Annotated in this window: 50 protein-coding genes and 3 pseudogenes (1 of these 53 running past the window's edge); 18 read left to right on the forward strand and 35 right to left on the reverse strand. The window is 43.9% G+C overall.

The window, feature by feature from the left end; translation table 11 throughout:
- Positions 1-224: 224 nt before the first annotated feature.
- From QQ041_RS07320 to QQ041_RS07330, 3 genes are all read right to left on the reverse strand, one after another.
- Positions 225-800 carry a hypothetical protein gene (locus QQ041_RS07320; RefSeq protein WP_285953449.1) on the reverse strand — a complete coding sequence of 192 codons (576 nt, stop codon included), beginning with the start codon at positions 798-800 and terminating at the stop codon, positions 225-227.
- A 44-nt stretch (positions 801-844) separates the two neighbouring features.
- Positions 845-1342 carry a hypothetical protein gene (locus tag QQ041_RS07325; RefSeq protein ID WP_016800247.1) on the reverse strand — a complete coding sequence of 166 codons (498 nt, stop codon included), beginning with the start codon at positions 1340-1342 and terminating at the stop codon, positions 845-847.
- Between the two features lie 205 nt (positions 1343-1547).
- A complete protein-coding gene (locus QQ041_RS07330) occupies positions 1548-2339 on the reverse strand; it encodes a hypothetical protein (protein WP_285953450.1) in 792 nt (263 codons plus the stop codon).
- A 120-nt stretch (positions 2340-2459) separates the two neighbouring features.
- Here QQ041_RS07330 and QQ041_RS07335 point away from each other — a divergent pair.
- A pseudogene (locus QQ041_RS07335) lies at positions 2460-2710 on the forward strand (IS110 family transposase); the annotation flags it as partial.
- A gap of 282 nt (positions 2711-2992) precedes the next feature.
- On the opposite strand, the gene ltrA reads toward QQ041_RS07335, so the two are convergent.
- Positions 2993-4465, reverse strand: coding sequence for a group II intron reverse transcriptase/maturase (gene ltrA / locus QQ041_RS07340; RefSeq protein ID WP_285953451.1), 1473 nt, complete (start codon positions 4463-4465; stop codon positions 2993-2995).
- 762 nt (positions 4466-5227) lie between these two features.
- On the opposite strand from ltrA, the gene QQ041_RS07345 reads away from it, so the two are divergent.
- Complete coding sequence (locus QQ041_RS07345) at positions 5228-5719, forward strand: VOC family protein (protein WP_112462930.1); 492 nt, start codon at positions 5228-5230, stop codon at positions 5717-5719.
- A gap of 116 nt (positions 5720-5835) precedes the next feature.
- On the opposite strand, the gene QQ041_RS07350 is transcribed toward QQ041_RS07345, so the two are convergent.
- Entirely contained in the window at positions 5836-6216 is a 381-nt protein-coding gene (locus tag QQ041_RS07350; RefSeq protein WP_048657759.1) for a hypothetical protein, read from the reverse strand.
- 133 nt (positions 6217-6349) lie between these two features.
- On the opposite strand from QQ041_RS07350, the gene QQ041_RS07355 reads away from it, so the two are divergent.
- Positions 6350-7387: a tyrosine-type recombinase/integrase gene (locus QQ041_RS07355; RefSeq protein WP_285953452.1), complete on the forward strand. Its 1038-nt coding sequence runs from the start codon at positions 6350-6352 to the stop codon at positions 7385-7387.
- A gap of 111 nt (positions 7388-7498) precedes the next feature.
- Here the strand turns inward: QQ041_RS07355 and QQ041_RS07360 are convergent.
- From QQ041_RS07360 to QQ041_RS07370, 3 genes and pseudogenes are all read right to left on the reverse strand, one after another.
- Positions 7499-7639, reverse strand: a pseudogene (locus QQ041_RS07360) (L-threonine 3-dehydrogenase); the annotation flags it as partial.
- Positions 7640-7767: 128 nt separating this feature from the next.
- Positions 7768-8799, reverse strand: a complete 1032-nt coding sequence (gene tdh / locus QQ041_RS07365; protein WP_009845596.1) for an L-threonine 3-dehydrogenase — start codon at positions 8797-8799, stop codon at positions 7768-7770.
- A gap of 109 nt (positions 8800-8908) precedes the next feature.
- Complete coding sequence (locus QQ041_RS07370) at positions 8909-10102, reverse strand: glycine C-acetyltransferase (protein ID WP_285953453.1); 1194 nt, start codon at positions 10100-10102, stop codon at positions 8909-8911.
- A 481-nt stretch (positions 10103-10583) separates the two neighbouring features.
- On the opposite strand from QQ041_RS07370, the gene QQ041_RS07375 reads away from it, so the two are divergent.
- Positions 10584-11516: a LysR family transcriptional regulator gene (locus tag QQ041_RS07375; protein WP_285953454.1), complete on the forward strand. Its 933-nt coding sequence runs from the start codon at positions 10584-10586 to the stop codon at positions 11514-11516.
- 83 nt (positions 11517-11599) lie between these two features.
- Here QQ041_RS07375 and QQ041_RS07380 read toward each other — a convergent pair whose 3' ends face one another.
- The 4 genes from QQ041_RS07380 to QQ041_RS07395 form a co-directional block, all read right to left on the reverse strand.
- Positions 11600-13111, reverse strand: a complete 1512-nt coding sequence (locus QQ041_RS07380) for a PepSY domain-containing protein (protein WP_285953455.1) — start codon at positions 13109-13111, stop codon at positions 11600-11602.
- A 111-nt stretch (positions 13112-13222) separates the two neighbouring features.
- The gene (locus tag QQ041_RS07385) at positions 13223-13573 is read right to left on the reverse strand and encodes a hypothetical protein (protein ID WP_146490102.1); all 351 of its coding nucleotides are present in this window, start codon (positions 13571-13573) and stop codon (positions 13223-13225) included.
- A gap of 336 nt (positions 13574-13909) precedes the next feature.
- Positions 13910-14305 (reverse strand): cytochrome b562, encoded by a 396-nt coding sequence (locus tag QQ041_RS07390; protein WP_285953456.1) that lies wholly within the window; start codon positions 14303-14305, stop codon positions 13910-13912.
- A gap of 156 nt (positions 14306-14461) precedes the next feature.
- The gene (locus QQ041_RS07395) at positions 14462-15208 is read right to left on the reverse strand and encodes a phosphatase (RefSeq protein ID WP_285953457.1); all 747 of its coding nucleotides are present in this window, start codon (positions 15206-15208) and stop codon (positions 14462-14464) included.
- Positions 15209-15514: 306 nt separating this feature from the next.
- On the opposite strand from QQ041_RS07395, the gene QQ041_RS07400 reads away from it, so the two are divergent.
- The 3 genes and pseudogenes from QQ041_RS07400 (at position 15515) to QQ041_RS07410 (ending at position 19169) form a co-directional block, all read left to right on the forward strand.
- A complete protein-coding gene (locus QQ041_RS07400; RefSeq protein WP_285953458.1) occupies positions 15515-18538 on the forward strand; it encodes an HD domain-containing phosphohydrolase in 3024 nt (1007 codons plus the stop codon).
- Positions 18534-18812: pseudogene (locus QQ041_RS07405) on the forward strand (LysR family transcriptional regulator); the annotation flags it as partial. The gene QQ041_RS07400 and the pseudogene QQ041_RS07405, both read left to right, overlap by 5 nt.
- A gap of 36 nt (positions 18813-18848) precedes the next feature.
- Positions 18849-19169 carry a heavy metal-binding domain-containing protein gene (locus QQ041_RS07410; RefSeq protein ID WP_146490098.1) on the forward strand — a complete coding sequence of 107 codons (321 nt, stop codon included), beginning with the start codon at positions 18849-18851 and terminating at the stop codon, positions 19167-19169.
- Positions 19170-19315: 146 nt separating this feature from the next.
- Here QQ041_RS07410 and QQ041_RS07415 read toward each other — a convergent pair whose 3' ends face one another.
- Entirely contained in the window at positions 19316-20578 is a 1263-nt protein-coding gene (locus QQ041_RS07415) for a peptidoglycan DD-metalloendopeptidase family protein (protein WP_285953459.1), read from the reverse strand.
- Positions 20579-20739: 161 nt separating this feature from the next.
- The gene (locus QQ041_RS07420; protein WP_285953460.1) at positions 20740-21579 is read right to left on the reverse strand and encodes an alkyl sulfatase dimerization domain-containing protein; all 840 of its coding nucleotides are present in this window, start codon (positions 21577-21579) and stop codon (positions 20740-20742) included.
- A gap of 277 nt (positions 21580-21856) precedes the next feature.
- On the opposite strand from QQ041_RS07420, the gene QQ041_RS07425 reads away from it, so the two are divergent.
- Positions 21857-22372, forward strand: coding sequence for a cytochrome b/b6 domain-containing protein (locus QQ041_RS07425; protein WP_285953461.1), 516 nt, complete (start codon positions 21857-21859; stop codon positions 22370-22372).
- 139 nt (positions 22373-22511) lie between these two features.
- On the opposite strand, the gene QQ041_RS07430 is transcribed toward QQ041_RS07425, so the two are convergent.
- The 5 genes from QQ041_RS07430 to QQ041_RS07450 all read right to left on the reverse strand — a co-directional run bounded on the left by QQ041_RS07430 (position 22512) and on the right by QQ041_RS07450 (position 27768).
- Positions 22512-22946 (reverse strand): hypothetical protein, encoded by a 435-nt coding sequence (locus QQ041_RS07430; RefSeq protein ID WP_061017460.1) that lies wholly within the window; start codon positions 22944-22946, stop codon positions 22512-22514.
- 47 nt (positions 22947-22993) lie between these two features.
- A complete protein-coding gene (locus QQ041_RS07435) occupies positions 22994-23260 on the reverse strand; it encodes a hypothetical protein (protein ID WP_061017461.1) in 267 nt (88 codons plus the stop codon).
- A gap of 220 nt (positions 23261-23480) precedes the next feature.
- Positions 23481-25265, reverse strand: a complete 1785-nt coding sequence (locus QQ041_RS07440; protein ID WP_285953462.1) for an ABC transporter ATP-binding protein — start codon at positions 25263-25265, stop codon at positions 23481-23483.
- A complete protein-coding gene (locus QQ041_RS07445) occupies positions 25259-27022 on the reverse strand; it encodes an ABC transporter ATP-binding protein (RefSeq protein ID WP_285953463.1) in 1764 nt (587 codons plus the stop codon). The genes QQ041_RS07440 and QQ041_RS07445 overlap by 7 nt, the downstream gene beginning before the upstream one ends.
- 227 nt (positions 27023-27249) lie before the next feature.
- Positions 27250-27768, reverse strand: coding sequence for an NUDIX hydrolase (locus tag QQ041_RS07450; protein ID WP_060981568.1), 519 nt, complete (start codon positions 27766-27768; stop codon positions 27250-27252).
- A gap of 302 nt (positions 27769-28070) precedes the next feature.
- On the opposite strand from QQ041_RS07450, the gene QQ041_RS07455 reads away from it, so the two are divergent.
- Positions 28071-28334: a DUF333 domain-containing protein gene (locus QQ041_RS07455; RefSeq protein WP_285953464.1), complete on the forward strand. Its 264-nt coding sequence runs from the start codon at positions 28071-28073 to the stop codon at positions 28332-28334.
- 193 nt (positions 28335-28527) lie between these two features.
- Entirely contained in the window at positions 28528-29205 is a 678-nt protein-coding gene (locus QQ041_RS07460; RefSeq protein WP_285953465.1) for a hypothetical protein, read from the forward strand.
- A gap of 4 nt (positions 29206-29209) precedes the next feature.
- On the opposite strand, the gene QQ041_RS07465 is transcribed toward QQ041_RS07460, so the two are convergent.
- The gene (locus tag QQ041_RS07465) at positions 29210-30088 is read right to left on the reverse strand and encodes a YdcF family protein (protein ID WP_285953466.1); all 879 of its coding nucleotides are present in this window, start codon (positions 30086-30088) and stop codon (positions 29210-29212) included.
- Positions 30089-30426: 338 nt separating this feature from the next.
- On the opposite strand from QQ041_RS07465, the gene QQ041_RS07470 reads away from it, so the two are divergent.
- From QQ041_RS07470 to QQ041_RS07480, 3 genes are all read left to right on the forward strand, one after another.
- Positions 30427-31797 carry an L-serine ammonia-lyase gene (locus QQ041_RS07470; protein ID WP_285953467.1) on the forward strand — a complete coding sequence of 457 codons (1371 nt, stop codon included), beginning with the start codon at positions 30427-30429 and terminating at the stop codon, positions 31795-31797.
- A gap of 415 nt (positions 31798-32212) precedes the next feature.
- Positions 32213-33691 (forward strand): peptide MFS transporter, encoded by a 1479-nt coding sequence (locus QQ041_RS07475; protein WP_048669525.1) that lies wholly within the window; start codon positions 32213-32215, stop codon positions 33689-33691.
- A 199-nt stretch (positions 33692-33890) separates the two neighbouring features.
- Entirely contained in the window at positions 33891-34673 is a 783-nt protein-coding gene (locus tag QQ041_RS07480) for a siderophore-interacting protein (protein ID WP_285953468.1), read from the forward strand.
- A gap of 114 nt (positions 34674-34787) precedes the next feature.
- Here the strand turns inward: QQ041_RS07480 and gntR are convergent, their stop codons facing one another.
- From gntR to QQ041_RS07540, 12 genes are all read right to left on the reverse strand, one after another.
- Complete coding sequence (gene gntR, locus QQ041_RS07485; RefSeq protein ID WP_285953469.1) at positions 34788-35789, reverse strand: gluconate operon transcriptional repressor GntR; 1002 nt, start codon at positions 35787-35789, stop codon at positions 34788-34790.
- 139 nt (positions 35790-35928) lie between these two features.
- Positions 35929-37437, reverse strand: coding sequence for an NADP-dependent phosphogluconate dehydrogenase (gndA, locus tag QQ041_RS07490; protein ID WP_285953470.1), 1509 nt, complete (start codon positions 37435-37437; stop codon positions 35929-35931).
- 3 nt (positions 37438-37440) lie between these two features.
- Complete coding sequence (locus QQ041_RS07495) at positions 37441-37938, reverse strand: gluconokinase (protein WP_146490083.1); 498 nt, start codon at positions 37936-37938, stop codon at positions 37441-37443.
- A gap of 118 nt (positions 37939-38056) precedes the next feature.
- Entirely contained in the window at positions 38057-39379 is a 1323-nt protein-coding gene (locus tag QQ041_RS07500) for a TRAP transporter large permease subunit (protein WP_012600364.1), read from the reverse strand.
- The gene (locus QQ041_RS07505; protein ID WP_146490082.1) at positions 39372-39929 is read right to left on the reverse strand and encodes a TRAP transporter small permease subunit; all 558 of its coding nucleotides are present in this window, start codon (positions 39927-39929) and stop codon (positions 39372-39374) included. Before QQ041_RS07505 ends, QQ041_RS07500 begins: the two co-directional genes overlap by 8 nt.
- Positions 39930-39994: 65 nt before the next feature.
- Positions 39995-41011, reverse strand: coding sequence for a TRAP transporter substrate-binding protein (locus tag QQ041_RS07510; protein WP_285953471.1), 1017 nt, complete (start codon positions 41009-41011; stop codon positions 39995-39997).
- Between the two features lie 200 nt (positions 41012-41211).
- Positions 41212-42114 (reverse strand): EamA family transporter, encoded by a 903-nt coding sequence (locus QQ041_RS07515; protein ID WP_285953472.1) that lies wholly within the window; start codon positions 42112-42114, stop codon positions 41212-41214.
- Positions 42115-42249: 135 nt separating this feature from the next.
- Positions 42250-42954: a phosphonate utilization transcriptional regulator PhnR gene (gene phnR / locus QQ041_RS07520; protein ID WP_146490080.1), complete on the reverse strand. Its 705-nt coding sequence runs from the start codon at positions 42952-42954 to the stop codon at positions 42250-42252.
- A 68-nt stretch (positions 42955-43022) separates the two neighbouring features.
- Positions 43023-44747 carry a putative 2-aminoethylphosphonate ABC transporter permease subunit gene (locus QQ041_RS07525; RefSeq protein WP_285953473.1) on the reverse strand — a complete coding sequence of 575 codons (1725 nt, stop codon included), beginning with the start codon at positions 44745-44747 and terminating at the stop codon, positions 43023-43025.
- 6 nt (positions 44748-44753) lie between these two features.
- On the reverse strand, positions 44754-45863 hold the full coding sequence (locus QQ041_RS07530) for a putative 2-aminoethylphosphonate ABC transporter ATP-binding protein (protein WP_285953474.1): 1110 nt from the start codon (positions 45861-45863) through the stop codon (positions 44754-44756).
- A gap of 227 nt (positions 45864-46090) precedes the next feature.
- Complete coding sequence (locus QQ041_RS07535) at positions 46091-47512, reverse strand: FAD-dependent oxidoreductase (RefSeq protein WP_285953475.1); 1422 nt, start codon at positions 47510-47512, stop codon at positions 46091-46093.
- A 103-nt stretch (positions 47513-47615) separates the two neighbouring features.
- Positions 47616-48626: a putative 2-aminoethylphosphonate ABC transporter substrate-binding protein gene (locus QQ041_RS07540; protein ID WP_285953476.1), complete on the reverse strand. Its 1011-nt coding sequence runs from the start codon at positions 48624-48626 to the stop codon at positions 47616-47618.
- A 325-nt stretch (positions 48627-48951) separates the two neighbouring features.
- On the opposite strand from QQ041_RS07540, the gene phnW reads away from it, so the two are divergent.
- From phnW to QQ041_RS07560, 4 genes are all read left to right on the forward strand, one after another.
- The gene (gene phnW / locus QQ041_RS07545) at positions 48952-50055 is read left to right on the forward strand and encodes a 2-aminoethylphosphonate--pyruvate transaminase (RefSeq protein ID WP_285953477.1); all 1104 of its coding nucleotides are present in this window, start codon (positions 48952-48954) and stop codon (positions 50053-50055) included.
- Positions 50055-51494: an aspartate aminotransferase family protein gene (locus QQ041_RS07550; protein ID WP_285953478.1), complete on the forward strand. Its 1440-nt coding sequence runs from the start codon at positions 50055-50057 to the stop codon at positions 51492-51494. Before phnW ends, QQ041_RS07550 begins: the two co-directional genes overlap by 1 nt.
- An 84-nt stretch (positions 51495-51578) precedes the next feature.
- Positions 51579-52397: a phosphonoacetaldehyde hydrolase gene (gene phnX / locus QQ041_RS07555; RefSeq protein WP_285953479.1), complete on the forward strand. Its 819-nt coding sequence runs from the start codon at positions 51579-51581 to the stop codon at positions 52395-52397.
- 343 nt (positions 52398-52740) lie between these two features.
- Complete coding sequence (locus QQ041_RS07560) at positions 52741-53811, forward strand: OmpA family protein (RefSeq protein WP_285953480.1); 1071 nt, start codon at positions 52741-52743, stop codon at positions 53809-53811.
- Between the two features lie 124 nt (positions 53812-53935).
- Here the strand turns inward: QQ041_RS07560 and QQ041_RS07565 are convergent, their stop codons facing one another.
- A complete protein-coding gene (locus QQ041_RS07565) occupies positions 53936-54334 on the reverse strand; it encodes an OsmC family protein (protein ID WP_285953481.1) in 399 nt (132 codons plus the stop codon).
- Positions 54335-54533: 199 nt separating this feature from the next.
- On the opposite strand from QQ041_RS07565, the gene msrB reads away from it, so the two are divergent.
- Positions 54534-55676, forward strand: coding sequence for a peptide-methionine (R)-S-oxide reductase MsrB (msrB, locus tag QQ041_RS07570; protein WP_285953482.1), 1143 nt, complete (start codon positions 54534-54536; stop codon positions 55674-55676).
- Between the two features lie 113 nt (positions 55677-55789).
- On the opposite strand, the gene QQ041_RS07575 is transcribed toward msrB, so the two are convergent.
- Positions 55790-57157 (reverse strand): TrkH family potassium uptake protein, encoded by a 1368-nt coding sequence (locus QQ041_RS07575; protein ID WP_285953483.1) that lies wholly within the window; start codon positions 57155-57157, stop codon positions 55790-55792.
- A gap of 25 nt (positions 57158-57182) precedes the next feature.
- Positions 57183-57671, reverse strand: partial view of a TrkA family potassium uptake protein gene (locus QQ041_RS07580; RefSeq protein WP_285953484.1) — the 3' portion only. It continues 168 nt past the right edge of the window; 489 of the gene's 657 nt are visible here — the last part of the coding sequence; its start codon lies beyond the right edge, outside the window; it ends in the stop codon at positions 57183-57185.

Below are 57671 nucleotides of genomic sequence, written 5' to 3' on the forward strand. Positions count from 1 at the left end.
CGCTGCTTTATTCAGAGCCTTAGGGTCGTCTGGTGATACAAACGGTTCACTCTTATCGCGGTGAACAGCGCTTCATGCGACTTCACGTCGCACGGACAGAAACAAGTCAGTGGTTTTGCTAAATTAGCGAACGATGGATTATTTCAAGTATGGGAAACATCTTACCCCATTGGTTTATTTATAATTTCAACGATATGTTCCATACTACAGCATTTAACACCTTGTTATGACTTTTCACCTACAGACTCTACTTGGGTATCCAAGATCTTACGCATCATAATGAGAGAAAACTTAACTCCATCTTTCTCAGCCAGCATATCTTTTAAATAGATTTTTTCGTGACCATAACTGTTAGGGAAGTTAATTGTTATGTAAGTCATTTTTTGTTTTTCAGGTTCCCAGAAGCGATACTTCACAGGAGTGGCTTCGCTGTATTTAGTGAGAAAGCGGTCTATAGTTAAACCACTTCTCTGCCAGTTTGCCATAGGCTGATTAATCCAAACATCATCCCAGCGTTCAAATAATGGGAAATGAGCCAGTAAGTTTCTAATAAATTTGAACAGTTGCCCACCAATCTCCGATTCCATTGGTGGACGTTGCGTTTTCATTAGATCTAAAACGTGTCTCAGTGGTTCATAAGAGAGTAACTCCGAATACACTGAAAATGCTGCTGAAACTTTACTAAATCGGTACCAATCATCCCTACACAAAAACTCGTCATCCATGACTTCTTCATACAAATCGTAGAAACGGTTATACGCTTGTTTTAGAAATAGCTCTTCGAATATTGTAGGTTTCATTTGTTTTCCTGTGATCACCCAATAGGTGTAACCCGTTGTTATTCCTATTTTTTCCATGAATCTACGGTTGCATCAGCACGAGCCATGACTTCTTGAGGTGAGATTCCACCTGCGACTGTTAACTCCCATAGCCTAGCTTCAATATCACTTTGAATTTCAACTGACAGATCCGTAAACTTAGTTGTGCGGTTAATAAAGAAGTCACGATCAGTTTGAGAGTAAAGTAAATTCTCTGTTTCTCGCATGGAGTTATGTACTACCCATTTTCGTACATCGTTATATCCCCGAAGCTTTTCAACGAAGTCTTCGGTGACAATTGGAGTACCATCAAGTAAACCGATTAACTGTCCCAAAGTTTTTTTGCTAAATTGATTGAGCTTCGATTCTGCGTTTTTTGCTGATATTCCGTTAAGATTAAGGTGAATAGAACCAACGATATAGAGCTTGATAAGAAAGTCTTCAACATGCTGGAGGTGCCAGATTGCTTCTCCTGTCTTCTGATAGAAGTTGCTCAGCTCTTGAGGTGCTATCTCTCTTCCCATGAATATACTCCATTTGCTACATAATGTATGTGTGTAGTGAGTGAACGAGAAAACCTACGTCCATAAGACGCTTATGGACAAAACTTTGTCAGTTATATTATTAAATTAGGATGTAACGGATAGCTGAGGTACGGGGAAGTCACGCATCAAACATCGGCGCAGCTTTGCTGCGTCCGAGTGTTTTGATTTATTAAGTGATTGGGTTTTATGGGCACTTCGCAGACCAGCGATTATTCAGACCGAGCCCATCTCTACAATAATCACGCGCCTCATTACCACCATAATCGAAGCCACAAGGGCGTTCAAATTTAGTAACGGTATCCGAATGGTAAAATATTAAGCACTCAGAGGATTGCAAATCACTATCAACTTTATACGCAAGGGACGCTATACAGCGCGGATCGCCATTGCATAAGTTGTAGCAATCATCATTGTCAATTTCACTAGCTGTTTCCACACTTTCTCTTTTGGCAATGTACGCATCTTCAAGTTCAAACCATGCAGATGATTTGTTTGTTCTATACACGATACTCAGCGGCCCGTTATTAGGTGTGATGTTACAGGTGGTATATCCATTGGCGCCGTCGTCAAAAAGTTTACTGTCAGTGCCTCTATAGAATTGAGTCAGCGTTCCCGATGGCGCTGTAGCATTCGCTGACGGACAACCATCTGGGTATACAGGTGGCGATAGATTGGCAAACGCATCACAAACATGCTGGTGGTTTAATTCAGCTTCCTTAACCTGTGCTATAGAGCTGGTATCGCGACAATCAAGGGCATTCCAGGCGCCATCAAAGTTTACATCTTCGTCTTGATCATCAACCCTGTTTCCATTGATGTCCCAGCAATTGATACCAGCAAGCCCTGTTGCGCCAGTCGGTCCTGCTGCGCCAATAGTTCCTGTTTTACCGTCGTCGCCTTCTAAGGGACAGCCAGATAGTAATGTCGTAAATGCAATAACCGCAATAATTTTGTATTTTGTATTTTGTATTTTCATGTTCGCTCCGTAATTGAGTAATCAAAAAAGTATAGGACATAAACACTTAACGAATGACATGGACTTCCCCTGCCGAGGAGCTACCACACTTATGTGGTACTTAATGGCTTCGGAGGTACCATGTTTAACTATTCTTATTTCTGCGGTATCGACCTAGCTAAAAAACACTTTAGTCTTCATGCTGTAGACCAAAATGGTAAGGTCATACTTCATAAGTCGGTAACTCGCTCTAAATTACTGACTACAATAGCAAATATGCCACTCATGCGTATAGGCGTTAAGCGTGTGGTGGTGCACATTATTGGGCAAGAACACTCAATAAACTGGGTCACGACGCCCGCATTATGGCTGTTCAATACGTAATTCCTTATTGAACTAAGGGAAAGAACGACCTTAATGATGCCGTTGCTATCTGCGAAGCTGTTCAATTAATTTGGTCTATTACTGCACTGACTAGCTAGTCAGTTCGTTGGGTCTGAGAAGGTTTGGGGCACTTTCGAGCTAGAAAGTACCACGCGTAAGAATTCATATCATAAGGTTTTGTCGGATAGACGACACTCGTTACCGAGTGCCGCCCTCCTAAGAACCGTACGTGCAACTTTCACTGCATACGGCTCAAGCCTCCGCTAAGGCGTATTACGTTACCCAGCAACCTAGATAGCAGTTAAAGCAGGATCAAACCAAGAGTGACGACTTTCCTTTTTCGGCTTCCTCTTTGCCAAGTAATCTTGGTGCTGAGGATCGAACGGTGTCGCCGCACTTCGGATCTTCACATGTCTTTTAATTGGCGTTTTCGCTATTTGAGCCAAGTTGTAGTGACAGTCAATATTGGCGATTTTCTGCCAACCATGAAATTGCCAACCACCACTTCTGTTCATGTAGTATTTGCGCCTTACCCAGTCTTTTGGTTTGGTAGGATGACGTCTTACCGCCCATCGCCACAGCAACCAGAAGATTTGATGACCGAGATAACCGAAAGTACGTTTTGCAACGCAGTGGCGATAATAATTCGCCCAGCCCTTCAGTTTAGGGTTCAATAGTCTGATAAGATCATTGACAGGCATTGTTGCGTGCTTCTTGATGAGTTCACGCAAGTTTCCCAAGAAGGAGAGAACGCTAGTTTTACTCGGTTTGATGAGCAGTTTTCCTTTGTACTTCCTGAGGTTAAAACCTAGAAAATCAAAGCCATCATCTATATGAGTAAGGTGCGTTTTCTCTTCAGAGAGTGCCAACCCTCTTTCTTTTAGAAAATCAATCAGTCGTGGTTTGACTTCGTTAACAAGAACATCTTTTGATGAACCCGTTATCACAAAATCATCCGCATAACCTATAAAGTTAACTCGTTCTCCCGATTTCTTAGCAACTTCTTTTACGAGCTTTTCTAAACCCGCAAGTGTCAGTAACATAAGCGTTGGGGAGATAATTCCGCCTTGCGGAGTTCCTTCCGATGTTCGGTAGAACAAGCCCTTATCGATATAGCCAGAGCCTAACCACTGCTTCAGCATCCTTTTGTCTATTTGAACATTTTCAAGTAGCCATTCATGCCCGATCTTGTCAAAGCAAGCTTTAATGTCACCCTCTAAAACCCAACGACCTGAACGCTTAAGGCACAAGCATTTGAAGCATTGTTGAATCGCATCTGCCGTACTGCGATTAGGGCGAAAACCGTAGCTATTTGGATCTGCTACTGTTTCCGAAATTGGCTCCAAAGCAAGCAGATACAACGCTTGTTGCGCTCTATCTATCATGCATGGAATGCCTAGAGGTCTGAGTTTGCCATTCTTTTTCGGGATGTAGATGCGTCTGAGCGGTTTAGCTCGATAGCCTCTGCGATTCAATTGATCCACTGCGGTCATTCGACGAGCATCCGTATTCCAAATGACACCATCGATTCCAGGAGTGTTACTGCCTTTGTTTTGGGACACTCGCTTCACAGCAAGTAATTTAGCTGATCTCGAGTGCGTTAAGACCCACTGCAAAGCTTTTGCTTTACTGTGTTTTCCCTCTCGGGTTGCTTTTGCAATGCGCATTTGAAGCTTTAACACATGCGACTCTATGACTTTCCAATCAATGGATTGCCATTGAGTGCCATTAGGAGAGGCACTAACTTCTGATGAAGCCATCATTTGCGTTTCTCCTTAAATAAAGTTCTTCAAATCATCTTGCAACGGGAGACCAGTTAGAAGTCAGCTCGCTTTCGCGTCAGATATACATCTGTATCCACTTCATTACAAAGCGGCCTTTGCTTTCTCTAACCTCCTTTACCTGCACACCTATCGGCAATCTTCGCAGACCGCTTTCCCATAGGGAGATATACAGGCTTACCCTGTTCCGTATGTCGCGCAAAATATCAGGTTAGATGCCCACTATAGTGCGGAGAGTACACCGATCACGAAAGAGTATTGTCCAACCTCTTTCCGACTCTCATTGCCATTTTGGCCACAGCGTATTAACCACTTCCGCTGCTTCATCACATAACGCGCCTTACGTGGATTCACTTACGTTCATCATACTGACACCCTAGCACTTACCCAATTTGTGGTTATCAGGAAGAACGTCCTCTCACGATTCAGTTCCCACTCGGTCTAACAACCAAGTTTCGTTACATTGTCGGATTCGCTGCTTTATTCAGAATCCTAGGGTCATCTGGTGATACAGATGGTTCACTCTTATCGTGGTGAACAACGCTTCATACGACTTCAGGTCGCACGGACAAAAACGAGTCAGCTAAACCATTACTCGTAGAATGCTACACACCAAATAATTATAAATTTATGTTATCAGACTTATAATTATTGATAATTTTAAGTTTGGCGATTTCATACCTATACTTCTCCACATCGAAACGAGACACAAACAAATAATTAAATCAGTTTTTGGAGAAAGTTATGAAAATGAATCACGTGGGCATCATGGTTGGCGATATGGACAAAGCTGTAGAGTTCTACACTAAAGCTCTGGGCCTTCGCGTTGTAATGAACAACACTAAAGTAATCGAAGAACGTGAATCTGCAATCGGTCGTATGTGTATTGCAGTGTTTGGTGAAGGTTTCAAAGGCTTCAACATCGCTCACCTAGTGACAACTGATGGTATCGGTGTGGAACTGTTCGAAATGGTTGACCGTGAAGAGCGTCATAACGTTGATTTTTCTCGCCTAGGTATCTTCCACTTCTGTCTGCAACTACCAAAAGAGCAGTTTGAATCTGCAATTAAGCGTGTAGAAGAGTTTGGCGGTAAAGTGCGCATGGATATTCACCGTTACCACCCAGAAGACGAGCTAAAACAAGCGCAGATGGTTTACCTAGAAGACCCGTTTGGTAACTTGTTCGAGTTTTACTCTCACTCTTACGAAGATACCTACGCTTCTGATTACGAGTAATTGTCCTACGTTCTAAATAAACATTTAGTGCCCACTAGAGATTAGCTCTAGTGGGCTTTTTTGTTCTATTGCCTAAATGATTTTGGGGCAAGAATGCGCTGGTTGAACGTCTAATATTAAAACAACCCGAACACATTGTTCTTCCCGTCTTGTTCAAGGCCTCTAATCTGATGGTGCTTTGGTTCTCCACCAAACAATAAAATATACAACTTCCGGTCTTGGTACGTCCCCACTACATAGTGGTCTTTTTGTATGACGTACTCGACAGTTTCGGCTTCCTCATCGGTGCACAGATATTTAATATCAACCAGCTTCACCCATTTCAAACCGATCACATTCTCTGCTTCTATAAATCCACCAAATGGCGCAGTAAAACGATTACCTAACTTCAAAAGCGCATCAATCATCCCTTGGTTCTTCTTACTTATCCCAATTGGACCATCGCTGTTAATTTTGAAATGGCTGTATCCAGAAGTCACATGAATTGATTGGTACATAGCAAAAACCTATTAACTTTCTTAGCACTTTGAGATAGGTGCCCAGCCTGTGCTTTTTGTCCTAAATAAAACATTGTTCTACGTTCCAGCCCAACTTAAACTGTTTTTATATACAGTTATATTAGGCTTTATTATGTCTGTCCGCAATTTAAAAGATGGTTCTACCAAACCTTGGATCTGCGAATGTTACCCAAACGGGCGAACGGGGAAGCGTGTTCGTAAGAAATTTGCGACTAAAGGCGAAGCCAAGGCTTTTGAGCTTCACACAATGAGAGAAATTGACGATAAGCCATGGATGGGTATTAAACCGGATCACCGTAGAATGAGCGAGCTGTTAGACACTTGGTGGAGCATACACGGTCATACGTTGAAATCAGGTAAACAAGCTCGGGAGCTAATAGCCAAAACAATTGAAGGATTAGGTAACCCGATTGCCTATCACCTTAAAGAACGAGACTACTTAGACTATCGTGCAGCACGAATACCTTACCGTGGCAAAAATAAATCTATTGAGATTTCACCAACAACACATAACATGGAATTGATTTACCTAAAGGGGATGTTCAAGAAACTGATTAAGTACAATCAATGGAAATACCCCAATCCGCTTGAAGCTATCGAGACAATCAAAACCAGTGAGAAGAATCTGGCATATCTAACCAAGCCACAAATTGAAGAGTTCTTGGTTAACCTGAAGAATTGCAACCGAGTTATTACAGTCTCGATCCCACAACTTATTGTAATCTCTAAGATTTGCTTGGCCACCGGAGCTCGTATAAGTGAAGCTCTGACTCTTACCCGTTCACAGATATCTGAATTCAAACTGACTTACACCGAGACAAAAGGTAAGAGAAATCGAAGTGTGCCCATCTCACCTGCTTTATATCAAGAGATCTTAGATATCGCGGTGAGCAACCATGAAATTTTCAACACTACTTACAAGGATGCCTGGCGCTACATTAAAAGGGCTCTACCTAGCCACGTTCCGAGTGGACAAGCGACGCATGTTTTACGGCATACTTTTGCTTCGCATTTTATGATGAACAAAGGGGATATTTTGGTGTTACAGCGTATTCTTGGACACACTAAAATTGAGCAGACAATGGCGTATTCCCATTTTGCACCAGAACATTTGATACAAGCGGTACACCTCAACCCATTAGAAAATTAATGGCGACAAAATGGCGACACACACTGTAATCGACCGTTATTTAGCGGTTTTATTCGTAAAAAAGGCGACCGTTTTCACTTTCGCCTTTTGCTATTTAGAGCCTGATTTTATCTATTCCCAATTAAGAATAACCTTGCCAGAAAGCCCACTACGCATAGCATCGAAGCCTGCTTGGAAATCATCAATTTTAAAGTGATGAGTAATGATTGGTGTTAGATCTAGGCCGGATTGAATCAAACTTGCCACTATATACAAAAACAAAAATAACCATTAAATATCAATAGATTAAATTTATTACCAATTAAAAATGGCTACAGAATGGCGATAAAAAAGGCAACAGTTTTACCTGTTGCCTTCTGATATTCAAAACCGGTAGTAACCTACTCCCAGTCTAAAATCACCTTACCAGACATACCAGATCGCATCATGTCGAAGCCTTTCTGGAAGTCGTCCACTTTGTAATGGTGAGTAATAATTGGTGTTAGATCCAGGCCAGATTGAATCAAAGAAGCCATCTTGTACCAAGTTTCGAACATCTCACGACCGTAGATGCCTTTGATAACCAAGCCTTTGAAGATTACTTGGTTCCAGTCTACTGCCATGTCTGATGGTGGAATACCTAGTAGAGAGATCTTACCGCCGTGGTTCATGTTAGTCAGCATACTGTTGAACGCAGATGGGTTACCAGACATTTCTAGACCTACATCGAAGCCTTCAGTCATGCCAAGATCAGACATTACGTCTTCAAGCTTCTCTTCCATCACGTTTACTGCGCGAGTCACACCCATTTGACGAGCAAGGTCTAGGCGGTATTCGTTTACGTCAGTGATTACAACGTGACGAGCACCAACGTGCTTAGCAACAGCTGCAGCCATGATGCCGATTGGGCCAGCACCAGTAATTAGCACATCTTCGCCTACTAGGTCGAAAGAAAGCGCTGTGTGTACTGCGTTGCCAAACGGGTCAAAGATTGATGCTAGATCGTCAGAGATTTCTGCGGGGATCTTAAATGCGTTGAACGCAGGGATCACAAGGAACTCAGAGAACGCACCAGTGCGGTTTACACCAACACCTGTTGTGTTACGACAAAGGTGAGTACGGCCGCCACGACAGTTACGACAGTGACCACATGTGATGTGACCTTCACCAGATACACGATCGCCGATTTCAAAACCACGAACTTCTTGACCGATGCCAACAACTTCACCCACGTATTCGTGACCTACTACCATAGGTACTGGGATTGTGTTTTGTGACCACTCATCCCAGTTGTAGATATGTACGTCTGTACCACAAATTGCGGTTTTCTTAATACGGATAAGAAGATCATTATGACCCATTTCAGGTTTTTCAACCTCGGTCATCCAGATGCCTTCTTCAGGCTTAAGCTTAGAAAGTGCTTTAATTTTCATAATGTTACCTAGTTCATCTCGCCTAACTGTAAGGCGAGAATCAAAAATCTATATGTTCTATTGGGTGTTGCTCTACCTAATTAAAGGATGCCGTGGCACCCCTTTAAAATTAGATGATGCCCATGTCTTTACCAACTTGGATGAACGCATCAATTGCGCGGTCTAGCTGCTCACGAGAGTGTGCAGCAGACATTTGTGTACGGATACGAGCTTGGCCTTTTGGTACTACAGGGAAAGAGAAACCTACAACGTAGATGCCTTTCTCTAGTGCGCGCTCTGCGAATTCAGCCGCAACTTTTGCATCACCAAGCATGATTGGGATGATTGCGTGATCAGCACCGCCCATAGTGAAACCCGCTTCTTCCATGCGAGTACGGAAGTGAGCAGAGTTATCCCATAGTTGAGTGCGTAGGTCGCCAGATTCCGCAAGAAGGTCTAGAACGCGAATAGACGCAGATACGATTGCAGGTGCAACAGAGTTAGAGAATAGGTATGGACGAGAACGCTGACGTAGCCAGTCGATCACTTCTTTCTTACCTGAAGTGTAACCGCCTGAAGCGCCACCCATTGCTTTACCAAGTGTACCAGTGATGATGTCGATACGGTCTACAACGTTGTGGAACTCGTGAGTACCCGCGCCGTTTTCGCCCATGAAGCCAACTGCGTGAGAATCATCAACCATCACTAGTGCGCCGTACTTGTCAGCAAGGTCACAGATAGCAGGAAGGTTAGCGACTACGCCGTCCATTGAGAACACACCGTCAGTTACGATAAGCGTGTGACGAGCGCCCGCATCTTTAGCTGCGATTAGTTGCTGCTCTAGCTCTTCCATGTTGTTGTTCGAGTAACGGAAGCGCATTGCTTTACATAGACGAACACCATCAATGATAGATGCGTGGTTTAGAGCATCAGAAATGATTGCGTCTTCTTTGCCTAGAATCGTTTCGAATAGGCCAGCGTTTGCATCAAAGCAAGATGTGTAAAGGATAGTGTCTTCTTTACCAAGAAACGTAGATAGCTTTTGCTCTAGTTCTTTGTGAGAGTCTTGAGTACCACAGATGAAACGTACTGAAGCCATACCAAAGCCGTGCTGATCCATACCGTCTTTAGCAGCTTCGATAAGTGCTGGGTGGTTAGCAAGACCTAAGTAGTTGTTTGCACAGAAGTTTAGTACTTCTTCACCAGTCGAGATAGAAACCGCTGCTTTTTGTGCAGAAGTAATAATGCGCTCAGACTTGTAAAGACCTTCTTCTTTAACTTCTTCGATTTGAGTTTGAATCTGTTGGTAAAATGCAGAAGACATTGTCTCATTCCTTCCTAGTTATTATTCAGCAGCATCGCGCGCCGCATTATGTAGGGATATAAACGATCTCAACACGATCATTTACACTGTAAAACTTATGCCTATATTCTAGTTGAACATGCCGGATCCGATTATCCCTTTAGTTGGAAAAACATTAATGAATCACAGGCATCAATCATTATTCATCCCAGTGACACAGGGCACATTAACGCCCTTAGCTTTCTCTTTTAAACGCCAAATCTCCTCTAATTTCCCTATAATTTCGCTTTCATATCAAATCTCAATTTTTAATATCAAAACGATATAGTGATCAAAACCGGCTTATCTCATAATGAGCACCAGCAACGCCGCTATACAGATAAGCTTCAAACACATCAATCTATCAGAGCAATCACACTAAGCAATTAATGAAATTGATTCACAAATCAAAGTAAATCGCTCACAATCACTTTACGCTCATCGCCGAAACTCGTGGATACTTATGGTCAACCCTAAACTCATCGCCCTACTTCCAGATCTAGCCTCATTCATTTTAGTGGTAAATGAAGGGAGCTTTACTGCGGCAGCAAAACAGTTAGGGGTGACACCTTCAGCCTTGAGTAAGCTCATCACTCGCTTGGAAAAAGCACTGTCGGTGAAACTGTTTGAACGAACCACTCGTACCCTTATCATCACCCAAGCAGGCCAATTGGTATACGATCAGAGCGTGGTGATGATCAACGCGGCGCAACAAGCCGTTGAGCTTTCAACCTCCGACCATACTGAACCTGCGGGCTCTATAACGGTAGCGGCGCCTGAGGCGTTCTTAAACTCAGTGCTACAGCCTTTTGTTGTTCCATTCTTAAGTCAATATCCAGAGATCCAGCTCAAGTTAAGAGCGGCTGACGGCGACATCGACATATTGCGCCAAGGTATCGACATTGCGTTTCGCCTTACCGATAAGCCCGATGAAAGCTTGGTTTTGAAAGAGCTTGGAAAGACAAACCTCGTGTTATGTGCGAGCCCCTACTATCTGAAAGCCAAAGGAGTTCCAAACCACCCAACAGACCTTTCTGAACATGACTGTTTATACCTTGCAGAGACAGACAAAGACCACATTTGGGACTTCTTGAAAGACGATGAGTTTCACACTGTATCCGTCAGTGGCCGTTACGCAGTTAACCACTCGCAGATGCGACTAAAAGGTGTGAAAGAAGGTCTAGGTGTCGGTATTTTCCATGACTTCGTGATTCAAGATGCATTGGCTGAAGGCTCTGTTGTACAGGTATTGGAAGATTGGACTATCAAGAGTAATTACCATGGTGCTATCGCAATGCAGTTTGCTCAAACCAAGTACATGCCAGCCCGATTGCGTGTATTCATTGATTACGCGATGGAACACTTGGGTGACAAGCTGGCAGGAGAAATAAACTGATACTGAAAGAAATACATAACGCTGCAAGCATTGTGTGAATGATACAGATCCTCTCAAACTGAGAGGATCTGTTTAGATATTGATTAGCTTAACACCATCTTCAGTTTCTCAACGCGTGAAAACAACAACCAATCCAATAGCATTGCTGTCACGATAGTCACACCCGCGAGTGGAAACAGCACTGAAATAACCACGACAGTTACTAAGCCTACTTTCCATAGGCCTTCGTCACCAAACTTAGGTGGCGCTCCAAGCTTGCGTTGGCCAGAAGGTCTGCGCATCCACCACATAACGCCTCCAGTCACTGACACAACAATGAACGCAAAACAGAACAGAGCGTTTAGAAGTTTGTTGATGATGCTGATGTCACCTTGGTGTAGAGAAATACCGACCGCCAGTGTCTTAGCGATAAAATTGTAATCCTGCCATGTCACCTCACCCAGAATACGACCTGAGTATCGGTCTAGATGCGTGGTGCGATCCTGAGTTGGATCGATGATGTCACCGCCCATAGTATTCGCTGTCACTGTGTAAACACCCGTTTCTGAGCGTGGGAAGTTCACCTTGTATTGCGTGAAGCCGAGAGATCGTGCTTTTTCGATGACATCATCAATACCAAAGCTGCTTGCTGCAATCACATGTTGAGAGTGGTCTTCCCCCATCTTAGAGTGAACATGAGGTTCAGGTGCCTCTTCCACGTGGTGTACATGCTCTGCAGGCTTATCTTGAGACAACGGCAGTGGTGTTTGTTCTAAGTTCCACGGCAGTTCTTCTTCTGAACCGTGGTTAAGCGATGCGTGCGTCTTATCAGACAGCGGTATATCATCCCACATTTGAGCAGGGAAAGTGCTCCATGCTTGGACTAACTTGCCGCCCCAGAAGCCCGTCCACGCCAATCCTGAAAGAATAAACAACAGCAGGATAAGCGATAACGTGCCGCCAATATTCGCATGTAGGTCACGCATCAGTACACGTGACCCAGATGACACTCTTAGCTTAAGAAAACCAGCACGGCTAGCGTTGTCTCTCGGTAGCCATAAGTAGATACCGCTGATAAGAAGCAGAATCGATAAGCTAATCGCCACTTCAATAAGGTAATCGCCCCAATCACCGATTAGTAAGGTGCCATGAATATCATTCACGAGTTGATAAAGGCTATCGCTGCGCGGAATCTCTCCGACCACTTCGCCAGTGTATTGATTCACGGTGGCGAAAACGGACGTTCCGTCTTCAAGTGATACTGAAAAACGGTTAGCGAGATTAGGTGCTTTGCTTGGAACAAACTGCGTCACCGAGCCTTGTGGGTATTGCTCCTGCACTGCGGCTAACTGCAGTGAAGCCTTGACGGGTTTACCCGATGCAGCAACTTCAATCGCATCGTGATGGAAAGCCAATTCAATTTCATCATCAAACAACATCACCAAACCAGTAATGCTCAGCATTAACATGAATGGGATAACGAATAGCCCAGCATAGAAGTGCCAGCGCCATGTGAGGAAGTAGAGGAATTTATTGCGGTCTTTCGTTTTTACACTGCTTGCTGACTGCGAATTAGTTTGTGCTTTCGCAGAGGCTTGAGATTCATTTCTCAACATTATTATTTCCTTTGACACGCGCAAACATACCTTCTGAAAAATCAGAAAGTAATCGGAGCATGTTTAACTTTACTTAATACTATATTTTTTAATTGTTTTAATGGGTTAGGTTTAAGCAATATCAAAGGGAGGGCCGCGTGGAACTTGCCTCGTGTAGCGTTCGCTTAGAGCCAAAAAAGCGTAGCTGTCGGAGACAATAGAACTCAGTCGAGTTGTCAGTAGTGTAGTTGGAAGTTCATCTTGGTGAAACGTGGAAAAATGGCTAAACGGACACGGTTTTCCTTTGTGTGTGTTTGGTTCACCTTCTTCAATCTGAACCAGTTCAAAGCCATTGACCGTACATAACGACGCCCATACTCCCGCACTGTTACCATGAGCATTGATAACAGGCATTAATGTCACTAGCACCCAGCTTAATGCTGTAGCAAGTAACATGGAGAAATTGAACGAAGTTCGGCGCATTATTCCTAATCTTTATAAATTTCCCTTATTATGAGGCACTTGTTATATAGGTAAACGTAAAGATTAGCATCAGGTTAAAAAATTGAAGCTAACGCACACTCTATTTAGTTAAAAACTGGTTACAACAGAAACACTAATAAAATATTACACACCTCAGTGCATCAAACTGATTAGAAAAAAGACAATTAAAAACGCCGCTTATATTTTCCCTGAAAAAGGAAATATAAGCGGCGTTTTAGAAGTTGAATTTTGTTATCTACTAACTTGTTTTGGTAACTCTAGCGAACAAGATAGCTATCGGCAGTGATAGATAAGCAAACTCAATTGATTAGCAAATTAACCGAAGATCTTACTCCAAATACTTGGATTACGTTTCTCATGGTACTCTTCACGAAGGCCGTCAATAGTACGAAGTTCTTGCTGTGCCGACGCTAAGTCACCTTGGTCTAGCTTCTGTTCAATGCTATCCAGTGATGCACTGATCTTTTTGAAGCCTTCCATGAAGTTATCTTCTTTCTCTACTGGGTAAACACCCGTTTTCAGCTCTGTTACTAACGTATCTAAACGAACGATAGGCTTTTGCATCTCTTCAATGCTTTGAGCTTCTGCCGCTTGTTTGAATGCAAGCTTCATTTCTTGCATGTTTTTCTTAAGGTCTACATTAGCAAATGCGTTGCCAGACAATACTGAAGCAGCGATTAAACCAGATAAAAGGATTGAGCGAGTTTTCATTGTTTCTCCAAGTGAAGCGGTCTCTTTGAAGTTAGAGCCATCATTACTGTGGCACTTCGACTTTATTATTTTCCGGCTAGTGTATACAAAAATCCGTCACGCACAAAAATTGATTGTGTCGAAATGCAAACTAGCTAACTAATAACAGACGATCAATCACTCAAACCCCGAAAACTCAACGATAGATTCACGCCCACGTATAGCTAAAAATTCTAAGAATTGCTGTGGTGAATGAGTGATCACTTTACTCGAATCTACACCCACTTCATCTAACAATGCAGCGACCAAGTCCAAGCCACCGACATCTAAACAGAAATGCGCGTCGCTGCCTGTAGTAATAAACGCACCCTTCGCTTTCGCTATTCTTGCAATCTCATAACAGCGGTCAACGCTGCCAACTCGGCTATTACCTTTAAGTGTGGTGTTATTGATTTCAATCGCTACGTTATGCTCAACTGCGCATTGAATGACAGTTTCAAAATCGAAATCAAAATTAGGATTCCCTAGATGACCAAGCGCATCAATTCGCCCGCCCTTAATCACGTTCACGAGAGCCTCTGTATGCGTTGCGACATCCGATGGGCGAAAAACGGGCTCGTGGAAGCTTGCAATCACCCAATCCAAGTTCTTATCTACACTCGGATGGATATCGATTTCTCCTTGAGTGTTCATGATATTCGACTCAACACCACGGATGATGGCAACCTCTTCGATAAAACGAGGAAGGACACGTTGGTTGCTGAAGAACCAATAGTGTGGAGCACCAGGCATTGATTCTGAATGGTCGGTGGTACAAAACATGGCTAAACCATTTTGCTTTGCCGACTTGGCATTTTCGATCAATGTGCTGTAAGCATGACCACTTGCGTATGTATGAGTGTGAGTATCTACTTTGAGTTCCATGAATCAATGCCCTCTTCGCTTGGTCAAAAAACGTTTTTCAGAAAGTGACTCTGAACTTCTTTCTGGAAAGGAGTGTCTGCATCTTTTTCTGAAAAGAAATACCTAATGGCAGCAATGCGACCAGTTTATCAGCTGAAAGTGACAATTAGCACCCAAACATAAAGGTTTATTATTCATTCCTTTAGACAACTCAAAATAACGCGGAGAGCCCGAACTTATCCGCAATGAACTCAGTAATTACGCCAATTTTTTGCAACCTACCCAAGTTCGTCAATACTTAAACCAGTCACCAAACTGGAGTGTTAGATGAGAAGAAGACGATATCCGCTGAGTATCCACATCACTAGCCTTTTCTTAATTTTGACAACACTTGTCGGTGCAGTGCTGATTTCGATAAGTTATCGGCACTCTCAAGAACTGCTTTTAGGCACCGTGCGCGAAGTCAGTAATGAACATCGCGATAAGCTGGAATCGGTATTTAAACAAGCTATTGCCCCAGTCATCACAACCTTAAACGTGATGGCAGTAAGCCCGTTTGTTACTCATCAAACCTCCTCCGTCGAAAAAGAATCTTGGCTTGCTTCGGTCGATATCATCTTCAAACAAAATACCAATTTAGTCGCTCTGTTCTATGGCTCTGAAGATGGTAATTTTAGAATCTTTCGGCCTCTGAGTTCCATTAAACAGAGAGCCGACAACAACGCTCCCGCCAAAGCGACAATGATGGTCAGCAGCACCAACCTAGATGGTGAAAACTTTATTAGCTTTCTCGATGGCGCACACCAAGTGATCAGTACCCGACAAGACGAGAGTAAGTTCAACCCTACGACTCGACCTTGGTTTCGTAATGCAAAGCCTGACGGCTCAATACAACTTTCTGAGCCCTACCTGTTCTATTTCCTGCAAACCAATGGCATTACGCTTTCTAGACGTTCTTTGGATGGCAAGCATGTCGTTGGTGCCGACTTCACGTTGAAATCTCTCTCTTCCCAGATCAGTGAATTGGCCTACTCTCCGCAAACTCGACTCGCCTTGTTCGACCAACATTTTAATCTTCTCGGTCAGCATCAACTTGATCTATCAATTCCCAAGCTTACCTCCCAGCCTAATGACACAAGTGAAATTGAGAAAACGAATAACCAAGCGACGGGAAAACTCTCTGGTAGTGAGCAAGACCTAAGCTTCTTTAATGTGCCCAAACGTGAACAGATGGAAGCATTGAAAGCTTCCGTCATAGCGCCGCTTATCTCTGATGAAGAGAAGTTTAACCTCAACCTAAAAAACGTTGAATACAACTTAAACACTTGGGCATTAACGCTAACGCCGGTTCAACTCACTCAAAACGTCACCTTATACTTGGCAGAAGCGACGCCACACAATGAGCTGCTCGCTGATCTTATCTCAATGCGAGACAAGCAAGTTGCGGTCGCGATTGGGATGTTGTTCATCTGCTTCGCTATCGTATGGTTTGTTGCTAATCGACTGTCTCAGCCGCTTAATACGCTGATGCAACTCACCGACAACATCGCTCGATTTGACTTCAGGCGTACTCATTATCCCAAAAGCATGATTCAAGAAGTGGCTAACCTCGCCCATTCGATTGAGCTGATGGAACACACGCTTCATGACCTGATAACACTACTTCGAGACACTGCAGGTAATCAGGAATTTTCGATCTTAGCCAAGAATATTGCTCACCAAAGCTATTTAATTACCAAAGCAGAAACCATCGTCCTTTTCACCCAATCAAAAGAGAAAGACGTGTTTGATACTGCAGCTAACCTCGCCATTATTCCCTTTAAAGCCGACATTAATGACTTCATCAAACATACCCCTTGGTTGTTGTGCCAACTTAAATCTGGGGAAACCATCCACTTAAACCGAGAAGACAATGTTCTCAACTATTACCAAGACTCAATCTTCAATTCAGATCTGTACCTGTTTCCACTATTAAACCGTGAGAAGTTGTTGGTGGGTATCGTCGCAATTGGCTATGAAAGACCGATTACCAAGATGCAGGCAGACAAGCACGCCTTCTTACGAGAACTGCTCAGCTTTGCGGAAATAGCCAAAGATAACATTGACCAAATGCAGCAACAGAAAGACATGCTGAATGCCTTTATCGAATTGATTGCATCAGCGATTGATACCAAATCACCTTACACGGGCGGGCACTGCCAACGAGTGCCTGAACTGACCAAATGGCTGACTCAAGCAACCATTGATGATGACCGTTATTACCCGAAATTCTCATTGGATAGTAAACAGTGGGAAGAGTTAATGCTCGCCGCTTGGCTTCATGACTGCGGCAAGGTAACCACACCTGAGTATGTCGTAGACAAAGCTACAAAACTTGAAACCATTTACGACCGAATCCACGAAGTGCGAATGCGTTTCGAACTGTTAAAACAACAGGCTGAAACCGACTATTGGAAAGCCATAGCGAACGGAGCGCTTCAAGAGGATCAGCTTAAGACCCTCGAACAAAGCTTGTCAGAATTGGATGAAGAATTTGCCTTCGTTGCTGAGTGCAACCTTGGTGGAGAGTCGATGACGGACGAACAACTAGAACGCTTAGACCGAATAGCCAAGCGCCAATGGAAACGAACACTCGACGATCAGCTAGGGTTATCTTGGTCTGAAAAAGAGAGATTCAATGAACAACAAGACACGACAGAGGAGAGTGAAGCTGAGCCAGCAAGAAAAGACCAAATACTACCGGTGATGGAACCGCTACTTGCCGATAAGCCTGAGCATAAAATACCGTGGGACAATGGCTTTAGCCCTGCTGATGTATGGCAAGAAGCGTTTGTGCTTAAGCCAGGAGAGGTCAAATACAACCAAGGTGAACTGCACAACTTGAAAGTTCGTCGTGGCACGTTAAACGATGAAGAACGTTTCATGATCAACGATCATATTATTCAAACCTTCACCATGCTTAACAAGCTGCCTTATCCGCCTTACCTCCAGAATATTCCGGATATTGCTAGCGGACACCACGAACGTATCGATGGTAAGGGTTACCCGAGAGGCTTAAACGAAGACCAGTTACCTCTGCCGTCCAGAGCGATGGCCATTGCCGATGTATTCGAAGCGCTCACCTCTAGTGATCGCCCGTATAAGAAAGGCAAACTCCTAAGCGAATCACTCAACATCATGACCGACATGGCCACCAGCGGTCATATCGATCCCAAGCTGTATTTGCTGTTCTTAGAAAACAAAATCTACGACAAATACGCTGAGCGATTCCTAGAGACTAAGCAGCGTTGTGAGATTGAACCAAACCAACACATCGACCGAGTAAAAGAGCACATACGCTCATTATTTTAATCTTAATATCTCGCTTTTAGCTACGATTCACTCACTTGGGGTATTAATCAGCCCCCACTTGTTTGTGAAAGATGACATCAGTCATGGCATGCTGGTTGAGCTTGGCGAGCCAGTCGCTAACCCACACCAAGATTTCTACTTTGTTTGCCCAAAAAACAAATTAAAACAAGAAAGTGTGCTAAAACTGAGAACATGGTTGAGGCATGAATTCACGCGCTCAGAGACAACACGGAGCAATGACATTCAAGAACAAGACCGAACTATCAATCAATAAGCGAGTAACAACTCAGCAAGCTTACAAGAGGCCATTATGATTATTACCACCACACAATCAATCGAAGGCAAGCGCATTGTCGATTACAAAGGGGTTATTGCTGGAGAAGCTATCCTAGGGGTTAACGTTTTCAAAGATATGTTTTCGGGGATTCGTGACTTTGTGGGTGGACGTTCTGGCACTTACGAGAAGGAATTGGAAAAAGCACGTAACTACGCATTCAAAGAGTTAGAACAGAAAGCGATTGAAGCAGGTGCTAACGCGGTGGTCGGTGTTGATATCGATTATGAAGTGCTTGGCACAGGTAACGGCATGCTAATGGTGTCTGCCAGCGGTACTGCGGTGGTAGTTGCTTAACTAAGTAATAAAAAGACAAATAGCCAAAAGCCAAGCTGCTAAAACAGTCGAGTAAATAACTTGTCTGCTATTCCCCTTCCCATTAAGCGGGAAGGGAAAATCAACGGTCATTAGCTATCGGCTATATGTGTAATGGCCACCATAAATCAGCTTGCACTGCTCTGTTGATCTGTAATCAAACCATCAAATGAAGCAATTCGGGTAAGGAACTCTTTCTTATTTTGAGGAAGAATAGAACTCGCCATTGGAAGGTTCGCTTTCATCGAATCCACAGCTTTTCCACGCACCAGTACTTCAAAATGCAAATGCGGCCCGGTTACGCGACCAGTCGTGCCAGACAACGCAATTTTTTGACCTCGCTTAATCTGTTGGCCTTTCTTAACCAAGAAACGGCTCAAGTGTAAATAACGTGTCTTATAAACGCTGTTGTGTTCAATCACCAAGTATTTCCCTGCGTACGGGTGGTCACGAAGTGCCACCACACGACCATCACCTGTTGAGTAGATAGGTGAGCCCACAGGGGTCGCAAAATCGGTACCATTGTGCGGTGAGATTCGCCCAGTTACAGGGTGTCTTCGTGTCGGATTGAACGAAGAAGTGATTCTTCGGAATTTTCTGTCGACCGGGTATCGATCAAAGGCTTGCTCTAGACTATTTCCCTCTCTGTCGTAGAAGCGCCCATCAGGTGCTAGAAAAGCCGCCACTTCTCGGTTTCTCAACTTAATGGAGATCCCTTGAACTTCCGTTTTTCCTGTAAGGTGATCGTCTGTGTACTGCTCATTAACCAGCACATTAAAGCTATCACCGGCTCTGAGTTCTCTAGCGAAGTTGACTTTGTCTTTTAGTGTGCGGGTGATATTGGCTATCTGGTTAGTAGTTAACCCCGCTTTATAGGCTGACGTTGAAAAGCTGCCATGAACGCTGCCCTTATAAAGCTTTTCCTTCCATTCACCAGGAATTTCATGGAATTGGTAGTTAAAACTTCCATCATCATTTTTCGTAAAGACAGCTTGTTCTACGAGGCTTTCATGGAAAATCAGCTCAACGAGTTGCTTAGAGTCACTATCCAACAGCAACTCTAGATGATCACCAGGCTTTATTGTGTCGAGTTTCAAAGACTCCAGATCCGCCTCCATTACCTTTTGAACCGTTCCATAGGGCAGTTTCCATGACAAAAATATATTGCTTAGCGTGTCACCAACTTTCACAAAATAATGAACTTTGACCAAAGAGTTGGGAGTCGGTTGCAAATCGACACCTCCCTCATCATTCGCTTGAGAACCTTGATAAGGTGTGATTTTGATAGAGATTTCTGGTTCTGGTTCTGGTTCGGAGTGAAAAGAGAGCAAAGAAGCAAGGAAAAATGCACTGATAGCAATAACGATCAGGCCAATACGGAGGAACTTCATAAAATACTTAGCGGTTATAACGAGGAACTTAAAAAGTGTTATAACATAACAATTCAATCAAGAAAATAAATGGAATGTAAGAAACCATAGCGCGATAGGTGTGAAAGTATGGCGAGCGTGCAAAGCCCGCCACCTTAGTTAACACAGATCTTTACCTCACATTACTCTTCACGAAGTGCTTCGAAGCGTTCTAAGCCGCGCAGCATTTCAAAGTCAGGTTCATCAGCCAATAGCTCTCTCATTGAGCCACTTGCTTCAACCGAGCGCTCTAAGTCATCGATCGCTTGACCTTCAGCACCTAACCTTGCGTAAGCACAAGCACGTTGATACAAGGCGTGAGCGTTTTGATCGTCCACTTCCAACACGCGATTACATAAGCTCATCGCCCAGTGGTATTCCTGCATGTCCATTGCGGCATCGGCTTTGTAAGTTAGTGCTTCCAAATCACCCGGGCGAACTTTTAAGATCTCATCGTAGATTTCAATTTTTTGCTCGGCAGTTTGAGCATTCTGAGCCCTCAACCATAAATTATGAATTTCATTGATGATTTCGATTTCTCGGTTGTTCTCAGAGATGATTCGAGTCTTACGCTTAAGATCCCTTTCAAGAAGGTTAAACTTCTTCTCATAATCTTGGGCAATGTCGTTGAGTCGTCGGTCAGCCATCTCTTTGGTGGTGTGTTTCAATTCTTTGAGTGATTGCCAACCCACCAATGCAATAAGAGAAGCTACACCAGCAATAATGTAGAAGAAATACGTCACGGTCACATTGGCATAGTTCAACGATTTATCCGCTACTGCCAATTCACGATCTGTCATCTGAATGGTGAGACGCCTTTCAAGATCCTGCTGTTCCATTCGTAGTTGCTTCAACTCATCCAAGATATAGCGTTCCATCAGCGGTCTATCCAAATATTCCTGTTCAGAGTATTTATCCTCTTCGCTTGCAAAACTCATCGAGCTGAACACCGAGATAACTACAATCAATAAGATTCGAAGCATTATACATTCCTTATATATTTCATCTTTAAGCTAACTGTATCTTGTAATAGGTATACAAGCCAGGAAGTCGACAAACTTGGCTTGTCCGCATTGGAATTAACACTCTAAAACATCATTGATAATTATAAAACACCTGAAGCAACATCATTAATTTCTAAATTATAAAAATACCGCGTAATACTGTTCTATATAATTAATTCGCGATGCGAATATACAAAGAGTTGATTTATTGCATCGAGATGAATTTTATATTAATAACGATCAGAACGAGGTTAATTTGAATAATCCACGATACGATTTAGTAAGCCGTGTACTGCACTGGGTAATGGCTTCTGTAATCATCTATGCAACAATTGCAGGGTATGTGATGCACTATGTTACCAGTCATCCAGAGCTGTTTTCTTTTCTGTCGGTACTCAATATGTCATTGGCGACAGTGGCAACACCATTGTTCGTGGTTCGTTATGTCTGGAGTCACTTCCGGTCATCGCCAACCATGCCAACTTCTGTGCCTGAAGGGCAAAAATGTGTAGCGAAGCTTGCACACTCTTTGATGTACCTTACGATGTTTATGGTCTTCAGTACTGGTTACTTAATGCTAAAAGAACCGTACTCTTTATTTTGGCTAGTGAGCGTAAATAATCTAATTACTGACTCTGCAATCAATGGCTTCTTTTTTTATTTACATCGTGCCAGTTGTATTACCCTAGCCTGTTTAATTGTGCTGCATGTCAGCGCTGCACTTAAACACCACTTTGTCTCTAGGAACTATGTTTTGAAGATGATGCTTTAGGTATTAGGGGCGAGCTTTAAGCACTAAAAGTGTTGTCCAAAGTATTCGAGGCGACCATATAACATTAAGAAACTTAATGTTGTTTGCACAAACAAAAAAGCCATAACATGTTCGCTATGGCTTTCTTATTTCAATTCGCTTACTTGGCTTGGGTATCAAGCATCACTTGCCAGTATTCACATTTTGCCAAGAACTCTTTTAAATAAAGTTCTGGGTTAGCAAGCTTCTCGCCGCCTTTAACATCGGCACCAGTCACTCGCCAAAAGCCACGAGTTACCAAGTTTCGATGATAAATAAAATCGTTGAGTTCATTTTTCGTCAAAGGAAGCTGCTCACCAAACGTCTGTTCGTATAGGCTCAACGTAGAGGCTTGTTCACTTGGCTTCTCCCTTAAAAAGGTATCCAGATCCAAACCTAATGACTGTTGCTGCTCTTTTGATAAGGCTTTAGCTAATTTAGAGATCACAGTAAACAGCGCCAGTTCTACTTTTTGTGATGCTAATAACGACGCACCCAAAAGTGCATGTTCATTGGATACGTGTTGCTCTGTTGATGAAACGGTAGCTGTTGTCACTGTGTTAACCTCAAATAGTCATAATGGATGTTACGGAGCAATTCCAGTTACGCGCTTTTGCTAAGCTGGATTCGTTCAGCATCAACAATCATAAAGCCAGTTGCGTCTTCGCTCTTCTCTACTTGTACTAAACCTTTAAAGCCTATTTGCGACAACTTTTTCGCAAGGTGCTCTGGTGCTGTTTCAAAAACAACCGTCATAAAAGGTAAGTGCTCTGCGTCAACAAAGCCATGCTCGTTAAACAGTTCCATTGCTTGAGATAAATGGTCTGAATCGGTTAATTCAATAATTTCTACAACTTCTTCCAACAACATTTTCGATTCCATATTCGCCAGAAAGTGACTGACACAAGCACGCCTGTTTGCTCGCATACACCCCGATGCCCGAAGACACCCCTTTAGTAGTAGAGAGATCATAACATATTAATGATCGTAAATTATGTTTTATTTTCCTCTGACCCAAGAGGTATTGGCAAGCAATAGACATTAGCGCAACATACCACCTATCGAAAAATCAGAACCTAAATTAGAGCCATCAGGCTACTGTAACGTGAGAATCACTCATTTCTACAATCGATTCCTTCAACAACCCAGCATAAACTCCATTGTGAGCCACTAACTGTTGATGACTACCTTGCTCAACAATTTCACCCTTTTCCAACACGAGAATGGTGTCCGAGTGGCGAACGGTGCTCAAGCGGTGTGCAATCGCAATCACGGTTTTTTCCTTAAACAGACGCTGCATCGCTTTTTGGATAAGGTCTTCGGTGATTGAATCTACCGAACTGGTCGCCTCATCAAGCATCATCAATTGCCCCCCCTGTGCAACCGCTCGTGCGAACGAAATAAGCTGCGTTTGCCCCACAGACAAATTGGAGCCATTCTTTTCCAGATGGAAATCATAACCTTTAGGGAGTTGTTCAATAAACCTATCGGCATAAACATAGCGCGCCGCCTGTTCAACCTCTGTTCTAGATAAATGTGTTTTACCCAGTGCAATATTGAACTGAATTGTTTCTTCAAATAAGTGTACGTCTTGCATCATCATTGAGAACAAATGAGCAGAGTCTTCGCTTGAGATCTGCGACAACTCTATTCCATTCAACAAAATGCTACCTTCATAGTCTTGGTAGGTTTTAGAGATCAAACGCAGAATCGTCGACTTACCCGACCCCGTCGACCCCACAAGCGCGATTTGATGTCCTTTCTCCAATACAAACGAAACATTCTTTAGAACATAGGGAGAGTCATCTTTGTAACGGAAGCTCACTTTCTTAAACTCAAGGCTCACAAACTGTTCAAGCTGTTTCTCTAACTCGTTAGACGGCAAAAGGTTGCGTCCTTCCTCTTCCGTTGGCTCAACAAACAGCTCTTCAATATGATCGAACGCTGCAAATGAGCTCTGAATTGATGCAATTTGAGAAGTAAAATCGCGGATCGGCACGAACACTTTTTCTAAGGTGTTGATGAACGCAATCAGCACCCCCAAAGTAAGCGCCCCTTCTATCACTTGCTCAGAGCCATACCAGATCATAATCGCGATGGTGATCGAGGTAATGCCAGAGATAAACGAGAATAAAATCGCATCGTATTTATTGATCTTCTTCTGCGCTCTTAGAAACTCATCAGTATAGCCTTGGTAGCGTTGTTCTACTTGCTCTTCTGCTCGGTACATCTGAACGGTTTTCATGCCAAATAAGACTTCTTGTAGGAAGCCAATACCGCGAGCGAGCGAAGAACGGGTCACCTTATATAAAGCACGAAGTCGGTTTCTCACATACACCGTCAAGTACATCACTGGCGGCATGATTATCAACACAATCATAGTTAACTGCCAGTCAATAAAGAACATCATCACCAACAGAGCAATGGTATTAATGCTGTCTTTAACTAGCCCTACAACCGATTGAACAAACGTCTCGCCGATGGTTTCCAAGTCACTGGTTAGTCGCGAAAGCGTTACGCCAATCGGTGTGTTATCAAAATAGCTACGTGGCAGTTTAAGCACGCGATCGAACAGCACTGAGCGCATGTCAGTTATCGTGTATTGTCCGGTTTTACGCAGGTTGTACGAATAGGTGGTATCCACAACATAGCTCGCTACCAGCACGGCAACGAGATAGAAGACGTATTCGAGCAAACCATCCATATCACCGTGGCTCAGGTGAACATCGATCACTTGAATGATCAGCCAAGGGAACAACAAACTCGTGATGACAGAAAGAGGAAGCATAGCGATGCCCAGAATCGCAGAGCCTTTGTATTTCTTAGCAAACTTAAAAAAGTGCTTGAGGTACTTGAGATCAACACCTTTTAACATGCTGCTGCCTCCGTTTCATTCTGCTGTAGTTGCCATGTATCGTAATAGTAATCGCACGTTTTCAATAACGTGGCGTGGTCGCCCTTCGCGATCACTTTACCTTCATTCAACACGATGATTTCATCCATATATTCAAGGGCATTAACGCGGTGTGAAACCACAAGAACCGACTGATTTTCCAATCGTTTAAACAAGCCTTCTAAGATCTTTCTTTCGGTTTCATAATCGACCGCAGACAGAACATTATCCATGATGATCAAATCGGTGGGTTGTAGTAAAGCCCGAGCAATACTCAGGCGCTGCTTCTGACCACCTGACAACATGATCCCTTTCTCACCAACTAAGGTTTGATCGCCATGCTCAAAACGCGTCACGTCACTGGCCAACTGGCTGAGCTCTAGCACTTCATCAACCTGACTCTTTGCCAAATCAGTATCTAAGCTACCAAAACGGATATTGTCTTCGACGGTTGCTGAAAACAGGTAAGGGTCTTGAGTCACGGTTTTAATATAACGGCGCAAATCACTGCGTGAGAAGCTAGTGATGTCCTTTTCCCCAAGGAAAATCGCCGCTTCTGGAACGTCCAAATGATGGTTCAAGCAGTTCACTAATGTCGTTTTACCCGCCCCTATTCCACCAAGTACACCGATTTTCTTGCCTACTGGAATATCAAAGCTGATGTCATCGAGAATCAGACGCTCTTCACCTGAATAACTAAAGCTGAGATTGCGAACGGAAAACGTTTTTCCTTTTAGCGATTCAACATCTAACTCAGTGAGCCTACCTTCATCCAACTCTGGGACTTTGGCGTTAAGAATGGTTTGTGCACTTTGAATGCCTACCATGCCACGCTGATAAATGGTCGCGATTCTGCCAAGCTGCATCAATGGCATAGCGAGCAAAACCGAGTAAGTTAAGAAAGCGGTTATCTCACCAAGTGTGAGTTCCTGTCTCATCAACATGAAACCACCCAGACCAAGAATGATGATTTTCATCAGATCATTGGCGTAATCGAGCACCGGCATGAAGAAGACTTGAATACGAGTGATCTTAAGACGACATTCAAGCAACAGTTGATTGAGCTTTTCAGTTTCCGCCTTCACCCAAGGTGACATCTGTTGGCTCTTGATCAGATCAATCCCTGATAGGTAACTCATCAACTGAGCAGATAGATTTTGCAGTCGCTTCATGTGCTCTAAATGCAGCGTTTTCATACGCTTGAAGCCCACACGGAAAATCACAAAAGCGATTGAGATAGGAATAATCGAATTAAGCGTTAATTCTGGTGAAATACGCCACATGTACAGAGGCGTCAGCGACAGAGCTAGCAACGCATTAAAGAACTGCAGGAAGCCGACACCAAACATTAAACGAATACCGCTCAGGTCATTGTTGATGATTGAGATCAAGCGACCAGAAGCAAAGTGTTCGTGAAAGCTACTTGGTAAGCGGTTCAGCTTTTGTAAAAGGGTACTTTTAAGTGCAGCCTCTGTAATTCGCCCCGGATTAAGCGCATAAATACGAGACAAAATTCTCACCACAACCATGGCAACCGACATACCGACCACAATCCAAACATAGGTTTGAAGCTGTTGGTGGCCAGTTGAAGAGGCATCATCAATCAAATCTATCGCCAATTGAATATAACGAGGGATCTCTACTTGTAACCAGTTAACGAGAAAAATGAACACAATCGCTAACAAGTAAGAGGTGCGATTCATGCGCAAGTAATGGGCAATAAACTGTCTTTTAGTCATAGTATTCTTTGTTTGGGGCAGGCTCACAGCGAGATTTAGCGATATGACCGGGCAGTTAAACTAAATAGGGCCATCGCTGAGTAAAGATACATCAAAAACACCTAGTTGACAATATCAACCATATTCAGTAATTGGTTACCTTTATTACATTTTAGCATTGCTAGAAACAACTTTGCCGCCAAAAATGGCGGCAAATAAATAGCTTAACAGGCTTGTATTGATAAAAGCTAAAGCATCTCTTTGGCAATCAAATGCAGCAAAAAGGTTTCACGTTCAATACTCATCCCCTTCTTAGGGCTCTCGGCCATCGTCTTTTCGTTGTGTGCGATCGCTTCATGGATATTCATCCACACTGGCTTCATCCCATTTTTCACTTCGTAGTCTTCGTAAGCTGTTTCACCAAGCTCGCGATCAATCTTGCATGAGTAACAGTAAGAGATCATGTGCATCAGATCCGCATCGTCTTTATACCAAGGACGAAACTCTTCAAAAATACCGAACGGCTTGATGCTATGGATATTCTTCGCGCCTGTCTCTTCTTCGAGTTCACGGACCATACCAGCAATCACATCTTCCCCTTCATCCAAACCACCACCAGGAATGGTGTAGTCGTGATAACGCTCTGTATAGAGCATCAGAATGTCTTCACCATCTAACACAATGGCACGGGCAGCGTTGCGCTTATAGACCGTTTTATTATCTAGATGGTCGATATCAGGGTGGATGGTTGTTTTTAGGTGTCTCATGATTGTGACTGCTCTACTGAATTTGGCGGCATCATATCATAATCATCAATAGATTCGAGGTTCACAATCGTCAACAAGAACTTATCGGACGGAGATATTCCAACGCTAACTTAAATCCACTTAGCTTGATCCAACACTCAAAAAGTAGTTAAAGATGGAGAAATATCAACCTATTTCAATATCTTGACCAAATTAGGACAACCTTTTCTGAAATCTAAAATATACTCATTTTATAGAGCTTCTCATTGGGTTCTGTAGAACTTAACGCATTCGATTATAGAGTTATCACGTAGGAGATAAACATGAAAAAAATTGGTTTGATGGCTGTATGTGCCGTTGTATTGGGCGGTTGTGCAAACGACTATGCAGAATATAGCGAAGGCCAACGTGTTTCAGTCGCTAACCCAGCAGCGGTTTATTGTGTTCAACAGGACGGTGAATTAGACACGGTGACTGAAAACAATCAACGCACAACTTACTGCGTATTCGATGACGGTCAACGTGTTGAGCAGTGGGAGTATTACAGAAATAATCACGAGCAAGAACCAGAAGCTAAAAGTGAATAACGCTCCCTCTGACATCACCTAACCCCTCCCCCTTTTTATTTCAATCAATTACGTAAACTGGCTGCCAATTGGCAGCGGTTTACCGTACACACACCAATTGAACAGTGTTTTATTCCTGACATAGCTCTGACATTAGCCTAACCTAGGCCGATAGAATGCCCGCCTGTTACAAAATTTTACACATAGAATTATTATGAAAAGCCAATCAAAAACGAAAGAACAAACTCAAATGTCATTTGAACTGCCAGAGTTCACCCTTTCCCAGTCGACATCTCAAGTGATCTTCAAACGCTGCCAAACCGCTCTCGTTGTTTTAGCGATTGGTATTGTCGCAAACCTTGCGCTTCGAATTGATTTCGTATTGTTGAATGGCAATGTTGGTGAGATCTCGGTGACCGAGATGCTGCAACAGTTACTGCTTATTATCGCGTCTGGGTCTTTTGCTTATCTAGCAAGAGAGACGCGTGAAGTTAAGCACGCAGCTATGCTCATCAGTGCATTCTTCAGTGTGATGTTTATTCGTGAAATGGATTTTTGGTTCGACAAGATTGTACATGGCGCTTGGGTTGTCCCTGCCCTATTGGTTGCTGGTAGCGCAATTTTCTATGCGATTAAAAATGGTAAACGAACCATTGATCAGCTTGCACTTATTCTTGCATCCCCACACATGAATTTGCTAGTGACTGGCGTGATGCTACTGTTGGTATTCTCCCGCCTATTTGGCATGGGTAGCTTCTGGCACAATGTTATGGGCGATGATTACGTTCGAGCGGTTAAAAACATCGCAGAAGAAGGCACAGAGCTTCTAGCTTACTGTCTGATTGCGTTTGCGAGTTTAAAAACCGTTATTGGCATCACGAGAAAGAAATAATCACCTATCGCCACCAGCGATGCGTGCGATCCGATTCCGGATCTAAATAACGATTCAATAAAGTCAGGTTAGTATCTAGTAGAGCTAGGTATCCCCTGACTTTTTTTATGTCTGTACCCACTGACGTCTGCTGGATACAGCTCTCCAATACTGGGATTAAACTGTCTACAATTTCAAAGTGAGATGAACGTCCGACGAGCTCCTTGGCAGTTATCAGTGCTTCCAAAGACAGCCTTTCGGGCTCTCGTCTAACCAACTCCAAATCTCGCTTAAATACGCCCGCACAGACACCTTCAAGATAGACTCGATAGGTCGTCAGTACATCCATCAACAGAAACAATTGCCCTTGAGCACTTTGATGTGGGTATGGCACCGCAACATGAGCCTCCAACCTGCGATCTACTTGCAGCTCCACCCCAAGTGCGGAACACTTCTCGATGAGAACTTTAAGCAAACCTTGCTCGTCCATGAGCGATTGAATCTCGAATATACGTTGTAAGTGGTAGTCATTAGAAACGAATGTCACCTGCACACTCTGCCCGCGAGTAAACAGCCCGCTTGCAACCATCTCTGAGGCCAAGTTCTGAATGTTCTCGACAGTGTTGGTCGAATGCTGCTCAAGCAAAATCGCCCCTAACGGGAACGGATGTGCACGCTGATTTTCAAGCTTTCTAAAATACTGGTGCATCGCATCGGCTTCTGAGAGGGTTTGCCCTTTTGTGATCCCACCACAGAATGCAACGGCAGTTTGCTGATTCGACTCTTCGACCAAATGCTCCACCAGATACTTAACTAAAGCATCAACTCGACTGATTCCTTCATCAGTCAATTTATTCTCATTAAGTCGCTTACCCAGCACAATAAGGAGGTGATTAATGCTCATTTTATGTTCAAGTCTCGTTTTGGGGATTAGATGAAGTGAATTATGTATACAATACTTGTTAACAAAAGTATTTTGAAATTCTTATATGTTGCTCGCAATAACGCTCACTATTGATAGCAACACTTTAGGTCATACAAGAATAGACGTGTCGCTTTAAAGCAAACATAGCACGCTCTTGTATTTCATCGCTCTATGCTTGTTAGCATGAGTCGATAAAAGAGCCGTTTCAATCAATGATTAGGCTCAATCACGAATAGGTTCACTCAAAGAAGTGGAACTAACTAAATATAAATTTTACACAGAGTTCGTTCATCGAACCGTCTTCACAGGAAGTTACTATGCTGTCTATTTTTGATATCTACAAAATTGGAGTTGGGCCGTCCAGCTCCCACACAAATGGACCAATGATCGCTGGGTTTAATTTTACCAAAAAAATTGATGCTCAACTTAAGCAAGTGAAGCGTATTCAAATCGACTTATACGGCTCGTTATCATTGACGGGTATTGGTCACCACACAGACAGAGCGACCTTATTAGGTTTGCTAGGTAACCGCCCTGACACCATTAAAATTACCAGTGCTAACCAAGCAATGCGTAAAGCGATTGAAGACAAATCTCTATTGGTTAGCGGTAACCATGAAATTCATTTCGATGTAGAAAGCGACCTACTCTTCCACAAAACCAACCTTCCATTGCATGAAAATGGCATGACTATCTCTGCCTTTGACGCAAGCGGCAGCCTTCTGGATATGGAAACGTACTACTCAATTGGTGGTGGCTTTATCGCAACCGCTGATGAGCTACAAAACGGCAAGCAAGAAGCAGAAACACAAGTTGAGTTCCCTTTCTCTTCAGCTGATCAGTTACTTGAACTATCAGAGCAACAAGGACTTAGCCTTGGTGGCTTAATCCTGCGCAATGAAGTTTCATTCCAAGATATGGATATGATTGACCAGAAAGCCGACCAAATTTGGAAGGTGATGTCTCTGTGTATGCAGCGTGGCTTTGACACCGAAGGCATTCTTGATGGCGGCCTAGAAGTAACGCGTCGAGCACCTGCTCTTTTGAAAAAGCTGGAAGCGAATGCCTCGATTGAAAACGATCCAATGGAGATCATGGATTGGATTAACCTGTTTGCCTTTGCCGTGAGTGAAGAAAATGCAGCAGGTGGTCAGGTCGTGACATCACCAACCAATGGTGCTGCTGGCGTTATTCCTGCAGTATTAATGTACTACCATCGTTTCATCAAAGAGCTAGACACTAAGCAGCTTAAAGACTTCTTGGCAGTCTCTGGTGCTATCGGCATCTTATACAAAACCAATGCTTCGATTTCTGGCGCAGAGGTCGGTTGTCAGGGTGAAGTCGGCGTATCTTCATCAATGGCCGCTGCAGGCCTAACTGCCCTGCGTGGCGGTAGCAACGAACAAATTTGTATTGCAGCTGAGATCGCGATGGAACACTCACTGGGCATGACATGTGACCCTATCGGTGGTCTTGTACAAGTACCATGCATCGAACGTAACGCAATGGGTGCAATGAAAGCGATCAATGCATCACGCATGGCACTGAAACGTACCAGCAAGTGTCTTATCTCGTTAGACAAAGTTATCGAAACCATGTATCAAACAGGTAAAGACATGAACAAGAAGTACCGTGAAACTTCTCTAGGAGGCCTAGCCGTGATCCACATGGCACCACCGTGTGAATAACAGACAAGAACACGATTGGAGAAAGCCTCTATAGAGACGGCATTCTTGTAAACTTAGGTTTCAATATCTCAACAAAGCCAGCCACTAAGCTGGCTTTTTTATTGGCTAAAGCCCAGCAGCCAATTGAAAGTAATACTCACTCAAAACAATTTACCAGATAGATGCCTCTAACTTTCCCTTTATTAGTTCATTACTTAGCCGCAAATGATGGCGACTAAATTTCAAACCGCTATGCATCCACTAGCAAAATCTAACGTTGCAAATTTCATTCATGAGAAATATGAATGCACTCATAAGAAAAGATATATCGAGTAAAGTTCGGTTTGGGATAGATGTTTCAGTTTATGTATTACTACCAATGATATTATAATTGGGTAATTACACTACATATTAATACAAATGTGAGAATAAAATAATGTGGAATAGATTAAACAAATCAATGATGTTCTGCCAAATGATGTTCGGACTTTCGTTCTATGGCGTCATGGTGATCTTGACTCGTTTCTTCCTTGAAGATCTGAACTACAATGAAGCCGACACCATGATGGTTGTTGGTGCTTTCTCTGCAATCGGACCGCTATTTGCTATCGCAGGTGGCTTTATCGCCGACAAATTCTTAGGTGCTTATCGTTCTTTAACCATCGCTTTTCTGGGATTCGCGAGTGGTTACGTTTTACTAGTACTAGGCGCTGCAGCAACCAATGTGCCTATGGCATTGTGTGGTATTGCGTTAGCAAGTTATGCACGTGGTTTGATGTCCCCTTCTTACCCAAGTCTTTACAAACGCACGTTCAAAACTCAAGAAGACTTTGAGAACTGCTACCCAATCAACTACTCAGTAAACAATATTGGTGCTCTGCTAGGTCAATACTTATTCCCAATGCTAGTGCTTGTTGTTGGTTTCCACGGTGGTTTCCTTCTTTCTGCTGTTCTAGCGGGTGCGGCGCTTCTGATGATGATCTTTGTTCGCAAAGGCCTTGTTGAAGCAAGTGCAGAAATCGATCAACAACCAGTAAGTACGAAAAACTGGGCAGCCTTCCTTGGTCTTTCTGCCGCTATGATTGGCTTGGTATTCTTCATGTTCTCTAACATGGATATTGGCCAAAACATCGTATACGCAATTGGCGGTGCAGCGATCATCTATTTTGTTTCTTTGATGATGAAATCGAAGAAATCAGACATGCTTAAAATGGGCACAATCTTAATCATCACATTCCTGACGACATGTTTCTTCGTGTACTACGGCCAGATGATGACATCGATGACAATGGTAGCGATCAACACAATGCGTGGTGACCTATTCGGCTTCATCCCTGTCGCACCTGAAGCTTCGATGGCAATGAACCCATTATGGTGTATGGTTGCAGGCCCAATCATTGCGGGTATCTTCTCTAACCTAGAAAAGAAAAACATTAACTTCTCTACTGCAACCAAAGTAGGTTTCTCGTTCATCCTTACGGCTATCGCTTTCGGTATCCTTACGATGGCAGTAACGACAGTTGGTGATGATGTTCTGATCCGCCCAGAAGTCTTCCTAGCGATCCACTTCTTCCTAGCGTTTGGTGAAGTGATTGTAGGTTCAATGGTTGTAGCCTTCATCCTGTCTGTTGCACCTAAGCACATCGAGAACTTCTCTGTAAGTTTGTTCTCTGTTGCTATCGCACTATCAGGCATTGTTGGTGCCGTATTCTCAACGTCTATTGCACTAGAGAAAGGTCAAGAAATCACACAAGAAATCGTGCAAACGGTTTACGGTGACTACTTCCAAATGCTGACCGTTTTAGCGGTAGTGATGGTGGGTATCGCAATGGCTGCATCGTTCATTATTCGTAAGATGCTAGAAGCTGCAAAAGCCGCTGACGAAACGATTGAACTAGAGCAAGCAAACAGCTAACTCTGCTCATTGAGTCAAACCTATCCTAGAGCCCTTTAGTTTTCTAAAGGGCTCTTTTTCGTAGGTTCTGCTTCTTAATAGAATCTATCTCATCAGTTAGACTGTACATGTGCAAATAAAAGTAAATGATAATTATTATTATTGAGTGTTTTCTTGTTCAGGATTATGATGTGGAAATCAAAATCTAAGAGAGCCTTATATGAGCAAGCCTAGCCCTATCACATTAACTGTTACTCAAACCTCAACTATCACACCAAACATGCAACGTATAACGCTGAGCGGTGAAGGGTTAAGTAAATACCCAACTGAATGTGCCGGCGGCTACATCAAGCTTTTATTCTCGCCATTGGGCATAACCGATTTAAGCCAGCTGAACGAAGGTGAGCGCCCAACCATGCGCACTTACACCATTCGTCAGTACAACCCTGTAGAACAGTGGATTGAAGTTGATTTTGTTCGCCATATAACTACAGATTTGCAATGTGGTTTTGCGGCTCGATGGGCAATGAACGCAGAAGTGGGTGATACAGTTTCAGTGGCTGGCCCAGGTTTAATTCAAGGTCTTAACCTAGAGTCGGATTGGTTCTTCTTAGTAGCAGATATGACCTCACTCCCTGCGCTTTCCGCAAAAGTAAAAACACTTCCAGAAGACGCAACAGGTCACGCTGTCATTCAGATCAATTCTGCAGCAGATAAGCAAGTACTTGAAACCCCTCAAGGCATCAAAGTAACCTGGCTGATTGAAGATGAAACTTCAGAAACGCTTTCACAAACAGTCCGTAGCATAGAATGGCTCGACGGTCAGGTATCAGTATGGACCGCGTGTGAGTTTGAAAGCATGCGCGAACTGAGACAATACTTCCGTAACGAAAAAGAAGTAGAAAAAGAGAACATCTACATCAGCAGCTACTGGAAACGAGGCGTCACTGAAGATGGCCACAAAGTGTTGAAACAGCAAGATACTCAAGCTTTAGCAGGCTAAGCCTATTGCTACCTACAGCTTCTTACTAGACAAATAGGAGCACCCTTAACGAAGTTAGTATCGCTAAGGGCGTTTTAGTTTGAATCCGATGAAGAGCAAGGCTGAAATATAAAATTAAATACTCTCGCCCACTTCAATCTCGTAACCAAGATCCAGCTTCGCTATCCATTCTTTATTGCCTTGTAGACGCGCTACAACTTGCTCTGCAGCGACTTTACCAATCTGCTCCCTTGGTGTTACCACGGTCGCTAAACGAGGCGTCATCGCCACTGTAATGTCGTGCCCGTGGAAACCTGCAATCGCCATCTGCTCTGGTACTTGAATACCACGACGTACACATTCGTAGAAAGCACCGATTGCTAAATCATCGTTGGTACAGAAAATGCCATTCACTTCAGGGTGCTTATCAAGTAACTCTCCTATCAGTTTTGCACCAAGAGTAAACGAGGACGCGTCTTCAGTTTGCAGTGTCACGGGCGCTTTGTCGGCTTCTTGCATCGCATGTTCATAGCCCGCCATTTTCAAGCGAGTACGCTCATCCATACGAGCGGCTAAATAAGCAATATTGGTGCGCCCTCGTTCGAGCATGGTTTTAGTCATTGCCCTAGCCGCTTCGAAGTTATCAAAGCCGACAGCTTGTTCAATCCTTGGCGATACCGAGTCCATAATCTCAATCACAGGAATCGAAGCGGTCTGTAGCATCTTACGCGCCCTATCGGTATGCACATTCTCAGACAGAATGATCGCATCCACATTGTATGAGAGCAGCGAAGCAATACTCTGTTCTTCCAGTTCTGCGCTATAGCCGTAGTGAGCAATCATGGTTTGATAGCCTGCTGGCGCGGTGACTTGCTCGATACCTCGGATCACTTCAGCAAAAACTTGGTTAGTTAGCGAGGGAACCAACACACCTATTGCATTACTCTTTGCATTGGAAAGAATGTCTGGTGCGCGGTTAGGGATGTAGCCCAGTTCATCGACTGCGGCGTTGATCTTATCTCGTAACGCTTCTGATACTTGAGAAGAGTCTCTCAGACAGCGACTCACGGTCATCTTGGTGACACCAACTAAATTGGCAACATCTTGTAATGTAGGACGTTTTTTCTTATTCGACATAATTAATAATTATTATTTTTGAGTTATGTTACTGGTAACAGTGTATCCAACTGACTTGGAATTTGAAGTCTAATTTACTAAAAGGTTGATATAGCATCACAATTACAAACGCCCTCATAGCGAGGGCGTTATACATTGTTTAAGCGTTAACTTTAACTTCTGTTCTTGGAGACTGACTCCAAGTCACGTGAAACTTCTCAGTCTCATCTTTATCGACTCGCGAATAAGTGTGAGAACCGAAGTAATCCCGTTGTGCCTGCAGTAAATTCGCTGGCAACACTTCACAGCGCAAAGAATCAAAGTAACTTAATGCAGAGCTGATGCCCGGCATCGGCACACCATATAAAGCAGAATTAGCCACGACGATACGCCAAGCCAATTCACGTTCTTCCACTTGTTTGATGAAAGCCTCATCAAACAACAGGTTCGCTAGCTCACTATTTTGCTGGTAAGCCGAAGTGATATTTTGCAAAAAAGCAGCACGGATAATACAACCTGCTCGCCAAATCTTAGCGATTTGGGTGAAATCTAGGTTCCAACCTTCTTTGTCTGACGCTGTTTTCAACAAGTCAAAGCCTTGAGCATAAACAGATAGCTTGGCGCAGTAGAGAGCGTCATGAAGCTCAGAGACAACCTCCGCTTTGTCCAATTGGCTGGCATCCGCAATATTGCCTTTTAGAAGCTGGCGACCTTGAATACGTTGTGATTTTTGACCGCTCATCGCACGTGCATAGACCGCCTGTGCAATGGTTGGCGTTGGACAACCCTCTTGTAGACTATTCACCGCAGTCCACAACCCAGTGCCTTTCTGCCCGGCTTTATCCAACACGACATCAACAAAAGGCTTCCCAGTAACAATGTCGTCTTGCTGAAGAATATCCGCGCTGATTTCCATCAGGTAACTATTTAGAACACCGTTATTCCACTGTTCAAAGACTTGACCAATCTCTTGAGCTGGCATTTCCAGAACATCACGCATGAAATGGTACACTTCGCAGATGAGCTGCATATCGGCGTATTCAATGCCGTTGTGCACCATCTTAACGTAATGACCTGTGCCAGAAGGGCCAACATACGCAGCGCACGCCTCACCCGCTTCAAATTGAGCAACAGGTAAACCGTTCGCATCCACTTTTGCAGCAATCGCTTCCCACATTGGCTTCACATATTGCCAAGCAGACTGGTCACCACTCGCCATCAGCGCAGGGCCAACACGCGCTCCCTCTTCACCACCAGACACTGCGGTACTGAAGAAACGAAGTTTACCTTTGTAATCCTGTTCACGCGCCTCGGTATCAGTCCATAAACTGTTACCCGTATCGATAACAATATCGTCGCTCTCCAAACCTGCATCAAGTAGATTATTCACGATGATATCGACAGGTTTTCCTGCAGGAACCGATAACGCTATAACACGTGGTTTTGCTAAGCTCTGTAATACATGTTCAAGGCTAGTGCCTTTAGTGAACTGACCTTTGCCGTCAAAGGATTCATTAAGCTGCTTCGCTTCTGAATTTGCACGTTCAATGTTGTCAGCGTTTAAATCAAAACCCGAAACATTGAACCCATTGTCGAGTAGGTTAAGCGCTAAGCTTTTGCCCATTACACCTAAACCAATCATCGCGATGTCATTTTTTATCTGAGTCATGGTTTAGCCTATCTGCTTAATTTGTTTAAGTGCACTTTCTACGACTTGCTCAACATCTTGCGAGATATCGACAAATAACGCTTCACCTAGCTCAGGTTCAACCAAGGTTTCAAACTGGCTTTTCAACATCTCTTGACCGTTAAAATAATGATTTTCACGAGCTTTATGACGATTCCAAATCGTATCGAAACTGCCCTGTAGGTATACAATCACCAAATCTTCATTGTTGTTGCGCAGAATATCGCGGTATTGCGGCTTTAGTGCCGAGCAAGCGATCACAGCGCTTGGTTGTTCGATATATTGCTTATTAAGTGTTTCTAGCCATCCTTGACGATCTTCGTCAGTCAGCGGAATACCTTGGCGCATTTTTTCTACATTGCTTTGCGGATGGAAGTCATCCCCATCAAAGAATTGAAGATCTAAAGCCAGTGCGATACGGCTACCAATCAGGCTTTTTCCGCATCCAGATACGCCCATCACGAGTATTTTTTTGCTTTTCATAAGGCAAGCCTTCCCTAAGCCCCAACTAATACTGGAGCTGACAATCGAATCTAATAGTTAAACTTGTGTTACTGCTGGTCGGTTCCTGAACGTTAAGTTTGCTCGGGAACCTTCATTGTTATTGCCACCAAAGCGCGAGCTGAGGGAAGATAATAACCAGTGCCAGAACCAATACTTGAAGTGCAATGAACGGCAGTAGTGAAGAGAAAATCTCACCTAAGCTGATGTCTTTCGGTGCTACTGATTTTAAGTAGAACGCCGCCGGACCAAATGGAGGTGACAAGAAAGACACCTGCATGTTTAGACAGAACACAACACCAAACCAAACTGGGTCGAAACCAAGGCCAGTGATGATTGGAACAAAGATTGGCATTGTTAGAAGTGCCACACCTACCCAGTCAAGGAACATACCTAGAACCAGCAAGATAGCCATCATGATTAGCAGTGTTACTGTTGCGTTGCCGCCACTGAGTGCAAGGATGGTTTCTTCAACAAAATCAATACCACCCATCAGGTTGTAGATACCAACCAGAGCACTCGCACCGATACCGATCCACATGATCATGCCGCAGGTACGCATTGTTGCGATGGCACTCTCTTTCAACATGTTGTAGTTCAACTCGCCACGGATTAGTGCACTGATCATGATACCAACCACACCTAAAGCAGACGCTTCTGTTACTGATGCGATACCTGTGTAGATACTGCCTAGAACCGTTGCGACTGATAGCAGTGGGAAAAACAGGGCCTTGAAGTAGCTAGGCTGATTCGCGATGTCTTCCTCTGTTTCATCATCACTAGGAATAGGCGCAAGAGAAGGGTTCAACTTACAACGAATCAATACGTAGCCGATGTAACAGCCTGCGAGGATAAACGCTGGTAAGAAAGAAGCTTTGAACAAGTCACCGATTGATACGCTGGCTGTCATACCATAGATGATCAGCACGATACTTGGTGGAAGCATGGTGCCGAGAGCACCACCTGCACATGTTGTACCGATCGCAAGCTTACGGTCATACCCTAAGCGAAGCATCTGTGGCAGAGCAAGAATACCAAGAAGAACGGTTTCGCCGCCGATAACGCCCGACATTGAAGCCAATAGAACCGCAACTAATAATGTTTGTACCGCAACACCACCGCGAACCTTACGGCCAACAGATTTCATTGCATCAAACAAATCACGAGCAATGCCCGAACGGTCTAGTAAAGCAGCCATCAATACAAACATGGGTACTGCTAGGAACACATAACCAGAAGCAAAGCTGTAAGTGCGACTTGCAATCAAAGGTAATGCATCTGGGCCAAACCAGCATAGAGTGAAGAAGATCGCGACGAAGCCTGTTACGAACGCAAGCTGCATACCCGTTAGTAGCAAGCCAATCATCATAACCAGCATGAGCAAACTGCCCCATGCAATACCAATAGAAGATAAATCAAACATCGTCATTCTTCCTTAGACCCATCAACTCTTGGATTAGGTGCAATACAAACTGGACAACAAGAACACACAAAACGACAAAAATCAGGCCTTTCAGCAGCGCTGGATAAGGCGCGTTTAACACTGAGCCTGATGTTTCAAGGCGGAATTCACCCCATGGTGCAAACCACGCTTCTTCTGCGGTGAAATAAGCCGCGTAAGCAAGCATGCCAGCAAAGGCTAAACCAACAATATGGTGAACAAGATTAAGATATTTACGTGCTTGGTTAGAGACTGAATCGTAGATAAGAACCACACGTACGTGCTTATTCGCAGCAAAAGCGTAGATGCCACCAATAATGAATAAAGAACCACCGATGAAAGAAGCCGTTTCATGTACCCATGTGGTCGGGGCATCAAATGCATAACGCATCACAACTTCGTAAAATGAAATCAATACTGTAAAAATAAACAACCAGCTAACGAGGTTACTGAACTTTATAATAAGACGGTCAAGTGTGTTTCTTGGTTGTTCGTCGTTTTCAGCTGGGGCGTGGGGGATTTTGTCTGTCATGGGCCAAATTTCCTGGGAAAATACGGGAGAGCAATGCCCTCCCACGTCAGTAAGCTAAGTTTAAGTTACAGTAAGCCGTTTTCTTCTAGGAACACGGTAACTGAGGTGTAAACTTTCTGTGCGTTATCAGAGCGCTCTGCAAATACTTTCCATTGACCTTTTGCGATCTCACGGAACTTCTTACGCTCTTCTTGAGACCAATCATGAATCGTAATTTCTGGGTTCGCTTGTGCTTCTTTAACTGCTGCTTGGTCAGCCATTTTTAACTGAGTCGTCATGTCGTAAGAGAAGTCACGCACGGATGTTTGTAAGATTGTTTGTAGATCAGCAGGCATCTTGTCCCATTTCTTCTGAGATACTGAGATATCGATAAGCGGCAGTGAGTGGAAGCCCGGTTGAACTGGATGCGTCGCAATATCGTTCATGCCCGCTTTTTGGTTAGTAGAGAACACTGTGTAGTCCGCAGCATCAATTACGCCCTTGCTTAGACCGGTAAATACTTCAGAACCCGGAAGGTTTACTGGAGTCGCACCCGCTGCTGCAAACACTTGTTGTACTAGGCCTTCAGGCGCACGCAATTTAAGACCTTTAAGATCCGCGACACCGTCAATTGGCTTTTTAGAGATGAAAGACTCAACACCTGTTGTTGAGGCACCAACGAACTGAACACCGTAAGGCTTGTAAAGCTCAGTCATTAGCTCGTTACCGCCACCGTAGTTCATGTACTGAAGCAGTTGTGTTGTGTCTGACCATGCACCAACCATATTACCGATAAGACCAAATGCTGGATCTTTACCAGAGAAGTAACCTGTTGCTGTGATATGACCATCAAGAATGCCCATCTTGATCGCGCCCAGCGTTTCAGTGTGTTTAACCACAGCGCCTACAGGCAGAAGGTCGATGTCGATACGTCCGTTAGACATCGTCTCTACACGCTCAACCCACTTCTGCTGAACCTTGAAGTTCAAATCACCAGATGGATCTGAAGATTGAATCTTAAGTTTAAAGTCTGCAGCCATTGCTGATGTAGCAAATAGGCCAGTGAGGGAAGCAGCAATCAGCGTTTTAGTCAGAGCTTTCATTTGGGTATCCTTATGAGTTTCACAGAGTCCGGTTTGTTGTTATATGTTACCGGTAACGTCGAGGCAGATGTTACCGGTAACTTTACAGCCTTGTCTATGAGAAGGATCACATCTTTAACATTAGTAAAACGTTTGCTATCAATAAGAGAAATGTGACTGAAAAGTCACATTATAGGTCGGAGGTGTAGATTAATTTAGTTTTAAGTCAATGAGATAACTAAACCAGCAATAATAAAAACGACGCCTACACCGCGAGTCATGTGCCACTTTTCCTTCAAAAAGTAGATCCCCATCACTACGCCGAAGATGATGCTTACTTGCCTAAGTGCCACAACCAAGCTGACGTTCTCTGTCATGGTCATTGCAAACAACACCAGACCATAGGTCGATGCCATCATGATGCCAGCAATGGTTGCTTTTCTGCGCAATATCCATGCATTAGTAAACTCGATTCTTTGGTTGGTTGCGAATAACCAAATACTAAGCGGAATCACGATCGCCCAAAATTGAATACCCAAATAAAAAATCGCCGTGTGTTTATTCGTAATGGTAGGCGTGCTTAATGGCTCCAATAACAGGAGTGCTTCTTTATCAATAATGGAGTAACCCGTGGTTCCAATGGCGGCGATTAACGCCCACAACACACCAAGATTAAGGTAAGCCTTGAGCCTCAACTCAGAGAATTGCTTAAGTGGTACAAACAAACAACCCAATGTAATCAGTGCAAATCCCATCCATTGATTAGGTGACAGCTCATAACCAATCAACACTGTACCCAAGCCAACCATTAACACAGGTAGTGCTCGTGCCATTGGATAGATCACACCGATATCAGCTTGTTTATAGGCAGCACCCAACCCAATCAAATAGACGATTTGGCAAATCCCACTCAAGAAAACCAACTGCCAAAATGGAAGTGAGATATTTGATAGCCCTACACTGTGAACATACCAAATCAAATATGGCGTCAATATCGCTGCGGCAGCAACCCCAGAGGCTAAGAAGAAAGACGAGCCCGATCCTTGATTTGATTTACCTAGAACATTCCAGCCCGCATGCAGCAGAGCCGAAATAATCACGATGATGATGGCAGAGAATTCCATTTCATTCCTAACTTATTGACTGATAAAAGCAGTCGCTGAAAACAGGGGATAAAAAAGGCCTCCAGATAAGAGACCTTTGATCATTCCAGTTGGGCAAATCCCTAAAGTGAGATGTGCCAGCGTTCTAACGTACGACTAACGCTCTAACTGCGCTATCGACTCAATACTGATCGCGTCATGACGCCAATACTCAATATCGCAATCAATCAAATCGCCGTTTTGATTGTAGTTAACACGCTCAACCACCATTGCAGGAGAGCCAGAAGTTGCACGCAGTGCTTGCGCGGTTTCGCCAAGCAAAGACGTTGTGCTCACACGATAACGGATCTTCTGATACACCATGCCAAAGTGCTCGCGGTAGATGTCCGTCAGTGATTTAGACAGATCATAATCGAGCAAGTTAGGAAACAGCTCTGGTCGAATGTAGTTAGTCACATACACAACAGGCCTGTCTTCAAGGTAGCGAACTCTGTCGACTCGATAAACATCTGAGAACGGTTGTAACTCAAGAAGCTTAGTCGCCTCCTTGGTTGCCAACATCCCTTTCGCTGCCACCAACTCTGTTTTCGGCTTACGGTTCTGCGACAGAGCCATATTGGTGAAGTTTAGTGTTTGTGTTGGGTCATAACGAAGCGGCTCGGGAGAGATAAACCAACCACGTCGGTCTTCTCGATAAATACGCCCTTCCGCTTCAAGTGAAGACAAGGCTTCACGTAAGGTAACTCGAGTCGTATCAAACGATTCAGCCAGTTTGCGCTCCGCAGGCAACTTCTGTCGTGGTGTTAACATCCCCGACTCTATCTGCTCTACGATGACATCTTTGATTTTTACGTACTGCACTTCATTTCCTTTTATTCTTGTTCTTGTCGTCAGCCACTCCTTGGCCAACTGCAATATAAAATGGTTCGCTAGCGTTTACGCCAAGCTTGGGTTCGCTTCTCGAATAACTTGTTGATTAACATATGAATCAACTTCGCGCTCGCTGCCGATATCATGATCATCACCGCCATAGCAGCTGCTGCACCCGTTTGCCCCGCATCATCCATATTCAATACTGAAACTGATGCTGGGATCGTATTAGTAGAATACAAGAATACTACCGCAGATGTCGTGGTAAGTGCATTAATAAACAGGTATGTCGCAATATCTAAAATCGCCGGCAGACAAACGGGTACCGTCACCTTAAAGAACAGCTTGTATTGCGGTAGGTTAACCGAAGCCGCCGTCGCTTCTATTTCTTCAGGCAGCTGTTTTAATGCGGTTAACGCTGTCATGTGCCCGACTGTGTAGTAGTGAACCACGGTGTTTATCACCAAGAACGCCATCGTGCCATACAAGAAGTTGAATGGATTGCTCAAGTCATTGAAGTAGAAGATATAGCCCAAACCCAACACCATGCCCGGAACAGCCATTGGCACAACACTAAGCATCTGCATTGCCTGACGAACAGGACCAAATGCTCTGCCCTTCTCAATGCAGTACGCGCCTAAGAAAATCAATACGGTACCGATAATCGCAGTCCAAGCGCCGAGGGTTAAAGAGTTGAAAAATGGCGTCCAACCATAGGTACTCATTTCTGCGAAGTTGTAGTTATTCAAGGTAAGCGCTTTGTTCCAAGGCCAGAATGTGACCATAGAACCGTATATCGCCATGCCTAGCACGATAACCACAGTCACTGAAATTACGGTGCAATAGAGTAAACACACGCCATCACGTAGAGTGTTTGGCTCTGGTTGATAAGCGACGGAGCGAGTATCAAACAAGCTCTTCTGTTTCTTTTGAACCCAGCGGTCAACGGTAAACGCAAGCAACGCAGGCAATAGCAATAGGATGCTGGTCACCGCGCCCATAGAGAAATTCTGTTGCCCTACTACCTGCTTAAAGATATCGGTAGACAGAACGTTGTAGCTACCACCAATCACCTTTGGCACACCAAAATCACAAACCACCAGCGTAAACACAACGATCAAGGTACTTATCAAACCGTATTTTGCCGCAGGTAGAGTCACCATGAAGAAGGTTTTTAGCGATGAAGTATTGAGTGCACGTGCCGCCTCATAAAGACGAGCGTCAGAGGTTCTCAATGAAGTAGTTAAAATCATTAAGGCGTGTGGAAACGTCCAGAATATCAGGCCTAGTGATATACCAATCAAACCGTATACCGAATTTCCCCCTAATACTTCTTTGGCGATACCTTGGTTGCCAAATAAGAAGATCAAACTGATCGCAGGAAGCAACGATGGAGCTAGAATCGGCGCTGAGCCCAACACCTGAAAAAGCCCCTTGAAAGGCATACATGAACGAGTCAACGCATAGGCATAACCAAACGCTAATACACCCACGACAACCGTTACTAACAGCCCAAGCGTAAACGTATTACCTACCGACTGCCACAGGCTTTGAGAAGCAAAATACGTTGCGAAATTCTGTAATCCTACAAATTCACCGTCTGCGTTCTGAACACTCTTTTTCAACATTGCCCACAGTGGCATCAGGATGAATAGCGTCATGACCACAGACAAAAAAGCCAGAAGCCCGAATAGGATTACGTTGTCTTTGCTTAACCGAGCCAGAAAAGGTTGTACTCGTCGCTGAATTAGCAGCTTAGATTGCATCATTTGAGTCGATTCCATGATTGTTTACGCCGCCTCGTCTTTCATCACTTGCAGGCTTTCAGATGGGTAAGCTCTCAGACCTTCTTCATCAAACGCTACGTAACGAATATCGCTGCGACGCAGTTTCAATCGATTAAACTCTTTGACTGATACATCAACGATGATCTCTTTCGCCGTTAAGTCATGTTGCAGCTCACACTCAACACGATAAAACGCCCCTAGGAACTCGCTAGATATGATTCTGACGGGTAAAGATTCATTAAAGCGATCAACAAACTGAATTTGTTCTGGACGCACCGCGATATCAAAACGATCGCCATACTTTGGTGTCAAATTATCTAAAACTGGTAACGCTAACATCGACTCTGCAATGCGCATTTTGCCTTTCGCAGCAACAGAAGCTTGAATAAAGTTCATACTACCAACGAATTCAGCGACAAAGCGGCTGACTGGATTTTGATAGATTTCTTGCGGAGCACCCACTTGCTCGATAACACCATGATTCATGACCACAATACGATCGGCCATTGTTAAGGCTTCATCTTGATCATGGGTCACCATGATGGTGGTAATGCCCAGCTTACGCTGCAATTGGCAGATCTCATCGCGCAGGTGTGTTCTTACCTTCGCATCCAATGCAGAAAGCGGTTCATCGAGTAGCAACAAGCCTGGAGACAACGCTAATGCGCGAGCCAGAGCAACACGCTGCTGTTGTCCACCAGATAGCTGATTTGGGTATTTCTGACCAGACGTTGGTAAACCGATGGTCTCTAACCAAGACTCAACCGTCTCAAGGGCTTCTTTGGTCGACATGCCTTGGTTTTTCAGACCAATCGCAATGTTTTCTTCCACAGTGAGATTTGGAAACAAAGCGTAAGATTGGAACACGATGCCAAAGTCGCGCTTTTCTGGTGGCAAGAAGGTCGTATCATTACCATTCTGCTCAATAGAACCTGACGTTGGTAAGTCTAGACCTGCAATCGCACGTAATAAGGTGGTTTTTCCACAGCCAGATGGGCCTAGGAAGCAGACGAACTCGCCTTTATCTATCGATAGGGAGATGTCTTTTAACGCTGTAAATTGGCCAAATTGCTTTACAACGTTTTCAATATTCAAATAAGTTTGGTTGCTCATACTACAGCACTCTCTATATGGTATATACCAAATTTAAACTGAGAATATTGCAGTTGAGTGACAAATTTATAGAAGCTAAATGACAGTTATATTGCAGATATAATAAGCATTAAAGATTGCTATTTGTTCAGCATTAAAAGTTAGTTCAACGTTGAAAGCCCTCAGTGACTTACCCATAAATCACGGAAAGCCTAAATGTAAACGTCTAATTTAAACGCTAGATTAATCTATGATTCAACCTTGTCGGCTTTGCCCGCCGCACCTGCGAGTTTGGATAACTGTTTATCTAGCCACAATGGCGTGCTACCCGAATCTTCCGCGTTCTCTTTTCTTCGTACCGCATCACGAACCATCATCGCACCTACCCAACGGAATGGCTCTGGCGGGAAGTGTCCTAATGGGCCTTTAGTTAAACCGCTTCGTGTCCAAGCATTGTCGATATCGAGTACCATTGAAGACAAAATTTTGCCTCCCATGCGAGTTTGAGCAACACCATTACCTGAGTAACCAAGCCCATAATAGATGTTTTTTTGCCCTTTTAGATTACCGAAAAATGGCAATCCTGTTACCGATCGATCTGAGCCTCCCGACCAGTTGTAATCGAATTCACTTTGTTCCAGTTTAGGGAACAGTTTTTGGAAAGATTGATTGAGAATCGGCAGGTAGTTGGTCGTTTGGTTAAACATGCTTTCAACTTGATTGGCAAACGAGAACTTATTACCGCCTTTGCCCAACATGAGTCGTCCGTCCTGGGTATCTCGGTAGTAGTGGACAAAGATACGCGAATCCACCACCGCCGCCCCTTTCTCTGGGCCAAATTGCTTGAGCTTTTCAGGAATAGGCTTGGTCACCACCATATCTGAAGAAACAACCACTATGCTGCGTTTGAACTCTTTAAAGTGATCGAGCATCCATGCATTGAGCGCTAAGATCACTTTGTCAGCAAACACAGCTCCGCCCTTAGTCTGGATACGAGCTGGGGAGCCATAGTCGAGTGATATCATCTCTGTGTTTTCGTGAATTTCGACACCCAGTTCGAGAGCGACTCGGCGCAAACCTCTAGCCAATAACGCAGGCTGCACACTGCCCGCGGCTTCTGAGTAATAACCTTCAATATGACGCTCCGATCCCGCTTTCTCAGCCAAAGACTTATCACACTTCTTCCAACTATTTATGCCTTGCTTGACCAACTCATTCACAACAGGTTCCATTCCACCCTTTTGCGCTTGATTGGTCGCCGTGTAGTAAGTACCGCTTTGATAAAGATGCGCGTCAATCTTGTGTTCGTTACAGAAGGCTTCGATCTCGTATATAACCTTTTCCGATTCCTTAACCAACCATTTCGCTTGCTCTTTTCCGTAGAGCTTTTTCAGCGTCGGATACTTTGTCGACCAAGTCAGCATGCAACCGCCGTTCGCACCAGAAGCACCGCTACCACATAGGCCTTTTTCAATCACGACAACATGTTTTTCGGGTTGCTGTTGTTTGATTAAAATCGCCGTCCATAAACCTGTATAGCCGCCGCCAACAATAGCGATGTTGCAGTTAACATCTTTTTTAAGTGGCTTAGCCGATATTAGCCCTGCATCGATGCTGCCAAATTCTTGTTCCAATGCTTGTTTGAACCAATATGAATAGTGTTTTGTCATTTGTTGTACCTTACTTAAAACCTAAAGGCGTAAACTAAAAAAGGAAGACCGAAGCCTTCCTTTACTGATTGCTAACTTCTAATGAACTGAATAGTTCGTCAGATTAGGATTTTGGCTCTGATTTAGCGTCAAACTTCTCAGACCATGTTTTAAGAACGTCGGCGCGTTCGCTACCCATTCGAGCGAAGTCCATTTTTGCCATATTCTTTTCTACATTAGGGAAGTTCTTTGCTTTGCCTGTCACATCTTGGTGACCAACAACCGGGTACATTTCGATGTAAAGCTCATTTGCCGCTTTCGAGATAGACCAATCAACAACACGTTGCGCTGCATCCGAAGGCTTAACAAGGCCTACCGCTTCAGATTCCCAACCGATACCCTCCGGTGTAATAACAGAAAGTGGCGCTCCTTGAGTTTTCAGCTTAGCGCCGCGGCTCGCCATAGAAATACCGATAGCGACTTCACCCATACCCGCTTGAACACATGGCTTAGAACCAGAGTGCGTGTAGTGAGCGATGTTTTGGTCTAGCTTCTGCATGTAGTTCCAACCTTGGTCTTCACCCATGTTTTGTAGCCAAGCCGAAACCTGCATGTAGCCCGTACCAGAAGACGCTGGGTTTGGCATAGCAATATGGCCCTTGTAGATAGGCTTCGTTAGGTCATCCCAAGACTTAGGTGCCGGTAGGTTCAATTGCTTAGCCACCACTTCGTTAAAGCAAACTGCATTAAAGAATGCGTCATTGCCATACCAAGCTTGAGTAGACTGTGGGTCGTTAAGGTTAGCGCGTAATGCTTCTACACCTTGAGGCGTATAAGGTTTCAGAATGCCCTCTTCTTTAAGCAAAGCCATAGAAGAGCCCGCAAGACCCCATACTACTTCTGCACGAGGGTTGTTTTTCTCGGCCAATAATTTTGCCGTCATGATCCCAGTTGAATCACGAACCCATTTGATGTTGATGTCTGGGTTTTCACTTTCAAATGCGTTTTTGTATTTCGCTAAAATGTCAGTTTCAAAAGCGGTGTAAACCGTCACTTCCTGTGCTGCATAAGCATTACCAGCGAGTAGAGTGACTAACGCTGCAAGTGATCCTTTCATAAAACGGTTTTTCATCATTTTCTCCAGTCAGGCCGATGCCAAGGTTAGAAGTTAGAAGCCCCATCAAGATGCTTCTATATCCATAAATTCAGTTAGGTTGTTAACACACACCTTCATATTGGTATGTACCAGATTTCGAGTATTAGGCTAATTGGCTTTTATGACGATTAAATGAACAAAAAATGGCAATTTAAAGATCGGAAAATTTCTCAACACAAGTGACAAATTTGAATATGAAGCTTTTGTGAAAATAACGTTTGGGCTATTTACGACCGTTTAAATTGGTTGTTAAAGTAATCGCAACAATTGGTATAGTCCAAAATAGAAATCACGAGAATTGAACATGAGAAACGAATACTTATTACTGACACCAGGTCCTCTATCTACTTCTGAAACCGTTCGCCAAGCGATGCTAAAAGACTGGTGTACTTGGGATGATGAATACAACAAAGACGTTGTTGAAGTGATTCGTAGCAAGCTAGTGGCTTTGGCGACTAAGCAAACGGGTTACACGAGCGTACTAATGCAAGGTAGCGGCACCGCTTCAGTTGAAGCAACAATCGGTAGCGTTATCTCTAAAAGCGGTAAGCTTCTTGTTGTTGACAACGGTGCGTATGGGGCTCGGATTGCTCAAATCTCAGAATACTTAAACATTCCATGCCATGTCGTTTCCCCAGGTGAAACATCACAGCCTGACTTGAACGAAATGGAAACGGCATTGGCCATGGATTCAGACATTACTCATGTTGCAATTGTGCATTGTGAAACCACCACTGGTATGTTGAATCCGATTAAAGAAATCGCCAAATTGGCAAAGCAGCACAACAAAACCGTCATTCTTGATGCGATGTCGAGCTTTGGTGGTATCCCTATGGATATTGCTGACTTAGGTATCGATTACATGATCAGCTCAGCCAACAAATGCATTCAAGGTGTACCGGGCTTCGGCTTTGTTATTGCTAAGCAGTCAGAGTTAGAGAAGTGCAAAGGCCAAGCTCGCTCATTAAGCCTTGACCTGTTTGACCAATGGCACTGCATGGAAAGCAACCATGGTAAATGGCGTTTCACCTCTCCGACTCATACAGTGCGCGCTTTCTACCAAGCTCTACTTGAATTGGAACAAGAAGGCGGCATTGAAGCTCGTTATAACCGCTACCAAACCAACCAAACCACATTGGTTGCAGGTATGCGCTCTCTTGGCTATGAACCGCTGCTTAATGATGACCTTCATTCACCAATCATTACCTCTTTCTATTCTCCAGCTCATAGCGATTACCAATTCAAGGAATTCTATGACCGTTTGAAAGAACAAGGGTTTGTGATTTACCCGGGCAAGGTTTCAAATGCAGACTGCTTCCGAATCGGTAACATCGGTGAAGTGTACCCATCAGACATTGAAGCTCTCATTGGCGCAGTTAAGAATGCTATGTACTGGGATATCAAGTAATGACGATAACTAACCAAGAGCCAGTGGTGAACGCGGCGCACTTTCGAAGTGAAGGTGATGTGAACACCACACCAGCACGCGAAAAATGGAACGAATCACTAAACGATGACGCGACTCAAGCGATGTTAAAACGTGATTCTGACGTATTTCTTCATCAAGCCATGTCAACGCCTTGTCTAGATACACTTGAAGCCGCAGAAGGCATCTACATACAAGATACGTCAGGCAAGAAGTACATGGACTTTCACGGCAATAATGTCCATCAACTAGGTTATGGTCACCCCCACATCATTAATAAAGTGACTCAGCAAATGGCGTCATTGCCATTTTCACCTCGTCGTTTTACCAATGAAACAGCCGTTCAGTGTGCTGAAAAGCTGACACAGATCTGCAGTGGTGATTTGAATCGCGTGTTGTTTGCTCCAGGTGGCACATCAGTGATCGGCATGGCGCTCAAACTGGCTCGACATATCACCAACAACTTTAAAGTAGTGTCACTGTGGGACTCATTCCATGGCGCGTCACTCGATGCAATTTCAGTGGGTGGTGAAGCCTGTTTCCGCGAAGGTATGGGCCCGTTAATGTCTGGCGTAGAACGTATTCCACCAGCGGTTTCCTATCGTGGTGCTTTTCCGCTTAATGACTCTTTTTCGCTTCGCGGGCAAAACTCCAGTGATGCGAACGAGACCGCATGTGATGTTCACTACGCCGATTACCTTGAGTATGTGATTGAAAAAGAAGGTGGCATTGGTGCCTTCATTGCGGAAGCAGTGCGTAACACAGACGTTCAAGTGCCAAGTAAGGCTTATTGGAAACGCATCCGTGAGATCTGTGACAAACACAACGTCATGTTGATCATCGATGACATCCCAAATGGCATGGGTCGTAGCGGCGAATGGTTTACTCACCAAGCGTTTGATATCGAACCTGACATCCTTTGTATCGGTAAAGGTTTTGGCGGCGGTTTAGTACCAATCGCAGCCATGATCACTAAAGACAAATACAACACGGCAGCGCAAGTATCTCTTGGTCACTACACCCACGAGAAAAGCCCAATTGGCTGCGCGGCAGCACTCGCGACCATGGAAGTGATTGAGCAAGAAAACCTACTTGAAAAAGTACAAGCAGACAGCGCATTCGTACGTGAACAGCTACTTCAAATGAAAGAGAAGTACCCAGTCATTGGTGACATTCGCGGCATCGGCCTGCTCTGGGGGGTGGAATTGGTCACTGACCACATCACCAAAACCCGAGCTTTCGATGAAGCAGAAGCGGTACTTTATCAATGTCTGAACGATGGCCTGAGCTTTAAGGTGTCACAAGGTAACGTGATCCAGTTGAGTCCACCATTGATCATCAGCCGCAGCGAACTAGAAGTCGCTCTGTCTGTATTCGAAAAAGCGATAGCAAAAGTCTGCAAAGACTTTGAATACCTTTAAACCATCATCTAACCAATAATTTAAAACAATCATTCATCTCCCAGAACAACTTTAGCTGGGAGAGAACAGAAATAGGACACGACTATGAACACAACATCACCTATCCAAGCGGTTATCTTTGACTGGGCTGGCACTATCGTTGATTTTGGATCATTTGCTCCAACCAGTATTTTCGTTGAAGCATTCAGACAAGGTTTCGACTTTGATATCGACTTAGCAGAAGCGCGTGAACCTATGGGGATCGGCAAATGGGACCACATCCAAGCAGTTGGTCGAATTCCTGCTGTTGACGCTCGTTGGAAGGCTCAGTTCGGACGCTCGATGACAAGTGAAGACGTTGATGCGATCTACGCGGCATTCATGCCTCTTCAGAAAGCAAAAGTAGCAGACCACGCAGCACCAATTTTAAACGCAATTGAAGTTGTAAATAACCTAAAAGAAAAGAATGTAAAAATTGGCTCTTGTTCTGGTTACCCACGTGAAGTGATGGATGTGCTAATCCCTGCTGCGGCAGATTACGGTTACCGACCAGACAACGTAGTTGCAACGGATGACTTACCTCAAGGTGGCCGCCCAGCTCCATTTATGGCTCTTAAAAACGTCATTGATCTAGGTGTGACGAACATTGCAGCATGTGTGAAAGTGGATGACGCAGCACCGGGTATCGATGAAGGTCACAACGCAGGGATGTGGACGGTAGGCCTTGTTCTATCTGGTAACGAAGCTGGCTTAACGTACCAAGAATACCTAGACGCAGACGAAACAATACTGGCAGCTGCGCGTGAAAAAGCAAGCGTTAAGCTAAACAAGTCAAACCCTCACTACCTGATCGATACTATTGCAGATCTGCCAGGTATCATTGCTGATATCGAGAAGCGCTTACTAGCAGGTGAGCGTCCATAACTCCTGCCACTTCTGCAAATCAGGGTCTGTAGCCCAATAATCCGCACACATGCAAAATGAAACCTCGTATCACGTAAAAATGATGCGAGGTTTCTTCGTTTCCAACATTTGAGACAACAATTTTTCGACAAAAAAGCTATAAATAGGCACCTTGAAAAATATAAATCCCAACAATCACATTGACTCTCATAAGCAATCAGACTAACAATGTGTTAACAGTTCCTGAAAAGGCCCTGACTGAATTAAAGCCTTGATTTACTTACCGTTGCAGTGTCCCACACGGTAAGTTTTCGATTTAATGGCCAGTTCAGATAACAATAAAAATTAATCCAAGGATAAGATTATGAAAAAACTTTCAAAAATCATGTGTGCTGTGATTGCAGCTTCAGGTTTCGCTGCTGCTCCATCCATTGCCGCAACGACATACGTAGGCGCAAAAGTTGGCATGGGTTGGCTAGATAGCGCTTGTGTAAGCGGTGAAAAGTGTGAAGATGATTCTGTTGCGGGTGGTATTTACGGTGGTTACAACTTTACCGATAACATTACTCTTGAATTGAATGCAGATTACTTAGGTGATTATGATACCAGCTTTAACAACAACGGAACGCCTAAAACATATAGCGATTCTATCGTAGCCATTTCTTTGAGCCCGATGTATCGACTAGCGATTAAACAAAAGTTTGATATCTTCTTCAAAGCAGGTCCTGCTTACATCATGCATGACGACGAAGACGACGTTGTATTAGCCTTAGGTATCGGCGCTGAGAAACAGTTTTCAGACGATTGGGCGCTGAGAGTTGAATACCAATACTTCGATGATTTTGATGATAAGATCATTCAAAACCTTAACTCCAACCTTGTGACTGTTGGCCTTAGCTACAACTTCGGTACAGGTAACACAACCGCATCAGCAGCGGCTGCAGCTTCTGCGGCGGCAGTGACTCAAGCACCTTCTGAGCCAATCACCGAGCCAGAAACTGTGGTTATTGAAGAAGAAGCAGCGGTAGTTGTTACTAAAGCGCAAACCGAGAGCTTCTCTCAAGGTACATTTGCGACTAACAGCACAGAGCTTTCAGAAGAAGGTAAAACAGCTGTACAGCCAATTGTTGAAGTCTTACAAGCGCACCCTCAATCGACCGTTAACATTGTTGGCCACACTGACTCAACTGGTGCGGCAGAATATAACATGATGATTTCTAAGAAACGTGCTGCCGCTGTAGCTACATACATCGAAGAGCAAGGAATTGAAGCTGAGCGTATTACGGCTTCTGGTGAAGGGGAAGAAAACCCAATCGCATCAAACGCTACCGCTGAAGGCCGTGCGCAAAACCGTCGTGTTGACGCAACGATCCCAAGCTTTGAATACCAAGAAGAAGCTCAAATTGAAGAAGTTATTGTAGAAACGACTGAATAATAGCACTCTACTCTAGCTAGAATAATTAAGGGCGGAACACTTTAAAGTGCTCCGCCCTTTTCTTTATCTAGCTATGCCCGTAAGTCGTAAAAATTAGCCTACCGCCAAGCAGTACAATCAGAGACTAGATAATTTCCCAGCTGTGCGTCATTTCAACGCCAGCACCCAGCATTAAGCACACTGAGCAGTACTTTTCTAAAGAGTCAGCACACACTTTAGCGACCAACTCAGGATCTAGGTTGTCACCAGACACTTCAAAATGAATGTTAATCACGGTAAAGATTTTTGGTGCGGTTTCACGACGTGTGGTTTCAAGTTTTGCATTGCAGCCTGTGATATTTTGGCTAGCAGATTTCAAACCATCAACCACATCAACAGAGCTACAACCACCGGCAGCCATTAACACCATTTCCATCGGGCTTGGCGCAGTAGCACCGCCACTTCCATCCATCACGACAGAGTGACCTGATTGAGATTGACCTAGGAATTTAAAGCCTTCGACCCATTTAACTTCTGCTTGCATGTGGTTCCTTAGATGTACGATAACCGCCATCAGTATCTATTATTGGATATCAATACTGACACCCTACTACTGGCGGCATTTATGAGCAAGATGTTCTCGGCGACATATTTTTTGTGAACGATGCAATTTTTTTCATCTAAAACCTGTCTCTATTCGTACATTCAAAATTGAATAAGAAAAACGTCAAGATGAGGTATCTATGAATAAACTATCTAAAATATTGGTATCACTCGTAGTCGTACTGCCACTGATTTCGCTGTTTGTAAGCCAGACTGGCACTGCCAATACAATGGATAAAACGGCTGATTCAGGTAAAAATGAAATCGCGACACTGGCTGGTGGTTGTTTTTGGTGTACAGAGTCCGACCTAGAAAAACTGACAGGCGTGACCGACGTTATCTCTGGGTATTCTGGTGGTGAATTAGAAAACCCCACTTATAAACAAGTATCTTCAGGTAAGTCTGGTCACATCGAAGTCATCAACGTGACTTACAATCCAGATCTTGTCAGCTACGAACAGGTTCTTGACCAATTCTTTAGACACATAGATCCAACCGATGACAAAGGCTCATTTGTAGACCGAGGCCCTCAATATCGACCTGCTATTTTCTATCATAATCAAGAGCAAAAAGACGTCGCTCAGAACTTTATGATGGAAATCGACAAAGCTAAGATCTTTGGTGCTCCACTAAAAACAGAACTGATTAAGTTTGAAAAGTTCTGGCCTGCCGAAGGTTACCACCAAGATTATTACAAAAAGAGCAAGGTTCGTTATAACTATTACCGTTACGCTTCCGGTCGTGATCAATATTTAGATAAAATCTTCGGTGATGATAGAAAGGAAAACCCACAAACTATCCGCCAGATCATCGACAGCAAAAATGCGACAGCAAACGCTAAGACCTACGTTAAACCGTCTGATGCTGAGATTAAGGCGAAACTAACCTCACTGCAGTACGATGTAACACAAGACGATGCAACAGAGCGCCCGTTTGACAACAAATACTGGGATAACAAGCAAGAAGGTATTTACGTTGATATCGTCACCGGTGAGCCTTTGTTCTCGTCAAAAGACAAATACAAATCAGGTACAGGCTGGCCGAGCTTCACACAGCCAATCAGCGAAGCTTATGTAGTAACCACTACTGACTACAAACTGCTTTACCCAAGAACAGAGGTCCGTAGTAAATTTGGAGATTCTCATCTAGGTCATGTATTTAAAGATGGTCCTAAACCGACAGGTTTGCGTTACTGCATGAACTCAGCTGCGATGCGCTTTATCCCAGCGGATAAATTAGCGGAAGAAGGCTACGAAGAATACGTTGAGATGTTTGAGGGCTAGCTAAAGACTCAATTCCACAGAATTCTATTCATAAACAACAAAGCCAGCATATCGCTGGCTTTCGTTTTTCTAACGCTCTAACAAGAAGGATTAACTCTAGCCTCTTAGCATTATTAACCCGTTAACACCGTATCTTCTGGGTATTTCAACAAAGAAGGTTCTGGCCGAGCTAACATATAAGCTAACGTTAAAGGACCGATACGCCCGATCACCATAACAACAATCATGATGTATTTACCTGGCTCAGTCAGATTCGCAGTTAATCCAGCCGTCAGTCCTACCGTTGCAAAGGCTGAAATCACCTCAAACATCACTCGATCAAACGCAGCCTTTTCAGTAAGCATTAACAGAAACATCGCGGTGGTTAATAACGCCCCACTTACCACAATAATGGCCAATGACTTTGTTACCGCTTGCCAAGTTACGGTTCGCTTAAACATCACTACATGTTTTTTCTGACGTAAAAACGTCCACGTCGCGACAAAGGCAACCGCAAAGGTCGAAACCTTAATACCACCACCCGTTGAGGTAGAACCTGCACCAATCAACATCAAAACAATCATCACCAGCAATGCAGGCTGAGTGTATTGAGACAAATCCACACTATTAAAGCCAGCAGTACGAGCACTCGCCGACTGGAAAAACGCTGCCAGCCACTGCCCTTGAGTCGATAACCCTTCCATGGTTGCTGAGTTATTCCTCTCCAAAAGCCAAAACATCACCGTGCCGACCAACAATAGAGTCGGTGTCGCTGTTAGCATAATCTTGGTGTGTAGATGCAGATGTCGAAAGCCTTTACGCCAGTTACTCGACAAATCGCCGACCACTGTAAAGCCTAGCCCGCCGAAAATAAACAAGCCTGCTAAGGTAAGAATCACCAGTGGATCGTCAACAAAGCTCATCATACTATCTGAGAACAGAGCGAAACCCGCGTTATTGAATGCTGATATCGCATGAAACAGTGCGTAGAAGCTACCTGTTGCCCATCCCATTTCAGGAACCCAGCGGAAACAAAGCAATACAAAGCCGATAAATTCCGCCACTAACGCAAAGATGATGATCTTCTTTACTAGCTTACGCAGGTTAATCTTACGATCTTGCCCTAATGCTTCTTTCGCCAATGCTTGTTGCTTTAAACTTAACCGAACACCGAACATGTACAGAAGAACCGCAGATAAGGTCATCTGCCCTAACCCGCCCACTTGCATCAAGAACATCAGCAAGATTTTCCCGGCCAAGGTAAAGTGTTCGCCCGTATCAACGACTCCTAACCCTGTTACGCTGATTGCAGAAGTCGCAGTAAACAATGCATCTGTGAAACTGAGCCCTGTGACAGAAAATATGGGCATCGTTAGTAAGATGGCCGAGGGAATAAGAACCGCCAAAAAGCTGGTCAGGATTATCTTAGGTTCAGAGCCTTTACGCGGCTTTTCATCTCTTGTGAGTGTGTAGAAAGTACCTTTTCGCTGAAACGAATTCATACTGTTACCCTATTACAAGTTCCCATTACCAATTACGTAGCTTTCTAGATAGGGTCTCTTTAGGCCCAGCGATGATCACCACATCTCCGATTTCTAAACTAATATCCAGTTCAGGTGCTTTAGTGAGATTAGGTCCGCGCTTAAATCCAAGAACTTCGACACCTACCTCTTTGCAAAGCTTCAAGTCACGAAGTTGCTTACCCAAGAGTTTTGAACCAATAACAATTTCAGTCATGGCCAAATCACTGCCAAGGTCAATAAACTCCAGAACGCGCCTGTCTAACATCTTACGTGCAACACGAATACCCATATCGCGCTCTGGCATGATGATATGGTCAGCCCCAATCTTAGAGAGGATCTTGCCGTGGAATTTATCGTTCGCCTTCACCCAGACGGCTTTTGCGCCTGACTCTTTCACCACCAGAGTGGTTAGAATACTGGAGTTAACATCAGAGCCAATCGACACCATGACCATGTCGTAATCATCGAGCCTTAGCTCTGTAACCGTCTCTTC

This window comes from Vibrio sp. TMPB1044 (assembly GCF_030442075.1).
Taxonomy (GTDB): domain Bacteria; phylum Pseudomonadota; class Gammaproteobacteria; order Enterobacterales; family Vibrionaceae; genus Vibrio; species Vibrio satsumensis.

Excerpts from the sequence above, each read along its gene's own strand:
- QQ041_RS07415 (WP_285953459.1), bottom strand. The coding sequence starts at position 20,578 with ATGAAGTTCCTCCGTATTGGCCTGATCGTTATTGCTATCAGTGCATTT.
- QQ041_RS07355 (WP_285953452.1), top strand. The coding sequence starts at position 6,350 with ATGTCTGTCCGCAATTTAAAAGATGGTTCTACCAAACCTTGGATCTGC.
- tdh (WP_009845596.1), bottom strand. The coding sequence starts at position 8,799 with ATGAAAATTAAAGCACTTTCTAAGCTTAAGCCTGAAGAAGGCATCTGG.
- QQ041_RS07480 (WP_285953468.1), top strand. The coding sequence starts at position 33,891 with ATGAGCAAGCCTAGCCCTATCACATTAACTGTTACTCAAACCTCAACT.
- QQ041_RS07495 (WP_146490083.1), bottom strand. The coding sequence starts at position 37,938 with ATGAAAAGCAAAAAAATACTCGTGATGGGCGTATCTGGATGCGGAAAA.
- QQ041_RS07440 (WP_285953462.1), bottom strand. The coding sequence starts at position 25,265 with ATGTTAAAAGGTGTTGATCTCAAGTACCTCAAGCACTTTTTTAAGTTT.
- phnX (WP_285953479.1), top strand. The coding sequence starts at position 51,579 with ATGAACACAACATCACCTATCCAAGCGGTTATCTTTGACTGGGCTGGC.
- QQ041_RS07565 (WP_285953481.1), bottom strand. The coding sequence starts at position 54,334 with ATGCAAGCAGAAGTTAAATGGGTCGAAGGCTTTAAATTCCTAGGTCAA.
- QQ041_RS07500 (WP_012600364.1), bottom strand. The coding sequence starts at position 39,379 with ATGTTTGATTTATCTTCTATTGGTATTGCATGGGGCAGTTTGCTCATG.
- QQ041_RS07320 (WP_285953449.1), bottom strand. The coding sequence starts at position 800 with ATGAAACCTACAATATTCGAAGAGCTATTTCTAAAACAAGCGTATAAC.
- QQ041_RS07345 (WP_112462930.1), top strand. The coding sequence starts at position 5,228 with ATGAAAATGAATCACGTGGGCATCATGGTTGGCGATATGGACAAAGCT.
- QQ041_RS07445 (WP_285953463.1), bottom strand. The coding sequence starts at position 27,022 with ATGACTAAAAGACAGTTTATTGCCCATTACTTGCGCATGAATCGCACC.
- msrB (WP_285953482.1), top strand. The coding sequence starts at position 54,534 with ATGAATAAACTATCTAAAATATTGGTATCACTCGTAGTCGTACTGCCA.
- QQ041_RS07450 (WP_060981568.1), bottom strand. The coding sequence starts at position 27,768 with ATGAGACACCTAAAAACAACCATCCACCCTGATATCGACCATCTAGAT.
- QQ041_RS07455 (WP_285953464.1), top strand. The coding sequence starts at position 28,071 with ATGAAAAAAATTGGTTTGATGGCTGTATGTGCCGTTGTATTGGGCGGT.
- QQ041_RS07575 (WP_285953483.1), bottom strand. The coding sequence starts at position 57,157 with ATGAATTCGTTTCAGCGAAAAGGTACTTTCTACACACTCACAAGAGAT.
- QQ041_RS07525 (WP_285953473.1), bottom strand. The coding sequence starts at position 44,747 with ATGGAATCGACTCAAATGATGCAATCTAAGCTGCTAATTCAGCGACGA.
- QQ041_RS07550 (WP_285953478.1), top strand. The coding sequence starts at position 50,055 with ATGACGATAACTAACCAAGAGCCAGTGGTGAACGCGGCGCACTTTCGA.
- QQ041_RS07560 (WP_285953480.1), top strand. The coding sequence starts at position 52,741 with ATGAAAAAACTTTCAAAAATCATGTGTGCTGTGATTGCAGCTTCAGGT.
- QQ041_RS07530 (WP_285953474.1), bottom strand. The coding sequence starts at position 45,863 with ATGAGCAACCAAACTTATTTGAATATTGAAAACGTTGTAAAGCAATTT.
- QQ041_RS07325 (WP_016800247.1), bottom strand. The coding sequence starts at position 1,342 with ATGGGAAGAGAGATAGCACCTCAAGAGCTGAGCAACTTCTATCAGAAG.
- gntR (WP_285953469.1), bottom strand. The coding sequence starts at position 35,789 with ATGTCGAATAAGAAAAAACGTCCTACATTACAAGATGTTGCCAATTTA.
- QQ041_RS07400 (WP_285953458.1), top strand. The coding sequence starts at position 15,515 with ATGAGAAGAAGACGATATCCGCTGAGTATCCACATCACTAGCCTTTTC.
- QQ041_RS07475 (WP_048669525.1), top strand. The coding sequence starts at position 32,213 with ATGTGGAATAGATTAAACAAATCAATGATGTTCTGCCAAATGATGTTC.
- QQ041_RS07540 (WP_285953476.1), bottom strand. The coding sequence starts at position 48,626 with ATGATGAAAAACCGTTTTATGAAAGGATCACTTGCAGCGTTAGTCACT.
- QQ041_RS07410 (WP_146490098.1), top strand. The coding sequence starts at position 18,849 with ATGATTATTACCACCACACAATCAATCGAAGGCAAGCGCATTGTCGAT.
- QQ041_RS07350 (WP_048657759.1), bottom strand. The coding sequence starts at position 6,216 with ATGTACCAATCAATTCATGTGACTTCTGGATACAGCCATTTCAAAATT.
- phnW (WP_285953477.1), top strand. The coding sequence starts at position 48,952 with ATGAGAAACGAATACTTATTACTGACACCAGGTCCTCTATCTACTTCT.
- QQ041_RS07510 (WP_285953471.1), bottom strand. The coding sequence starts at position 41,011 with ATGAAAGCTCTGACTAAAACGCTGATTGCTGCTTCCCTCACTGGCCTA.
- gndA (WP_285953470.1), bottom strand. The coding sequence starts at position 37,437 with ATGACTCAGATAAAAAATGACATCGCGATGATTGGTTTAGGTGTAATG.
- QQ041_RS07380 (WP_285953455.1), bottom strand. The coding sequence starts at position 13,111 with ATGTTGAGAAATGAATCTCAAGCCTCTGCGAAAGCACAAACTAATTCG.
- QQ041_RS07385 (WP_146490102.1), bottom strand. The coding sequence starts at position 13,573 with ATGCGCCGAACTTCGTTCAATTTCTCCATGTTACTTGCTACAGCATTA.
- QQ041_RS07395 (WP_285953457.1), bottom strand. The coding sequence starts at position 15,208 with ATGGAACTCAAAGTAGATACTCACACTCATACATACGCAAGTGGTCAT.
- QQ041_RS07420 (WP_285953460.1), bottom strand. The coding sequence starts at position 21,579 with ATGCTTCGAATCTTATTGATTGTAGTTATCTCGGTGTTCAGCTCGATG.
- QQ041_RS07330 (WP_285953450.1), bottom strand. The coding sequence starts at position 2,339 with ATGAAAATACAAAATACAAAATACAAAATTATTGCGGTTATTGCATTT.
- QQ041_RS07535 (WP_285953475.1), bottom strand. The coding sequence starts at position 47,512 with ATGACAAAACACTATTCATATTGGTTCAAACAAGCATTGGAACAAGAA.
- QQ041_RS07375 (WP_285953454.1), top strand. The coding sequence starts at position 10,584 with ATGGTCAACCCTAAACTCATCGCCCTACTTCCAGATCTAGCCTCATTC.
- QQ041_RS07465 (WP_285953466.1), bottom strand. The coding sequence starts at position 30,088 with ATGAGCATTAATCACCTCCTTATTGTGCTGGGTAAGCGACTTAATGAG.
- QQ041_RS07460 (WP_285953465.1), top strand. The coding sequence starts at position 28,528 with ATGAAAAGCCAATCAAAAACGAAAGAACAAACTCAAATGTCATTTGAA.
- QQ041_RS07505 (WP_146490082.1), bottom strand. The coding sequence starts at position 39,929 with ATGACAGACAAAATCCCCCACGCCCCAGCTGAAAACGACGAACAACCA.
- QQ041_RS07470 (WP_285953467.1), top strand. The coding sequence starts at position 30,427 with ATGCTGTCTATTTTTGATATCTACAAAATTGGAGTTGGGCCGTCCAGC.
- QQ041_RS07435 (WP_061017461.1), bottom strand. The coding sequence starts at position 23,260 with ATGTTGTTGGAAGAAGTTGTAGAAATTATTGAATTAACCGATTCAGAC.
- QQ041_RS07390 (WP_285953456.1), bottom strand. The coding sequence starts at position 14,305 with ATGAAAACTCGCTCAATCCTTTTATCTGGTTTAATCGCTGCTTCAGTA.
- QQ041_RS07515 (WP_285953472.1), bottom strand. The coding sequence starts at position 42,114 with ATGGAATTCTCTGCCATCATCATCGTGATTATTTCGGCTCTGCTGCAT.
- QQ041_RS07370 (WP_285953453.1), bottom strand. The coding sequence starts at position 10,102 with ATGTCTTCTGCATTTTACCAACAGATTCAAACTCAAATCGAAGAAGTT.
- ltrA (WP_285953451.1), bottom strand. The coding sequence starts at position 4,465 with ATGATGGCTTCATCAGAAGTTAGTGCCTCTCCTAATGGCACTCAATGG.